A 56,994-nucleotide genomic window follows, 5' to 3' on the forward strand; every position below is an offset into this window, starting at 1 on the left:
CCACGCTGACCTGCGAAGCGTTGCGGATGGCGGTCGACCTACGAGGCCGGCCAAAAGAGGTGCTGTTTCACTCTGACCAGGGCTGCCAATACACCAGTCATAAATTCAGGAAAGAAATGCGCAAACATGGCCTCCTGCAGAGCATGAGTCGCAAAGGTGAGTGCTGGGACAACGCTCCGATGGAGCGTTTCTTTGGAAGCCTCAAGTCAGAGTGGGTGCCAGAAGATGGCTACCGCTCGGAACATGAGGCGCGGGTGGATGTGCAGCGTTATGTGATGCGTTACAACAACGTCAAGCTCCATAGCTACAACGACTACCGGTCGCCGGTAGCTATGGAGAAACTGGCAGCATAAAACCGTAACTGGTGTCCAAAATTAGTTGACCAGTTCAGCCTCGCTCCTACAAGGGCGGGCGATAACCGCCGGCCGGCGCTACCGCAGAAACGGATATGTACACGATCAGAACCCGATACCCCCCAATAAAAAATGCCCCAATCTCTCGACCGGGGCATTTTGTGTGGCTCAGCTTATATATAGAAACTCAAAGCCTTAGTGCGAAACCGCCCCGCTCGCCCCCAACCCGGTCTGCGAACGGACAAACTGCGGGAAGAACAGCGCGCGTTCGTTCACACCCTCGGCCGACTTATCGGTGATCGAGAAGAACCAGATACCGACAAAGGCAATGATCATCGAAAACAGCGCCGGGTATTCATACGGGAAGATCGCCTTCTCGTGACCCAGGATCTGCACCCAGATGGTTGGCCCCAACACCATCAAGCCAACGGCACTGACCAGCCCCAGCCAGCCGCCGACCATCGCACCACGCGTCGTCAGCTTCTTCCAGTACATGGAAAGCAGCAGCACCGGGAAGTTGCAGCTCGCCGCGATGGAGAACGCCAGGCCCACCATGAACGCGATGTTCTGCTTCTCGAACAGAATGCCCAGGCCGATCGCCAGCACCGCCAGAGCGATGGTGGTGATTTTCGAGACGCGGATCTCGTCCTTCTCATTGGCCTTGCCCTTCTTTATCACACTGGCGTACAGGTCATGGGACACCGCCGAAGCACCCGCCAGGGTCAGACCCGCCACCACCGCCAGGATGGTTGCGAACGCCACCGCCGAGATGAAGCCCAGGAACACACTGCCACCCACCGCGTTGGCCAAGTGCACCGCCGCCATGTTGTTGCCGCCCATCAGCGCGCCAGCCGCATCTTTAAAGGCCGGGTTGGTGCTGACCAGCAGGATCGCGCCGAAACCGATGATGAAGGTCAGGATGTAGAAGTAGCCAATGAAGCCAGTTGCATACAGCACGCTTTTACGCGCTTCTTTAGCATCGCTCACGGTGAAGAAGCGCATCAGGATGTGCGGCAGGCCAGCGGTACCGAACATCAGCGCCAGGCCGAGGGAGAACGCCGAGATCGGATCCTTCACCAAGCCGCCCGGGCTCATGATCGCCTCACCTTTAGGGTGAACCTTGATCGCCTCGGAGAACAGCGCATTGAAGTCGAAGTTGACGTGCTTCATTACCATCAGCGCCATGAACGAGGCACCGGACAGCAACAGCACCGCCTTGATGATCTGTACCCAGGTGGTCGCCAGCATGCCGCCGAACAGCACGTAGGCGCACATCAGGATCCCCACCAGGATCACCGCAACGTGGTAGTCCAGGCCAAACAGCAGCTGAATCAGCTTGCCGGCACCCACCATTTGCGCAATCAGGTAGAACGCCACCACCACCAGCGAACCACAGGCCGACAGCGAGCGGATCTGTGTTTGCCCCAGGCGGTAGGACGCCACGTCGGCAAAGGTGTACTTGCCCAGGTTACGCAGGCGCTCGGCGATCAGAAACAGAATGATCGGCCAGCCCACCAGGAAGCCGATCGAGTAGATCAGGCCGTCGTAGCCGGAGGTGAACACCAGCGCGGAAATACCCAGGAAGGACGCCGCGGACATGTAGTCACCGGCGATCGCCAAGCCGTTCTGGAAACCGGTGATCTTGCCGCCCGCCGCATAGTAGTCGGCCGCCGAGTTGTTACGCTTGGATGCCCAATAAGTGATGCACAGGGTTGCACCCACGAATGCCACGAACATCAGGATCGCGGAAACGTTGAGGGGTTGTTTCTGTACCGCACCCGTCAGGGCTTCAGCCGCCCAGGCGCCAGGTGCAAAGGCTGCGATGCTCAATAGAGCCATTAGACGCCGGATCATTGCTGAGCCTCCTTGAGAATTGCATTGTTCAAGTCGTCGAATTCGCCGTTGGCACGTCGCACGTAGATGCCTGTCAGGATAAAGGCCGAAACGATCAGCCCGACCCCGATTGGAATGCCCCAGGTAATTGAGGACTCGGGGCTGATTTTTGCGCCCAGGATATGCGGTCCGTAAGCAATCAAAAGAATGAATCCGGAGTACAGCCCAAGCATGATCGCTGAAAGAATCCAGGCGAATCGTTCTCTCTTGCTGACCAGCTCTTTGAAACGCGAGCTGTTTTGAATCGAGAGGTAAATGCTGTCGTTCATTGTTTTTATCCTCGCAGCACAGATTAAGTTGGAACGTGATCCACTTTATGCGGCTGCCGGACAGGTTCCAGACGACCTTAGTATTAGAACGACATGACCGAGTCTTCATTTCTCCCGCATGTATCAAACACATGAAAAAGCAAAAGGCCCCTTGGCAAAAATGCCAAGGGGCCTTGGGAGGTGCTGACTAGACGTTTCAGATCAAATTATTTGACCCAGTCGGCAACGCGATCCGGGTGTTTGGCTACCCAATCCTTCGCTGCGGCTTCAGGCTTGGCACCCTCCTGAATCGCCAGCATGACTTCGCCGATTTCGTCTTTCGAAGACCACTGGAAGTTCTTCAGGAACTTCGCGACTTCAGGTGCCTTGGCTTCCAGGCCCTTGCTACCGATGTTATTGACGGTTTCAGCCGCACCGTAAACGCCTTTCGGATCTTCCAGGAAACGCAGTTTCCACTTGGCGAACATCCAGTGTGGCACCCAACCGGTGACGGCAATGGATTCGTTTTTCTTCTCGGCACGGGTCAACTCGGCAATCATGCCGGCGCCAGAACTGGCCTTGAGGGTGTAGTTGTCCAGACCGTAGTCCTTGATGGCCTGATCGGTTTTGAGCATTACGCCTGAACCGGCATCGATACCGACGATACGATTTTTGAAGCTGTCGTCGGTTTTCAGATCGGCAATAGACTTGGCCTTGACGTACTCCGGCACGATCAGGCCGATTTTTGCATCCTTGAAGTTCGGGCCGTAATCGACGACCTGATCCTTGTTCTTGGTCCAGTATTCACCGTGAGTCACGGGCAGCCACGCCGACAGCATGGCGTCGAGTTTGCCAGTGGCTACACCTTGCCACATGATCCCGGTGGCAACCGCTTGCAGCTTCACGTCATAACCGAGTTTCTGTCTGATCACTTCCGCGGCCACGTTGGTCGTGGCGACGCTGTCCGACCAGCCGTCTACATAACCGATCGTCACTGCCTTGCCTTCAGCACTGGCCATCGTAGAACTGATCGCCAGCACCAAAGCGGCACCTGCGCCCAAGAGTCGTCGCATCTTCATCGTTACTTCCCCGAAAGTGCTGCGCTCGACGGATGCCGAGCCGCTCAACGTATTGTTATGGTGCACAGCGCCCCATCACGCCTCACCGCAAACCGTCCGACCATCAGCGCGATTTTATATGAGAGCACTGACGCGTCGATAATCAACCCCCCGCCCACTGCGACCTGCTCTGCCAGCGACCTCAAGGCATCGAGAAACGACATCAGAAGGCCATTAACTGCAACCGGCGCAAATCCGTCCGCCAGCCCGCCTGAACTTTGCATGTCAAAATTATGCGGGCCACCAAGCGCGGAACAAATGCAGGTAACATGCGCGGCTTTGTTCCCAGACGGCCTGACCATGCCCGCGACATCCCGCTTTCCTTTTTTTGCTTATTTATTTGCTTGCCTGCTGGGGCTTTTTGCCCTCGGTGGCTTCTGGTATGGACTTGGCAAACCGGTGACTCTGCCGGACGTGGCCAGCGCGACGCACAAGCTGCAATGCGCCTCCTACACCCCGTTCGACAAAGACCAATCGCCGTTCGATGTGCCGTTCAAACTGCGCCCCGAGCGCATGGACGCCGATCTCGCCTTGCTGGCAACCCGTTTCGAATGCATCCGCACCTATTCCATGACCGGCCTGGAAGCCCTGCCTGACCTTGCACGCAAGCACGGCTTGAAGCTGATGATCGGCGCCTGGGTCAACAGCAACCCGGTGGACACCGCAAAAGAGGTTGACCTGCTGATCGCCTCGGCCAATGCCAACCCCGATGTAGTGACCTCAGTGATCGTAGGTAACGAAACCCTGCTGCGCAAGGAAGTCACCGGGGCACAGTTGGCGACGCTGATTAACAAGGTCAAAAGCCAGGTCAAACAACCGGTGACCTACGCCGACGTCTGGGAGTTCTGGCTCCAGCATCCCGAAATCGCTCCGGCGGTGGACTTCCTGACCATCCATTTACTGCCGTACTGGGAAGATGATCCGTCGAACATCGACGCCGCGCTGCAGCATGTGGCCGAAGTGCGTCAGGTGTTCGGCAACAAATTCGCCCCCAAAGACGTAATGATTGGCGAAACCGGTTGGCCGAGCGAAGGCCGTCAGCGCGAAACCGCTTTGCCGAGCCGGGTCAACGAAGCCAGGTTCATTCGCAGCTTTGTGAGCATGGCCGAACAGCAAGGCTGGCATTACAACCTGATCGAGGCATTCGACCAGCCCTGGAAACGCGCCAGCGAAGGAGCAGTCGGGGGTTATTGGGGATTGTTCGACGCCAATCGCCAGGATAAAGGCGTACTTGCCGGACCGGTCTCGAACGTACCGTACTGGCCGCATTGGCTGGCGGTGGGTGGCTTGATCTTCATCGGTACGCTGATCCTCGGCGGTCGCGTTCGCAGCACCCGCGCGGCGCTGGTGTTGCCGCTGCTCGGCGCACTGGCCGCCTGTTCGATGGGTGCCTGGGGAGATCTGGCGCGCGTGACCACACGGTTCGCCAGTGAATGGCTATGGGTCGCTTTGCTGACGGGGTTGAATCTGTTGGTGCTGGCCCATGCCGCGCTGACCTTGAGCGCCCGGACCGGCTGGCGTGGACGGGCCTTCAATGCACTGGAGCGTCGCGCCGGCTGGTGGCTGGCAACGGCAGGTTTTGCCGCGGCGGTGATGATGCTGGAACTGGTGTTCGACCCGCGTTATCGCAGCTTCCCGAGTGTCGCGTTCATCCTGCCGGCGCTGGTGTACCTGTGCCGTCCGGTCAGTGTGCCGCGTCGGGAAATTGCCCTGCTGACCTTCATCATCGGCGCCGGCATTGCGCCGCAACTGTATCAAGAAGGTGTGCACAACCAGCAGGCCTGGGGTTGGGCGCTGGTGAGTGTGTTGATGGTGGCGGCGTTGTGGCGCAGCTTGCGGGTTCGCAAGGGCTGATCTTCAGCGTGCTTGCGGGTCTCTTCGCGGGCAAGCCTCGCTCCTACAGATTGATGTCGACCGTGATAGTTGCGAACGACTCTAAACTGTAGGAGCAAGGCTTGCCCGCGAAGGCTGCCGATCAGGCGCTACGAGATGCCCGGACCAGACGCAAAGCCGCAATCACCACCGCAAACACCGCCAAGGTAGTGTTGTACAACGCCAGCGCCGGCAACCCGAACACCAGCGCCAGTACCGCCAGCCACCACCCTGCCCGTCCCGGCAGGATGAAGCCGATCAGCGCCGCGCCGAGCGCTGTCCAGCCCAGTACCTTGAAATGAATCATCAGCCCGAGGTTTGAGCGCACCACGCATTCCCAGCGACTGGCTTCATCAGCGCAGATGCCGACCCATTGCGCATCCTCCATGAAGCCATAACGCGCGCCATAACTGGCAACCAGCCACAATGGCAGAAGAACGAGCAACAGCATCACAGGCAAACGGCGGGACATGAAGCACTCCAATCAATGAAATCGGCGGCCAGCTTAATCCCCTGCCCGCAGTAAGCAAGTGACATCAACCGTCATCAATGACATCAACAGATAACTGTTCATCGGATGGCTGCAAAGTGTATCGTCCAGCTACCATTGCTCCGAAATCAGGCCTGTTTGGTGCCGACGCATGGCACTTTGACGCACATCCGATGGTCATAGCCTGCGAACTTCATCCGGCACCTTCCTCTAAGGGATCTAGTCATGCTCCGTTCCTTGCGCTGCGCCGCCTTGTTTGGCGGCTTGATTTTAAGTGCGTCCGCCCTGGCGGCCGACATTGATGCCGCCAGTTACGGCTACCCCCTGACCAACCCGTTCGAGGCAACCATCGCCACGACACCGCCGGAGTTACGCCCGGAACTGCCGCTAGACGACGACATCAATCAGGAGGATCGCAGCGTCACGTTGCGCCCCGAGCGTGAGTTCAGCCTGCCGGACAACTTCTGGCCGGTAAAGAAACTCACCTACCGCATCGCCACGCAGGATCAACCCGCACCACTGATTTTCCTGATCTCCGGCACAGGTGCGCGCTATGACAGCACTCTCAATGAGTACTTGAAAAAGCTCTATTACAAGGCCGGCTATCACGTGGTCCAGTTGTCGTCGCCCACCAGCTTCGATTTCATGACCGCCGCCTCGCGCTTCGCCACCCCCGGCGTGACCAAGGAAGATGCCGAAGACATGTATCGGGTGATGCAGGCCGTGCGGGCGCAAAACCCGAAACTGCCGATCACCGAGTATTACCTGAGCGGCTACAGCCTCGGTGCCCTGGATGCGGCTTTTGTGGCGCACCTGGATGAAACCCGCCGCAGTTTCAATTTCAAGAAAGTCTTGCTGCTCAACCCACCGGTCAACCTTTACACCTCGGTCACTAACCTGGACAAGCTGGTACAGACAGAGGTGAAAGGCATCAACAACACCACCACCTTCTATGAACTGGTGCTGGACAAACTGACCCGCTACTTCCAACAGAAGGGTTACATCGACCTCAACGATGCCCTGCTCTATGACTTCCAGCAGTCCAAGCAGCACTTGAGCAACGAGCAGATGGCCATGCTGATTGGCACTTCGTTCCGTTTCTCGGCGGCCGACATCGCCTTCACCTCGGACCTGATCAACCGTCGTGGCCTGATCACGCCACCGAAATACCCGATCACCGAAGGCACCACGCTTACGCCGTTCCTAAAACGCGCACTGCAATGCGACTTCGATTGCTACCTCACCGAACAGGTCATCCCGATGTGGCGTGCCCGCACCGATGGCGGCAGCCTGCTGCAACTGATTGATCAAGTCAGTCTGTATGCACTCAAGGATTATCTGCACGACAGCCCGAAAATCTCCGTCATGCACAATGCCGACGACGTGATTCTCGGCCCTGGCGACCTGGGGTTTCTGCGTCGCACCTTCGGCGACCGTTTGACTGTTTATCCATTGGGCGGCCATTGCGGCAACCTCAACTATCGCGTCAACAGCGATGCCATGCTGGAGTTTTTCCGTGGCTAAATACCTTCTGCTGATCGCAGCGTTACTCTGTGCAGGCGTCGCCAACGCCGACAACAGCAAAGCCAATGCACCTGTGGTGGTCGATAGTGACGGCTTCAAGCAACCGCTGAGCAAACTCAAATTCAACCCGGGGCTGGATCAACGGGAATTCGAACGTTCGACGCTCAATGCATTGAACGTTTACGACCCGCTGGAAGAGTGGAACCGCCGCGTTTACCACTTCAACTACCGTTTCGATCAATGGGTGTTCCTGCCCGTGGTCAACGGCTATCGCTACATCACCCCAAGCTTCCTGCGCACCGGCGTCAGCAACTTCTTCAATAACGTTGGTGATGTGCCAAACCTGATGAACAGCCTGCTGCAATTCAAAGGGCAGCGTTCGATGGAAACCACCGCGCGCCTGTTGCTCAACACCACCATCGGGGTTGCCGGCCTGTGGGATCCGGCTACCGCCATGGGGCTGCCGCGCCAGAGCGAAGACTTCGGTCAGACATTGGGCTTCTACGGCGTACCGGGTGGCGCCTATTTCGTGCTGCCGATCCTCGGTCCGTCGAACCTGCGCGACACTGCAGGCCTGGTGGTGGATTACACCGGCGAGTCGGCGATCAACTTCCTGAACGTAGCCGAAGTCAGCTCCAACCATCCGGAAGTCCTGGCACTGCGCACCATCGACAGGCGCTATCAGAACAGCTTCCGCTACGGCCAGCTGAACACACCGTTCGAGTATGAAAAAGTGCGTTACGTATACACCGAATCGCGCAAGCTGCAGGTCGCCGAGTAATTCCAACGGCAACAAAAAAGGCCATTCGATTTGGGTCGAATGGCCTTTTTTTCTTTGTCGCTCATCAGCTACACGTTAAAAAACGATCAAGCATGAACAACCTGCGACTCCAATGGATCCGGGCCGTAGTCATTTTCTCCTTTGGTGCCGCTAGCCGCCAACATGATAAGAAGAACGAACGGTCCAACAAGGGGTACAGCCACCCAGAAGAAATTAACCCCGCTTTTGTTCATGTCGTGATACCTGCGCCAAATCAGCGCTAACCGAGGGCAAGCGGTCAGAACTCCATAGATTGGAAGTATCAGTAAAAAATAGGGTTCTTTGTTCAATTCGGTGGCGAAACCTACTGCGAAAAATAGAACTTGGAAACAAGTTTCCACAAGAAAAAACATCCAGAACTCTTTTCTGCTGGCACGCCCCTTGAACGTTGCATACTTTTTCAATGCGTACAAATACCACTTCATCCCAAAATCCTTTAGCGACCAGAAATCTATTTGGACTATTACCGGCCAAATAGCGGAGCGGATTTTACGAGAGCGCCCAAGAAACTCCTGTAGGAACAGTCTGATAGGGATGTGGGCGCAGAGAGTTTCTTATCTTTTCAGCGTTTTCCAGATTTTGCTCACGAGCATAACCCCAACCAACACCGCCGCACCCGCCACAATCCCGGCCACGGCATTGAGCAACGTCGGCACGATAAACCCGCCACTGCCAGCCCCCGCGCTGACACTCTCGATCCAGTGATGAACCACCGGCACGCCATGGGTCAGAATCCCGCCGCCGACCAAAAACATCGCCGCGGTGCCGATCACCGACAGGCTTTTCATCATGTACGGTGCCGCACGCAGAATTCCGCCGCCGATGCTTTTGGCCATTTGCCCGGGCTTGAGGGCCAGCCACTGACCGAGGTCGTCGAGTTTGACGATGCCGGCCACCAGGCCGTAGACGCCGATGGTCATGACGATGGCGATGCCCGAGAGCACGATCACTTGCTGGGTCAGCGAAGCGTCAGCCACGGTGCCCAGGGTGATGGCAATGATTTCTGCCGAGAGAATGAAGTCGGTACGGATCGCGCCCTTGATCTTGTCCTTTTCGAACGCCACCAGATCGACCGCCGGGTTGGCCACAGCCTCGACCAGTTCTGCGTGTTCGGCCTGATCTTCAGCTTTGCTGTGGAGGAATTTGTGGGCGAGTTTCTCGAAGCCTTCAAAGCACAGGTAAGCGCCACCGACCATCAACAACGGCGTGACCAGCCACGGAATGAACGCACTGATGGCCAAGGCCGAGGGCACCAGGATCAGTTTGTTGAGGAACGAACCCTTGGCCACCGCCCACACCACCGGGATTTCCCGTTCGGCACGCACGCCGGAAACCTGCTGGGCGTTGAGCGCCAGATCGTCGCCAAGCACGCCGGCGGTCTTCTTCGCGGCCATTTTGGTCATCAACGCCACATCGTCCAGTACGGTGGCGATGTCGTCGATCAGCACCAGCAAACTGCTTCCCGCCATGAATCAGGTTTCCTTCTTGAATGAATGGTGCGCAGCATAGCGCGACCCGAGGCCAGACGGGGCATTCTTGAGCGCCGCGCGAGGCCGGTGCTACCATGCGCAACCGCCAGAACAGGCAAGGAACTCCTTGGTTTATGAGCACCATCCGCGAGCGCAACAAAGAACTGATCCTGCGTGCCGCCAGTGAAGAATTTGCCGACAAGGGCTTCGCTGCGACCAAAACCAGTGATATCGCGGCCAAGGCCGGGCTCCCCAAGCCTAACGTCTACTATTACTTCAAATCCAAGGAAAATCTCTACCGCGAGGTTCTGGAAAGCATCATCGAGCCCATCCTGCAGGCCTCGACGCCATTCAACGCCGATGGCGTGCCCAGCGAAGTGCTGAGCGGCTACATTCGCTCGAAAATCCGCATCTCCCGTGACCTGCCCTTCGCCTCCAAAGTGTTCGCCAGCGAAATCATGCACGGCGCCCCGCACCTGAGCCCCGACCTGGTCGAGCAGCTCAACGGCCAGGCCCGGCACAACATCGACTGCATCCAGACCTGGATCGACCGCGGCCAGATCGCCCCCATCGACCCCAACCACCTGATGTTCAGCATCTGGGCCGCGACCCAGACCTACGCCGACTTTGACTGGCAGATCACTGCGGTTACCGGCAAGGCCAAACTGGATGAGGCCGACTATGAAGCGGCGGCGCAGACGATTATCCGGTTGGTGCTTAAGGGGTGTGAGTTGGACTGATAGCGGCCCAGGATCAATGCCGACTCGGCAGTCTATGAAAACTGCCGGTCGGGATTGCATGTTTGCGCCCTCTAAACCTTCGGCAGCGGATTCAACGCCACGGCTGCCCTGGGTTTTCTGAAGAAGATCCAGTAGACAACCGTGAGGATCAGCAGGAAAGGCACACCGAATACCAAGGTCATTTTGAAGGCATCGGTGAAGTAGGTGGTGATCATCACCGCGCCCATCAGCAGCAGCCCCAATAGCGTGGTGTACGGGAACAGGCGCATGCGGAAAGACAGTTTCCGTCCGCCGTTGCGCTCGTGGTAGCGACGGAAGCAGTAGTGGGTCAGGAAGATCATGAACCAGGTGAAGATCGCGCCGAACATCGAGATCGCCATCATCAAGGTGAAGGAGCTTTCCGGGTACAGCACATTGAGCAACGTTGCCAGGGCAATGCCCGAGCTCGACAGCAACAAGGCATTCAGCGGGATCCCGGTCTTACTCAACAACCCCATGGACTTGGGTGCATAACCGCCGCGGGACAGGCTGAACATCATTCGGGTGGTGATGTAGAGCTGACTGTTCATCGCCGACAACGCCGCAATCAGGATCACGAAGTTCATCACGCCAGTTGCGCCGGGAATACCGATGGTCTGCATGACGGTGACGAACGGGCTCTGCGCTTGACCGGCCTGGACCCACGGTACAATCGCCAACATCAGGGCCAGGGTCAGCAGGTAGAACACCACCAGCCGCACGATGGTCGCGCGAAAGGCCTTCTTCACCGCCCGCTCCGGGTCCTGCGCCTCGCCGGCAGCCACTGCGATCATTTCCACGCTCAGATAACTGAAGATAGAGACGATCACCGCAATCCACATCCCTTGCAGACCATTGGGAAAAAAGCCGCCGTGGGCGGTGTAATTGTGCACGCCGTAATCCGCGTTGCCGGAACCGAACACCACATACACCGCGAGGATGATGAAGCCGACAATCGCACCGATCTTGATGGTCGAGAACCAGTACTCGAAGGTGCCGAAGGTTTTCACGCTGATGGCGTTGAGCACGATCAACATGCTCGAGAACGAAACAATCCAGATCCATTCAGGCACGTTGGCGAACCAGTACTTCATGTACATCGCCACCGCCGTCACTTCCGTGCCCACTGCCAGCACAATCGCCGCCCAATAGGCATAGCGCACCAGGAACCCGGCCAATGGGCTGACATAGAATTCGGCATAGGCGCCGAACGAGCCGGAGGTCGAATGGGCCACCGTCATTTCCGCCAGACAGCCCATCAACAGCAGGGTGATGATCGCGCCAATGGCGTAGCTGAGCAGCACGCTCGGCCCTGCATAACCAATGGCGTAGGCACTGCCCATGAACAGCCCGGTGCCAATCGCACCGCCAATAGCGATCATGCTCATTTGACCCGAGGTGAGCTGGCGCCTGAGGCCCTGCTCACGCTTGGAGATGTTTTCAAAACCGGCGTTATCGGTCATTTTTCTGTCCTCTGAATATTGTCTTTCTTGAAGAGAGCAAATCTTTTGGGGGTTACCGGATTAGAAAATATTCAGCGGATACTCGACGATCACCCGGACTTCATTGTTGTCGGTGGTGTCCGCTCGGGCGACCTGGCCGGTGGAGCGCACACTGGCCTGACGCACACGTATCGACAGGTCCTTGGCCTTGCCCTCCTGCACCACGTAGCGCGCTTCAAGGTCGCGCTCCCAGCGCTTGCCGTCACTGCCGTAACGTCCATAGGCACCATTGGGGCCGCCGTCGTAGTGGCTGTCGTCAATATGGTCACCGCTCACATAGCGCGACATGAAGCTCAGGCCCGGCACGCCGAAAGGCGCCATGTCCAGGTCATAACGCAGCTGCCAGGAGCGTTCATTGGGCGCGTTGAAATCGAGGATCTGTACCGAGTTAGCAAGGAATATCGAGGTGCCCGGCTGCTGATCGAAGCCGAGATAATCGAACGGTTCATCGCCATCGACCCGTTGGTAAGCCAGGGTCAAGCGGTGCGCACCCACCTTATAAGCGGCGGCCAGCGACCAGGTGGTGTTGTCGATCTTGCCGGCCAGGCTCTGGCCAGAGTCGTTGGTGCGATAGAGGTTGAAATCCAGGTTCAGTGACTGGCTTTCGCTCAGGGCATAGCTGTAGTTGGCGTTGGCGTAGTACTGCCGCCAGATATCAGCGAACTGCGAACCGTACAGGCTGACGCTCAATTGATCGCTCAGGGCATAACTGCCGCCCAGATAATCGACGCTACGGGTTTCCATCCCGGCATACAGCGCCTTGAGGGCGCCATCGTCGTTGGTCGAAGCACTGTCATTGCCCGAGGTGAAGTGCCCGACATCGAGTTGCAGTCCTTTCAACTCGCTGCTGGTCAGCTGGAAACCATTGGCGTAGGTCGTGAACAGGCGCGCCGAGCCGGTGCCGAACACCGGGTTGAGCGGTGTCAAGTTGCCGTATTTGAGTTCGGTCTTCGAGATCCGCGCCTTGAGTGCACCACCCGCTTCGGAATACTCATCCTCGGCGCGCCCATCGGAATCGACCGGCAATAATCCGGTGCCGGTACGGCCCCTGCCGCTATCGAGCTTGAGCCCCAACTGCGCGTAGGCGTCGACTCCCAAGCCCACAGTGCCCTGGGTATAGCCGGAACGGTAATCAAGCATGATCCCGTGGGCCCACTCCTCCCGATAGTTCTGACCACCCGGATTGTTGAGATTGTTGCGGTAGAAATAGAAATTGCGATTGGTCAGGGTCAGGCTGCTGTCTCCAACGAATCCATTGTCGGGTGCGGCATAGGCCACTTGGCCGAGACAGCTGGTAACGGCGAGCGGCAAGGCGGGCCAAAGGGACTGTTTCATTCTGCGTGTTCCTTATTATTGTGTTTTCACAGAAGTGCTTATCGGAGGTGACCGAAGCCCTGCTGCCGGGAAATTCGCGGCAGCAAGACAAAGGCGTCGAGGGGTATCAGGTGACGCTGTGGCGGATCTGGAATTGCTCTTGCGCCCAGGTTTTCTGATCGAGAATCTCGCCGAGGATCTGCACCGCATCCCAGACCTCGGTGAAGCTGGTGTACAGCGGGGTGAAGCCGAACCGCATGATCCGCGGCTCGCGGTAATCGCCGATCACGCCACGGGCTATCAAGGCCTGGATCACCGCATACCCCTGGGGATGTTCGAAGCTGACATGGCTGCCACGTTTGGCGTGTTCGCGTGGAGTGACCAATGTCAGTTCGTGAGCGGCGCAGCGCTGCTCGACCAACTGGATGAACAGGTCCGTCAGCGCCAGGGACTTGCTGCGCAGGCTGGCCATGTCGGTCTGGGCGAAGACATCCAGACCACACTCGACCATCGCCAATGAAGTGATGGGTTGGGTGCCGCACAAATAGCGGGCGATTCCGCTGCGCGGCTGGTAATGCGACTCCATGGCGAACTGCCGCGAATGACCGAACCAGCCGGACAGCGGTTGCGCCACCAGATCGCACAGCTCAGGGGAAACCCAGACGAAAGCTTGCGAGCCCGGACCGCCATTGAGGTATTTGTAGGTGCAACCGATGGCGTAGTCGGCGCGCGCCTGATGCAGGTCGACCGGCACCGCCCCGGCGGAATGCGCCAGGTCCCAGATGGCCAGCGCGCCACATTCATGGGTCAGCGCGGTCAGGGCCTGCATGTCGTGCATGTAGCCGGTCTTGTAGTTGACGTGGGTGAGCATGACCACCGCGGTGTCCTGGTCAATCACTTGCGGCAGCTCTTGCGGGCTGTCGACCAGACGCAGGGTGTAGCCCTGCTGCAGCATGTCCGCCAGACCTTCGGCGATGTACAGGTCTGTCGGGAAGTTGCTGGTCTCGGTGACGATCACCCGCCGCGTCGGCGCTCGCGTGGCCTGCACGCGCAGGGCGGCGCTGAGCACCTTGAACAGGTTGATCGAGGTGGTGTCGGTCACCACCACTTCGCCGTCACCGGCGCCAATCAGCCCTGCCAGTCGATTGCCCAGACGTTCAGGCAGGTCGCGCCAGCCAGCGATGTTCCAACTGCGGATCAGGCCATTGCCCCATTCCTCGGCGATCACCGCTTGAGCACGCGCCAGCGCTGCGACCGGGCGCGCGCCCAGGGAGTTGCCGTCGAGATAGATCACGCCTTCAGGGAGCGCAAACTGCTGACGCAGAGGGGCCAGAGCATCCTGCGCATCAAGCGCCAGACAATCGTTTCTTGTAGTCATTGGGTGTCCTGCTTTTTTGAAAGAAGTGCCGTCCGGGCAGATCGCGATAGTCGGGTGTGAGTGTCGTGTGTCAGGCGTTATTTAGGCCTTCACGGTGAAGAGATAATGAACGAAGCTTTAGAGAATTTTCGTGCAAAGTAGGCGGCCATCTAGTATTTACTTCGAAGAAAATTCGAATCTCTCTCCAAATATCGCGGATTTATTCTAGCCATGACTCTCGACTCGACAGACCTGCGGATCTTGCACCTTTTGCAACGGGACGGCCGTATCAGCAATCACGAAATGGCAGAGAAGGTCGCACTGTCACCGTCGGCCTGTTTGCGCCGTTTACGCCTGCTGGAAAGTGAAGGAATCATCACTGGCTATCGCGCGATGCTGAACGCAGAGAAGCTGGGAGTCGAACTGGAAGCCATCGTCCATGTGTCATTGCGACAGGACGTGGAGGACTGGCACGAGACCTTCATCAAGAAGGTCCAGTTGTGGCCGGAAGTGGTCACCGCCTACGTGATTACCGGGGCGAGCAACTATGTGCTGCGGGTCCAGGCGCGTAACGTCAAACACTTCTCCGACTTCATCGTCAACCAACTGAACCGAACAGCGGGGGTGACGGATATCCGCTCGGAAATCGTGTTGCAGAAAATCAAGGAGCGGGAGACGTTGCTTGATTTGGTGGTGCGTAAGTGAGCGCCAATTAATGGATATCGGCCAGGTGATGAATTGTGGCGAGGGCGCTTGCTCCCTCGCCACAAATAGCGCTTCATCAGGCTGTCGCAGGTCTGATTCAATCCTGGATGCCGGGATATTCAGACCCCGCGCATGCGCCGGGCTTCGTTACGCTGCAAGGTCATGCTGGGGGACTCGTCGAATAACTTACGGTATTCGGCAGAAAAACGTCCCAGATGTGTAAAGCCCCAGCCCATGGCGATCGCGGAAATATTGCGCACCGAGTCGTGTTCGAGGATTTCCTGGCGCACAGCGTTCAACCGGTACTTTTTCAGGTAAACCATCGGCGACAGGGCGAAGTACTTCTTGAACGCCTCCAACAGCTTGAAACGCGAGACCCCGGCTGCGACCTCGATATCCTCCAAGTGCAAGGCTTCGCGAGCATTGTCGTGAATGTATTGTTTGGCTCTGATCAGGTAGTGCGGCAGTTTCACGCCGAGCACGTTGCGCAATTCTTCGGAGTAGTTGTTCGGCTGGGCGAGGATCAAGCCTTTGATCAATGAGCTTTCGATGTCCCGAGTGAAGGCCACCTGTTTGTACAATTCATTGCTGTGTTCCAGCTCCGCGATGAAATAGCGCGCCATGCGCCACCACGAGGCCGACGCGCCGTCTACCGCATCCATCACCGGTTCGAAACGCAGCGGCATATCCAGCGGTCGCTGCAGCATGCTTTCCAGCGACACTCTCATGGCGGCGCGGGTGATCACCACCTGGACTTTGCGACAGTCGCCGGAGATCGCCAGCATCTGGTTCTCGTTCGGGGAAATGATCACCCCTTGATCGCGGTTGGATTTCACCACGCTGCCGTTCTTGCTCAGCTCCTGTTCGCCCACCAAAGGCAAACTCAGGCTGTAACTGCTGAAATGCTCGGCGTCTTCGATATCGATGGTGACATCGGTGCCGTATGAGAGCGTGCCCAGAGTCGTGGCCATCGACTTGAACACATTGGCGCTGTGATGAAAGCGGACCCGCTCTGGCGTCGAAGTCTGGAGGCGGTGCGGCCCGCAGATACCGGACATCCAGTTCCTTGCACCCTCGAGGTCATAGTGATCGATACGAATGTCTCGAAACTGCGGATCAGCGTTGCTACTCATTACGGCGCACCCACGGCAATATTTTTCAGCGCGTTCTGATGGCGCGTATCAGGCTTGAAAATAGCAAGTCCCACGCCACAACACGGCTGTATCCGTTTAAAAGCCCCGTCACTCATTGAGTGTCGGGGCTTTTATCGGGAGAAGGCTATTGAACAACCGACAAGGCCCGATCCTTGGCCATACGCATCCGGTAAAAACCGAAGATGATCAACACCCACACCGGTATGGCGAAGACTGAAGCGCGTATCCCTGGAATCATCAGCATGACGCAGACGATCATGGCCATGAAGGCCAGGCACAGGTAATTGCTGTAGGGGAACCAAAACGCCTTGAAACCCGGCACGATGCCTCGCTGGCCCATGATTTTGCGAAATTTCAGGTGCGTCAGGCTGATCATCGCCCAGTTGATCATCAGCGATGCGACCACCAGTGCAAAGAGCAACTCAAGCGCTTCATGCGGGGCGAGGTAGTTAACCAGCACGGAAAGCATGGTGATCAACGCAGATACGCCCAGCGCCAGTAGAGGCACGCCCTGTTTGTTCAGTTTCATCAGCGCCTTGGGCGCGTCGCCCTGTTCGGCCAGGCCATAAAGCATGCGGCTGTTGCAGTAGACGCCACTGTTATAGACAGAAAGCGCCGCAGTGAGCACCACGAAATTGAGGATGTGCGCTGCGGTGTCGCTGCCGATCAAGGAGAAGATCTGCACGAACGGGCTGCCGCTATAGGCATCGCCCGAAGCGCCCAGTGTCTGTAGCAGTTGATCCCACGGATACAGTGACAGCAACACGGTGAGTGCGCCTACGTAAAAAATCAGCACGCGATAAACCACCTGGTTGATCGCCTTGGGAATCACCTTACCCGGCTCGCTGGCTTCAGCGGCGGTGATGCCAACCAGCTCAAGACCGCCAAAGGAGAACATGATGAACGCCATGGACATCAGCAAGCCAGTGGTGCCGTTGGGAAAGAAGCCGCCGTGACTCCACAGATTGCTGACCGAGGCCTGCGGGCCGCCCGTTCCGCTGAACAACATGTAGCACCCCAGGGCGATCATGCCAATGATCGCTACGACCTTGATGATTGCGAACCAGAACTCCATCTCGCCGAAGACTTTGACGTTCATCATATTGATCAAATTGACCAGGACGAAGAACACCGCCGCACTGACCCAGGAGGGGACTTCCGGCCACCAGAACTGCACGTACTTGCCGACAGCCGTCAACTCAGCCATGCCCACCAGCACATACAGCACCCAATAGTTCCAGCCGGACAGAAAGCCGGCATAGCCGCCCCAGTACTTGTGGGCAAAATGACTGAAGGAGCCAGCCACCGGTTCCTCGACAATCATCTCGCCCAGCTGGCGCATGATCAGAAAGGCGATGAAGCCGGCAATCGCATAGCCGAGGATCATCGACGGCCCGGCCGATTTTAGTACTCCGGCAGAGCCTAGAAACAACCCGGTACCTATCGCTCCGCCCAAGGCGATCAGCTGAATATGACGATTTTTCAGCCCTCGCTTGAGCTCGCCTTGTCGCAAGATTTCATCCGCCATCTGGTTACCTTCTAATTGTTATGGTCAGGCATGGTTTGAATGCGTCAATTTATTCAATTGCCGCTCGGTCTAAGCGTTCAGACATTACTCTCGGTAATTAGAGCGTTGAGCGCACTCGCCACAACTCCGGGAACAGCACGGTATCGAGCATCTTGCGCAGATAACCGACACCTTCTGTGCCGCCGGTCCCTGGTTGAAAGCCGATGATCCGCTCAACCGTGGTCACATGCCGGAAGCGCCATTGACGGAAAGAATCCTCAAGATCGATGAGTTTCTCCGCCAGCTGATAGAGATCCCAATAACGCGAAGGGTCGGTATAGACCTCGCGCCAGGCTGCTTCGACCGACGCGTCATGCGCCGTCGGACTGGTCGGATCACGCTCGAAACGCTGTGGGTCGATGGTCAAGCCTGTGCTGACCATCAAGCGAATCGCCTCGTCATACAGCGACGGTGTGGCGATCGCCTTTTCAAGCGCCTGCAACAGTTCCGGCCGATGCGCATGGGGGCGCAACAGGGTCGCGCTTTTGTTGCCCAGAATGAATTCGATCTCGCGGTACTGGAACGACTGAAAGCCCGAAGACTGCCCCAGAAAGGGCCGTATCGCGTGGTACTCGGTGGGTGTCATGGTGGCCAGCACCGTCCAGGCATGCACCAGCTGATCAAAAATCCGCGAGACCCGCGCCAGCATCTTGAAAGCGGGCGGCAACTCTCCCAGTCGAATGTGTTCACGGGCGGCTTTGAGCTCGTGCAGCATCAGCTTCATCCACAGCTCTGACGTCTGATGCTGGATGATGAACAGCATCTCGTTATGGTCCGGAGATAACGGGTGCTGTGCGCTGAGAATGCGCCCCAGATCCAGGTAGTCGCCGTAGCTCATGGAGTCGGAAAAATTCAGCTCGGCGTTATGCCATTCCCCAGTCTGGTTTGGATGTGAATAGGGGCATTGGTTCATTGAGTCGGCTCCTCAAGTTGCGATTTATTCAGTGGACGTAAAATTGCCCTGACCGGACTGGCGTCCAGATGGGCAAAACGCAGCGGCAGCGCAATCAATTCATAGTCCCCTTCCGGGACGTCATCGAGCACGATGCCCTCGAGGATGGCCATGCCATGTCGGGCTACGGCATTGTGCGAATCCATGGTTTTGGATTGCTGAGGATCCAGCGACGGCGTATCGATACCGATCAAGCGCACACCGAGGCTCGCCAGCAGGTTGACGGTTTCTTTGGCGACTGCGGTGAAATCCGGATCCCAGGAGCTCAACGGTGCTTGTCGCCAAGTGCGCAGCAGCACCCGTTCAGGCAGGTCTCGCAAGCGACCTTCAAGCTGCTCGGGGTATACCAGCCGGCCGCTATTCAGGCAATGCAGCACACGGCAAGGCCCCATATAGACATCGAGTGACACATCGCCAATGGCCGCACCATCAGCGCTGTAATGCAACGGCGCGTCGACATGGGCACCCGTGTGGGGCGACAGGGTGATACGCCCGACATTCACTGGACACTCTGGTCCGAACGTCCAAACGCGCTCTTCCTGAAAAGGTGTGTCACCCGGCCAGGTAGGTGTAGCGGTGCTCAAAGGCGGGCTGATATCCCACCAAGACAGTGTTGTTTTCATTGCAAAGCTCTCGGCCTGTTCCGAGAGAATGATACGAGTGATACCTGTGAATATTCTTGCGAAAATCTTCGGCGACGCCCAAATGTTTCGCACAAAATTCTAAAAATCTGGAATTTACCGGATGGAAATTTCAACGAAAAAAGCAGGCAGCTAAAAAGCTGTTTTCATCCGCAAGGCATTGCGCAAATGCAGGCCGACCGCTGCATTTCTGGATGCCTTGGGCGAAAGTATGGAGGACAGTAGTTCGCGAATGGCTGCGCGAAATGGCGCAGACTTTTAGCTGCATGAGTCTGGGAAATTGCTTTCGCGAGCAAGCTCGCGAAAGCGGTAAATTAGACGCCGAAGATCAACCAACCACCCCCGCATCCGCCCTCAATCCCACCCCCTCGATCGCCCTGATCGCACACTGTTCATCCACATCAGACAAATCACCGCTGATGCCCACCGCTCCCAACACAGTCCCGTCTTGATCCCGAATCAACACGCCGCCCGGCACCGGCACGACACTGCCCTGCCCCAGGCTATTCAGCGCGGCGAAGAACGCCGGGCGTTGTTGGGCGTCCTGGGCCAGCAGGCGTGAGCCCTTGCCCAGGGCGATCGCGCCCCAGGCTTTGCCGATGGCGATTTGCGGGCGCAGCAGGCTGGCGCCGTCTTCGCGTTGCAGCGTTATCAGGTGCCCGCCGGCATCCAGTACTGCAACGGTCAATGGCGCGGCAGAGATTGCACGGCCTGCGGTGATGGCCTGGCTGGCCAGGTTAACTGCAACGTTCAAGGTTAAAGCGCTCATGGTGCCGTCCTCATTTTGTTATTGGGAAAGCCGTTGGATTGCTTTCTGTTGCGCAATCCGATGCAACAAATAGAACACAATGAGTTATTTTTTTGTATACAATAATTTTCGAAAAGCACCACATGCGACGAAAAGCCACACTGCTTTAGGCTTCCGACGAATGAAACAGCTGCTTGATAAAATGGATTGACCTGCGCCGTCCGCCGTGAATACACTCTGCGCAAAGCCACTTGTATACAATTACAAAACGTAAGAGGCACAAAACAATGAGCAAAATGAGAGCAATCGAAGCCGCCGTTCTGGTGATGCGCCGTGAAGGGGTGGATACCGCTTTTGGCATCCCGGGCGCCGCGATCAACCCGCTGTACTCCGCCTTGCAGAAGGTCGGTGGCATCGATCACGTCCTCGCTCGCCACGTTGAAGGCGCCTCGCACATGGCCGAGGGCTACACCCGCACCAAAGCCGGCAACATCGGCGTGTGCATCGGCACCTCCGGCCCGGCCGGCACCGACATGGTCACCGGGCTCTACAGCGCCTCGGCCGACTCGATCCCGATCTTGTGCATCACCGGCCAGGCACCGCGGGCCCGGATGCACAAGGAAGACTTCCAGGCTGTCGACATCACCAGCATCGTCAAGCCGGTCACCAAGTGGTCGACCACCGTCATGGAACCGGGCCAGGTGCCTTACGCGTTTCAGAAAGCCTTCTATGAAATGCGCTCCGGTCGTCCTGGCCCAGTGCTGATCGACCTGCCGTTCGACGTGCAGATGGCCGAAATCGAATTCGACATCGACGCCTATCAGCCACTGCCCTTGGCCAAGCCGAGCGCGACCCGCGTTCAAGTTGAAAAAGCCCTGACCATGCTCGACCAGGCTGAGCGCCCGTTGCTGGTGGCCGGTGGTGGCATCATCAATGCCGACGCCAGCGAATTGCTGGTGGAGTTCGCCGAGCTGACCGGTATTCCAGTGATCCCGACCCTGATGGGCTGGGGCACCATCCCGGACGATCACCCGCTGATGGTGGGCATGGTCGGTCTGCAAACCTCGCACCGCTACGGCAACGCCACGATGCTGAAGTCGGATGTGGTACTGGGCGTCGGTAACCGCTGGGCCAACCGTCACACCGGTTCGGTCGATGTTTACACCGAAGGCCGCAAATTCATTCATGTAGACATCGAACCGACCCAGATCGGCCGCGTGTTCACGCCAGACCTGGGCATCGTGTCCGACGCCGCAGCCGCGTTGACCGTGTTCATCGAAGTCGCCCGCGAATGGCAAGCCGCCGGCAAACTGAAAAACCGCAGCGCCTGGTTGCAAGACTGCCAGCAACGCAAAGCCAGCCTGCAGCGCAAGACGCACTTCGACAACGTGCCGGTCAAGCCGCAGCGGGTTTACGAAGAAATGAACCAGGTGTTTGGCAAGGACACCTGCTACGTCAGCACCATCGGTCTGTCGCAGATTGCCGGCGCGCAGTTCCTGCACGTGTACAAACCGCGTCACTGGATCAACTGCGGTCAGGCCGGTCCCTTGGGCTGGACCATTCCGGCGGCGCTCGGTGTGGTCAAGGCTGATCCGACCCGCAAGGTGGTGGCGCTTTCGGGCGACTACGACTTCCAGTTCATGATCGAAGAACTGGCGGTGGGCGCGCAGTTCAAGCTGCCATACATCCACGTGGTCGTGAACAACTCGTATTTGGGGCTGATCCGCCAGGCTCAGCGCGGTTTCGATATGGACTACTGCGTGCAGCTGTCCTTCGACAACCTCAACGCTCCGGAACTCAACGGCTACGGTGTCGACCACGTCGCGGTCGCTGAAGGCCTGGGTTGCAAGGCGCTGCGGGTGTTCGAACCGGCTCAGATCCAGCCTGCCCTGCGCAAGGCTCAGGAACTGATCGAAGAGTTCAAAGTGCCGGTGATCGTCGAAATCATTCTGGAGCGCGTGACCAACATTTCCATGGGCACCGAGATCAACGCCGTCAACGAATTCGAAGACCTGGCGCTGGTCGGCAACGATGCGCCAACGGCGATTTCGCTGCTCGATTAAGAACCTGACACCTGTAGCAGCTGCCGAGGTACGAGGCTGCGTTGCGTGTCCGCAGGACCGCCGTGGGGGGCCGCTTCGCGACCCAACGCAGCCTCGTGCCTCGGCAGCTGCTACAGGGATTTATATTTACGGGAGACCACCATGCCGCGTTTCGCAGCCAACCTGTCCATGCTGTTCACCGAGCAGGATTTTCTTGCCCGGTTCGACGCTGCCGCCAAGGCCGGCTTCAGTGGTGTCGAATACTTGTTTCCCTACGATTTCAGCTCCGCCGAAATCAAGGCCAAGCTCGATGCCAATGGCTTGACCCAGGTGCTGTTCAACCTGCCAGCCGGTGACTGGGCCAAGGGCGAGCGCGGAATTGCGTGCTTGCCGGATCGGGTCGAAGAATTCCGCGCCGGTGTCGATCTGGCCATCGCTTACGCCAAAGTGCTGGGCAACACCCAGATCAACTGCCTGGCGGGAATTCGTCCACAAGGCATCGACGATGCCACCGTGGAAAAGACCTTCGTCGCCAACCTCAAATACGCGGCCGACAAGCTGCAAGCGGCGGGCATCAAACTGGTGATGGAAGCGATCAATACCCGGGACATCCCCGGCTTCTATCTGAACAACACGGCGCAAGCCCTGTCGATTCGCGAACAGGTCGGCAGCACCAACCTGTTCCTGCAATACGACATCTATCACATGCAAATCATGGAGGGCGACCTGGCCCGCACCATGGCTGCGCATTTGGACGAGATCAACCACATCCAGTTGGCCGACAACCCAGGGCGCAACGAACCGGGCACCGGTGAAATCAATTACCGCTTCCTGTTCGAATACCTGGACCGCATTGGTTATCAGGGTTGGGTTGGCTGCGAGTACAAGCCGCTGACCACCACTGAAGCGGGCCTGGGCTGGCTTAAAACCCATAACGCGATTTGATCTGACACCGCGTTATCGTTCTTCGCGGGCAAGCCTCGCTCCTACGGGGGCCAGAATTGTCTTGCCCGCGAAGGCGTCCTCGCTGTCACCCCACGAATTTGCGAACAGAGCAATAAAAACAAGAGGATTTTCTCATGGCTAAAATCGGATTTATCGGCACCGGCATCATGGGCCACCCAATGGCGTTGAACCTGCAGAAAGCCGGTCACAGCCTGTTCCTGTCGGCGCACCACGACCCGGCGCCTGCCGATCTGGTCGCCGCTGGCGCCATCGCCCTGGCGAACCCGAAAGAAGTAGCCCAGGAAGCCGAGTTCATCATCGTCATGGTCCCGGATACTCCGCAGGTCGATGACGTGCTGTTCCGCGCCGATGGCGTTGCGGCTGGCGTGAGCAAGGGCAAAGTGGTGGTCGACATGAGTTCGATCTCGCCGACCGCTACTAAAGCTTTCGCTGCGAAAATCAACGAGAAAGGCGCACAGTACCTCGACGCGCCGGTGTCCGGCGGTGAAGTCGGCGCCAAGGCGGCGACCCTGAGCATCATGGTCGGTGGCGATGCCGAGGCGTTCGAACGCGCCCTGCCGCTGTTCCAGGCCATGGGCAAGAACATCACGCTGGTGGGCGGTAATGGCGACGGTCAAACCGCGAAAGTGGCGAACCAGATCATCGTCGCGCTGAACATCCAGGCCGTGGCCGAAGCGCTGCTGTTTGCCTCGAAAAACGGTGCTGATCCGGCCAAGGTGCGCGAAGCGCTGATGGGCGGTTTCGCGTCGTCGAAGATTCTTGAAGTGCACGGCGAACGCATGATCAAGGGCACCTTCGATCCGGGCTTCCGCATCAGCCTGCACCAGAAGGACCTCAACCTGGCCCTGGCCGGCGCTCGCGAATTGGGCATCAACCTGCCGAACACCGCCAATACCCAACAAGTGTTCAGCACCTGCGCGGCCATTGGTGGCAGCAACTGGGACCATTCGGCGCTGATCAAAGGCCTGGAACACATGGCGAATTTCTCGATTCGCGATAAGTAAAACCTGCACAAAACCCTGTGCTGATCGTTCCCACGCTCCGCGTGGGAATGCAGCCCGGGACGCTCCGCGTCCTGCCGAAGCGGACGCGGAGCGTCCATTGAGGCATTCCCACGCAGAGCGTGGGAACGATCATCTGCGTAAACCAAGAACAATAAGATTGGGAGCCCGCCATGTCGGCTGATCCGCAACAACTGCTGCGCGAGCTGTTTGCCACAGCCATCGACGCGGCCCATCCGCAGCACGTCCTCGAAGCGCATTTGCCCAAAGATCGCAGCGGTCGGGTGATCGTCATCGGCGCCGGTAAAGCCGCAGCGGCCATGGCCCAGGTGGTCGAGCGCTGCTGGCAAGGCGAAGTGTCCGGCCTGGTGGTGACCCGTTACGGCCACGGCGCCCCGTGCGAAAAAATCGAAGTGGTCGAAGCCGCGCACCCGGTGCCGGATGCGGCGGGTTTGGCTGTGGCGAAACGGGTGCTGGAACTGGTCAGCGACCTGAGCAAAGACGACCGCGTGATCTTTCTGCTTTCGGGTGGTGGCTCTGCCCTCCTCGCCTTACCCGCAGCCGGCATCACCCTGGCCGACAAACAATCGATCAACAAAGCCCTGCTCAAATCCGGCGCGACCATCGGCGAGATGAATTGCGTGCGCAAGCACCTCTCGGCCATCAAGGGCGGTCGTCTGGGCAAAGCCTGCTGGCCGGCCACGGTTTATACCTATGCGATTTCCGATGTGCCGGGCGATCTTGCGACGGTCATTGCCTCCGGCCCCACCGTGGCCGATCCGAGCACCTCGGCTGAAGCGCTGGCGATCCTCAAGCGTTATGGCATCGACGTCCCGGCCTCAGTGCGTAACTGGCTGCAAAGCCCGGAATCGGAAACGGTCAAACCCGGCGATCCGAGCCTGGCCCGCAGTCATTTCCAGTTGATCGCACGCCCACAGCAATCGCTGGAAGCGGCCGCGGTGAAAGCCCGCCAGGCCGGTTTCAGTCCGTTGATTCTCGGCGACCTGGAAGGTGAATCCCGGGACGTGGCAAAAGTCCACGCCGGAATTGCGCGGCAGATCGTCCAGCACGGCCAGCCGCTGGCAGCGCCGTGCGTGATTCTGTCCGGCGGCGAAACCACCGTCACCGTGCGCGGCAATGGCCGTGGCGGGCGCAACGCCGAATTTCTGCTGAGCCTGACCGACAGCCTCAAAGGCCTGCCCGGCGTCTACGCCCTGGCGGGTGACACCGACGGCATCGACGGCTCCGAAGACAATGCCGGCGCCATCATGACCCCGGACAGTTACGCCCGCGCCACCGCCCTCGGCCTCGCTGCCTGCGATGAACTGGACAACAACAATGGCTATGGCTATTTCGCCGCGCTTGAGTCGCTGATCGTCACTGAGCCGACCCGCACCAACGTCAACGATTTCCGCGCCATTCTGATTCTCGAGAGCCCTGAACATGACGCCTGATAAAAAGGTCAAAATCCTCGCCACCCTTGGCCCTGCCATTCACGGAATCGACGACATCCGTGAACTGGTGCAGGCCGGGGTCAATATCTTTCGCTTGAACTTCAGCCACGGTGATCACGCCGACCATGCCCAGCGCTATCAATGGATTCGTGAAGTCGAGCGCCAGCTGAATTACCCGCTGGGGATTCTGATGGACCTGCAAGGCCCGAAATTGCGGGTCGGCAAATTCGCCCAAGGCAAAGTGCAGTTGCATCGCGGTCAGGCCTTGCGTCTGGACCTGGACCCGACGCCGGGCGACGAGCGCAGGGTCAACTTGCCTCACCCGGAAATCATTGCAGCCTTGGAACCAGGCATGGACTTGCTGCTGGACGACGGCAAGCTGCGCCTGCGGGTGATGACCAAATATGCCGACGCCATCGACACCACGGTGCTCAATGGTGGCGAGCTGTCGGATCGCAAAGGGGTCAACGTGCCGCAAGCGGTGCTGGATCTGAGCCCATTGACTGCCAAGGATCGTCGCGACTTGAGCTTCGGACTGGAGCTGGGGGTGGATTGGGTCGCGCTGTCGTTCGTGCAACGCCCGCAAGACATTCGCGAAGCCCGCGCACTGATCGGCGACAAGGCGTTTTTGATGGCGAAGATCGAGAAGCCATCGGCCGTGACTCAACTGCGGGAAATCGCTGAGTTGAGCGATGCGATCATGGTCGCTCGCGGTGACCTGGGCGTGGAAGTGCCGGCCGAAAGCGTGCCGCAAATCCAGAAAAACATCATCAGCACCTGCCGCCAACTCGGCAAACCGGTGGTGGTGGCGACGCAGATGCTGGAGTCGATGCGCTTCTCCCCGGCCCCGACCCGCGCCGAAGTCACCGACGTCGCCAACGCAGTGGCCGAAGGCGCGGATGCGGTGATGCTGTCGGCGGAAACCGCGTCCGGCGAGTACCCGCTGGAAGCTGTGCAGATGATGAGCAAGATCATCCGTCAGGTGGAAAACGGCCCGGACTATCAGGCCCAACTGGACGTGAGCCGACCGAAAGCCGAGGCCACGGTGTCGGACGCGATCAGCTGCGCGATCCGCCGCATCAGCAACGTGCTGCCGGTGGCGGTACTGGTGAATTACAGCGAATCCGGCACATCGAGCCTGCGGGCGGCGCGGGAACGGCCGACTGTGCCGATTCTCAACCTGACACCAAATCTGCAAACCGCGCGACGCTTGACGGTGGCGTGGGGCGTGCACTCGGTGGTCAATGATCGGCTGCGCCAGGTGGATGAAGTGTGCTCGACAGCGCTGGAGATTGCGCAGGCACAGGGCATGGCTCAACGCGGCGATACGTTGTTGATCACGGCGGGCGTGCCGTTCGGGCAGCCGGGGTCGACCAATTCGTTGCGTATCGAAACCCTGATTTAACCCCTACACGATGATCGTTCCCACGCTCTGCGTGGGAGTGCAGCCCGGGACGCTCTGCGTCCCAAGAGCAGACGCAGAGCGTCCATTGAGGCATTCCCACGCAGAGCGTGGGAACGATCCGTACTGAACGACCCTTAACATGCCTGCCCACCACTTCAACAACCACTGCCCCGACTGGGCCACTGCCCTGCTCAATGGCTTCAGCCAAATCTTTCTCCAGCGTCATCCGCTGTGCGGGCTGCTGTGTCTGTTGGCAATTATGTTCTGCGCCCCGGCCCAGCTCGGCGGTGCGTTGCTGGGAGGAATCGCCGGGTTGCTCACCGCGCAGCGTCGCGGTTACACCAAGGCTGATCGCCAGGCCGGGCTGTTCAGTTACAACGGTATCCTGCTCGGTCTGCTGCTGAGCCTTTATTTCCCGTGGTCAGCATTATTGCCGCCGCTGATCATTGCCGCTGGCGGCCTGAGTGCGATGCTCACCCAGCAATGGCTCAAGCGTTCGCGCGCTCATGATTGCCTTCCCGCCTACACCGCGCCCTTCGTCGGGATAAGCTGGTTGCTGCTGTCGTTTGCCGCGCCCCAGCAACCCGCGCCGCTGATCGAAATGACCACACTCAATGTGCTCGCCGCGTCATTAAAAGGGTTGGGGCAGGTGCTGTTTCTCGGTCATCCGCTGGCCGGCGCCCTGATTGCTACGGGTTTGCTGGTCGCTGACCGTCGTGCCTTCCTGTGGGCGTTGTTCGGCTCCGCCACCGGCCTCGGTTTCGCCCTTGTGCATCACGAAACAGCAACCGCGCTGCTGGGATTGAGCGGTTACAACGCCGTGCTCGCCGCCCTGGCTTTCAGCCAAAATCGCCGCCAGCCTTGGCTGCCATTGTTGGGAATCCTGCTGGCGGTGTTGCTCACGCCGGGGTTCGCCGCACTGGGGCTGGCGACACTGACGGCGCCCTTCATCCTTGCCTGCTGGCTGATTCGCGCAGGCATTCGGGTGTTGCATCAGGCCGCCAGGGACAGCGCGCCTTGCGCAACCGGGGAGAATCAACCTAGGCTTCGTTGATTCCTGGCTCAGGCGTTCTCCATGGACAGCAATAAAAACTGGCGTGAAGACCTTTACGTCATCATTTTCCAATCCGATACCCCCGCCGGTCGCCGCTTCGACAGCATTCTGCTGCTGATCATCCTGGCAAGCCTGGTGATCGTGGTTCTGGACAGTATCGACAGCATCCACCAGAACTACGCCGACATACTGGCGTACATCGAATGGGGCTTCACCGTCGTTTTCGCCATCGAATACGCTCTGCGCCTGTATTGCTCGCCCAAGCCGCTGCGCTATGCATTCAGCTTCTATGGGTTGGTGGACTTGCTGGCGATCGTGCCCGGCATTCTTGCGCTGTATTACACCGATGCGCAGTACCTGCTGATTATCCGGATCATTCGGATGCTGCGGATTTTCCGCGTGCTCAAGCTCAGCCCGTACCTGAAACAAGCCAACTATTTGATGACCGCGTTGCAGGGCAGCAAGCAGAAGATCGTGGTATTTCTGCTCAGCGTCAGCACCCTGGTGACGGTATTCGGCACGCTGATGTACGTGATCGAAGGCCCGGAACACGGCTTCACCAGCATCCCCAAAGGCATCTATTGGGCCATCGTCACACTGACCACCGTGGGCTTCGGCGATATCGTGCCCAAGACGCCGCTGGGTCAGGTGGTTTCGTCGCTGGTGATGATCACCGGTTACTCGATCATCGCCGTGCCCACAGGCATCTTTACCGCGGAACTGGCCAACGCCATGCGCGGCGAACAACTGCAACACGATTGCCCGACTTGCAAAAAAAACAGCCACGAACACGGCGCCGCATTTTGCTCGCGTTGCGGCAATGCACTGTTCAAAAAACTGGAATAAGCAAAGTGCTTTTTAATCTTTAAAGGACTATGCGAGCCCGGCTATAGTCGCGGGCAAATTGCCAACTCTTTTCATAGAACATGTTTGATAAAACAAGGAATGCGCAGTGAAAAAACTCTTTGGCGCCTCACTTCTGGCCGCTGGCCTGGCCCTGGGCAGCGTGGCACAGGCTGCACCGACCCTGCTTAACGTTTCCTACGACGTGATGCGAGATTTCTACAAGGACTACAACGCTGCCTTCCAGAAACACTGGCAAGCCGAGCATAACGAAAAAATCACGGTGCAAATGTCCTTCGGCGGCTCCAGCAAACAGGCGCGTTCAGTGATCGATGGTCTGCCGGCTGACGTCATCACCATGAACATGGCCACCGATATCAATGCCCTGGCGGACAACGGCAAACTGGTCCCGGACAACTGGGTCACGCGCCTGCCGAACAACAGCGCGCCGTTCACATCGGCCACCGTGTTCATCGTGCGCAAAGGCAACCCGAAAGCCCTGAAAGACTGGCCGGACCTGCTCAAGGACGGCGTACAAGTGATCGTCCCCAACCCGAAAACCTCGGGCAACGGCCGCTACACCTACCTCTCGGCCTGGGGCTATGTACTGAAAAACGGCGGCGACGAAAACAAGGCCAAGGCCTTCGTCGGCAAACTGTTCAAACAAGCGCCAGTACTGGATACCGGCGGCCGTGCGGCGACTACCACGTTCATGACCAACCAGATCGGCGACGTGCTGGTGACCTTCGAAAACGAAGCGGAGATGATTGCGCGTGAGTTTGGTCGTGATCAGTTTGAAGTGATTTACCCCAGTGTTTCCGCTGAGGCAGAACCGCCGGTGTCCGTGGTCGACAAAGTGGTCGAGAAAAAAGGCACTCGCGCTGCAGCCGAGGAATACCTGAAGTACCTGTGGTCGCCGGAAGGTCAGGAGATTGCGGCGGCCAACTACCTGCGTCCGCGTGATCCGGCGGTATTGGCCAAGTACACCGATCGCTTCCCGAAAGTTGATTTCCTTTCGGTGGAGAAGACCTTTGGTGACTGGCGCACTGTGCAGAAAACCCACTTCAATGATGGTGGGGTTTTTGATCAGATTTACAGCGGTCAGTAATTCCTCAGGCCCATGAAAAGGCGACCTTCATAGGTCGCCTTTTTTGTGGGAGCTTGAAGACCCAATGACCGGTCTCTTTCAATCATTCTTCAGAGGCATGATGACTATCATCCAGTACCCTCTTCCGCCGCTCTAGCCAGCCCATTAGCCTCTGCGCACTTCTTCTTGTTCAACGAGACCCGTTATGAATCCAACGACTCAGGCGCCCGTCAGTGCCGCGACAATGACCCCGGGGATGGTGTTGCTCTTTGCCTTCTGTTGCGGCGCCATCGTGGCCAACATCTACTACGCCCAGCCAATCATCGGCCTGATCGCGCCGGACATCGGCCTGACCGACACCATGGCCAGCCTGATCGTTTCGCTGACGCAGATTGGTTATGCGTTGGGTCTGTTTTTCCTGGTGCCATTGGGTGATCTGCTGGAAAACCGCCGCTTGATGATCATCACCACCGTGGTCGCGATTGCCAGTTTGCTGGGCGCGGCGTTCACCGATCAGCCGAACGTGTTTCTGCTCATCTCGTTGCTGGTGGGGTTCAGCTCGGTGTCGGTGCAGATCCTGATTCCACTGGCCGCCCATCTGGCGCCCGAAGAATCACGCGGTCGCGTGGTCGGCGGCATCATGGGTGGTCTGTTGCTGGGGATTCTGCTGGCTCGACCGGTATCCAGCGTAATAGCCGACCACTTCGGCTGGCGCGCGATGTTCATCATCGCTGCGGTATTGATGGCGGCCATCAGCATGGTGCTGGCCCTGACCATTCCCAAGCGCCAGCCTGATCACAGCGCTTCTTATGGTCAGTTGTTGGGTTCGCTCTGGACGCTGTTGCGCCAGCAGCCGGTGTTGCGTCAGCGTGCGTTTTACCAAGCGTGCATGTTCGCCACATTCAGCCTGTTCTGGACTGCAGTGCCGCTGGAACTGTCGCGCAATCATGGCTTGTCGCAAACACAGATCGCGATCTTCGCCCTGGTCGGCGCCATTGGCGCGATTGCCGCCCCCATCGCCGGTCGACTGGCGGACGCCGGCCATACCCGCATCGCCTCGCTGCTGGCCTTACTGTTCGCCAGCCTGAGCTTCCTGCCCGCCTTCATCCACCCGGTCTACAGCGTTATCGGCCTGGCCGTGACAGGGGTGGTGCTGGATTTCTGCGTGCAAATGAACATGGTCCTCGGCCAACGAGCGGTCTACGCCCTCGACGCCAAGAGCCGCGGCCGTCTGAATGCGCTGTACATGACCAGCATCTTCATCGGCGGCGCGTTTGGTTCTTCGGTGGCCAGCGCGGTGTATGAGCATGGCGGCTGGCTGTGGATCGTGATTGTGGGTAGCGCGTTTGCGTTGTTGGCGTTGTTGCGGTTTTTGAGCGTTTCGCCGAGGCGTTCGTTGGCAACGGCTTAGGACGCTAAAAGCTTCGCGGGCAAGCCTCGCTCCTACATTGAGGGGTAATGGTTTGAGGCTTGCCCGCGAAGGCGATTCGACTGATACCACTCAATGCCGAACCAGCTTCTCCATCGCCGCATCCGCGAGAAAGGAGGAGCGGCTTTTGACATTGTGCTCTCGCACATAGCGGTCAATGCGCTGGATCACGTAGCCAGGCAGCGTCACGTTGACCTTCTCGGTCTTGCCCAGATACGGCGAGATGTCGAGTTCCAGCATTCCCCACCCCATGCCGGCAAATTCCGGGTTCACGCGGTGCGCAGCCGCTGAGGTCGGCATCGGAATGGACTCCCCGCCTGCCATAACCTCCTGCAGCATGATGTGGGCAATTTCGACCGCCGCGTTGTAAGCCTCTTCAAACGTATCCCCGGCCGTTACGGCACCCGGAATATCGGGGATCTGAATACCGATGGCGGTGTTCTCGTCGCCCCACTCGATACAGATTGGGTATTGCATTATGGATCTCCTGCCAAACTGGCTCCCGGGCAATAAAGCCCGGCTCGCCTCCTGATACTTTTGACCGTCCCGACCGGCAAATCCTTCTTCGGATGAGGGACGGGTATCGTGTAAGGGTTGTAACGGTGAGTGAAGAGGTGATGACTGCCGGTGACACGGTCCAATGTCCAGCCCGCTTCTATCAGTTCCTTGATCAATAACCTGCTCTGCACCACCAGCCTCCTTGCTCCGGCCTGACAAAAAATAACCCTAGAGTTACTTTTACTCAAGCACAAAAACCCGGATCGCGACGCTCGGTGTTTTAGTGCACACGCCGTTCATCGTCGTACGCGATCCTGTAGGAGCTGGCGAAGCCTGCGATCTTTTCAGCCCCCAAAAAGCAAAACGGCGATCCTCAGATCGCCGTTTCCAATCACTGCCCGAATTTTCTGCCCAACCCACCCGGAACACCACGGATGTCCGTCTCTTCCCACGGCCCGTTCGGGCTGATCGAGCGGCTCCAGCCGTTGTTCCAGCGGTAGTAGGTGCGCTGGCGGTAGAAGGTGTTGGTTTGATCATCGAGAACGTAAACACCGAGTTTCGCGTCCCAATGGCTGTTGCCACCCGGTGGCGGGGCGAAGCTGGCGGAAGTGCGTGGAATTGGCTTCGAAGGTTTGACCGGGGTACTCGGTTTGCTCGGTGTCGTTGGAGCCGGTTTGGTGCTCGGCTGCGAAGGCGGGATTGGCGGCAGCCGTGTGGGCTCGGGCTGCTGGACCGCACAAGCGCTTAACCCCAAAACCATGCTGAGGAGAGTGATGCGAGCGATGGCGGTCATGGTGGCGTTTCCTGTTATTTATCCGGGGTGTCGATGGTCAGTTTTTGTTGCGCGGTGGTGCTGGTGGCCAAGGGTTGGCTGCGACCGATCCATTCGCCGGCAGTCGGTTGGCCGGCGCGGGAGATGCGCGCAACCAGTTGGACTTCAGGGAAGTTCGACAGTTTCAACTGCGGCATCATGGCATCGGCATCACCCAGTTCGACGGTTGCCGGCAAGTCGGCAACGGTCAGACGCTTGGCGGCCAGCGGCGCGGGCGGGCCGGAAATGGCGCGGGCAAAAATGAACACGCTGTCACCCGGCAGGACTTTGGCTTTGAGCTCTGGCGCCAGATCGACATGCACTTTGAGCACTGCAGCTTTAACCGCAGGCGCCTGGGCAACCTTGCCACCACTGGCTTCCAGCTTCTCGGCGGCCCGAGTAATGCCGCCTTGCAGCGCGACGCGGGATTTATCATCCGGCGGTAATTGCGCCAGCAGGCGATTCCAGTAGTCGATGGCGTCCTGATAACGCTCGCCTTCGAAGGCCGCAATGCCCAGCAGACCGAGGCTGGTGACTTCTTTCGGATCAGCTTTCAGCGCTTCGTCGGTCAGGGCCTGGACCTTGTCCGACCACTTCTTGCCATCGGCGAAATATTGCGCCTGGGCCCACTGCCCGAGCAGTTCGGGCTGCCGCCCGGCCAACGCCACGGTGCGTTCGAAGATCTTCGCCGCATCCCCCGGACGATCCTGAGCCATGTAGGTGCGGCCGAGGAAGTACAGGCCCTCGGCCGAATCCGGTTGGGCGGCGACCGCACGCTCCAGGCGACGGGTCATTTCTTCCATCGACTGCGGCGCCTGGGCGAATTCGCGGGTCAGCTCGACTTTGTCGCTGGCGCCGAAATGCAGGTACAACCCAAGGCCCAACACCGGCACCAGAATGGCCGCCAGCAATGGCAGCGGCTTGCCCAGACGCGACACCCGCGGTGCCTCGACGCCTTCGGTGTCGGCGAGCAGTTCACGGGCGGCTTCGGCGCGGCCGGTGTCCATTTGTTCGGCGTTGAGCACGCCCTCTTCCTGCTGAGTCTGCAACTCAGCCACGCGCTCCTGATAAAGCGCGACGTTCAGTGCCGTGCGGTCTTCTTCCAGCTGAGCGCGGCGACCCCGCAGAACCGGGATCAGCAGAAAACTCAGGGCAACCAGGAGCAGCAGGCCTGCAGCGAGCCAGAAATCAATCATTCTTGGTTTTATCCAACAGGTGGTCGAGGCGCTCGCGCTCCTCGGCAGAAAGCGTGTCCGGGCTGTCAGTGCGTTGCACGCGACGACGGCGGACGATCACGGCGATGATTACAAAACCGCCCAGCAACAGGCCGGCGGGGCCGAACCAGAGCAGCGCGGTTTTGGCGTTGAGGGCAGGTTTGTAGCGGACGAAGTCACCGTAGCGGTCGACCATGAAATCGATGATTTGCTGGTTGTCCTTGCCCTCGCCGAGCATGCGAAAAATCTCTTTGCGCAGGTCGGCGGCGATCGGGGCATTGGAATCGGCGATGTCCTGATTCTGGCACTTGGGGCAACGCAGCTCTTTGGTCAGCTCGCGAAAACGCTCACGGTCGCCTTCTTTGGCGAACTCATAGGTGTCGATGGCCGCATGGGCCACCCCGGCCATGCTCAAACCCAGCACGGCAGCGGCAATCCAGCGCTTCATGGCTTCGCCTCGTCGACCAGCGCCTGATACTTGGCCGCCAGTTTTTCGCGCCAGACTTGTTCGTCGATCACACCGACGAATTTGTCGCGGATGATGCCCTTGGCGTCGATGAAGAACGTTTCCGGTGCGCCGTATACGCCGAGGTTCAGGCCCAGGGTGCCGGCATCGTCACGGATGTCCAGTTGATACGGGTTGTGGAACTCGGCCAGCCACTTCAAGGCATCGGCATTGACGTCCTTGTAGTTGACGCCGTAGATCACCACGCCTTGCTGCGCCAGTTTGTTCAACACCGGGTGCTCGACCCGGCAGGAAATGCACCACGTGCCCCAGACGTTGACCAGTGCCGGTTTACCCAGAAGATCGGCTTTGGTCAGGGTTTTGTCACCCTGCACCGAGGGCAGCGAAAATTCCGGGAACGGTTTGTTGATCATCGCCGAAGGCAATTCGGCCGGGTTCAAATACAGCCCCCGATACAGAAAAACAGCAACCACCAAAAAAATCGCCAGTGGCAACAACATTAACCAACGTCTCATGCGGTGGCTCCCGTCATGCCGAGTGCTTCACGCACGCGGCTTTTCACCTTGACCCGATAACGACGATCCAGCGCCGCCAGCAAACCGCCAATACCTGTGAGCAACCCGCCGAACCAGATCCAGCGCACAAACGGTTTGACGTGCACCCGAACCGCCCAGGCGCCCTCGCCCAGTGGCTCGCCCAGCGCGACATAAAGGTCACGGGTGAAACCGGCGTCGATCCCGGCTTCGGTCATCACTGAGTTCTGCACGGTGTAGAGGCGTTTTTCCGGGTGCAGCACACTGATGACCTTGCCATCGCGGATCACCCGCACGGTGCCCTTGTCGGAGGTGAAGTTCGGCCCTTCGAAGTGTTTGGCGCCTTCGAACACAAACTGATAACCGGCCAGGCTCATGGACTCACCCGGCGCCAGGCGCAAATCGCGTTCGGCGCTGTTCTGGCTCGACAACACGACACCCAGCGCGCACACGGCAATGCCCAAATGCGCGATCTGCATGCCCCAATAGCTGCGGGTCAGGGTTGGCAGACCTTTGATCAAACCCTTGTGACGGGTCTTGTCGAAAATATCCCGCACACCGGCCAGCAACACCCAGGCAGCGAGCATGAAGGTCGCCAGCACCGCCCAGTTGAAATCGCCATAAGCGACACCCGCGACGACGGCCAGCGCAGCGCTGCCGAGCAACACCGGGGTCAACATGCTCATCAGCCATTTGACCGGCGTGTCTTTCCAGCGCACCAGCATGCCGACCGCCATCACCACCATCAGTATGGCCATCAACGGAATGAACAGCGCGTTGAAGTACGGCGGGCCAACCGACAGTTTGGCGCCGGTCATTGCATCGAGAATCAATGGATACAAGGTGCCCAGCAGGATCATCGAGGCAGCCACCACCAGCACCAGGTTATTGCCCAGCAACAGGGTTTCCCGGGACCAGAGGTTGAAGCCGACGTGGCTCTTGACCACTGGGGCGCGCAGGGCAAACAGCGTCAGCGAACCACCGACCACGAACAGCAGGAAGATCAGGATGAACACACCGCGCTCAGGATCGGAGGCAAAGGCGTGAACCGACGTCAGTACGCCGGAACGCACGAGGAAGGTGCCGAGCAAACTCAATGAGAACGCGGCGATCGCCAGCAACACGGTCCAGCTCTTGAACACGCCACGCTTTTCCGTGACCGCCAATGAGTGAATCAGCGCCGTACCCACCAGCCAAGGCATGAAGGATGCGTTCTCCACCGGGTCCCAGAACCACCAGCCGCCCCAGCCGAGTTCGTAATAGGCCCACCAGGAGCCCAACGTAATACCGATACCGAGGAAGGCCCAGGCAACGATGGTCCATGGACGGGACCAGCGCGCCCACGCCGCATCAAGACGACCGCCCAGCAACGCGGCAATGGCGAAGGCGAAAGCCACGGAGAAACCGACGTAACCCATGTACAACATCGGTGGGTGAACGATCAGGCCGATGTCTTGCAGCAAGGGATTGAGGTCACGCCCATCCGTCGGCATCTGCGGCAGGATTCGGGCGAAAGGGTTGGAGGTCAGGATCAGGAACAGCAAGAAACCGGTGCTGATCATGCCCATCACGGCCAATACGCGGGCCAGCATCACTTGCGGCAACTGCCGGGAGAACACCGACACCGCGAAGGTCCAACCGCCGAGGATCAATGCCCACAGCAGCAAGGAACCTTCATGGGCGCCCCAGACCGCGCTGAATTTGTAGTACCACGGCAAGGCGCTGTTGGAGTTGCTGGCCACGTAAGCAACGGAGAAGTCGTCCGCCATGAAGGCATACGTCAGGCAACCGAAAGCGAACAGCAAAAACGCGAACTGCCCCCATGCCGCGGGCTGAGCCAGGCTCATCCACAGACGGTCACCGCGCCAGGCGCCGAGCAACGGCACCACGGCCTGGACCAGGGCAAAACACAGCGCCAGGATCATGGCCAGGTGGCCAAGCTCCGGGATAAAGATGCCGGAAGTCATGGATCAACCCTCCTTCGCAGGTGTCGGAGCGGATTGACCGCTGTCTTTCAGGGCCTTGGTCACTTCCGGCGGCATGTACTTTTCATCGTGCTTGGCCAGCACTTCGTCGGCCACCACCACGCCGTCAGCGTTGAGCTTGCCAAGAGCGACGATGCCCTGCCCTTCACGGAACAGGTCCGGCAGGATGCCGCGATAGCTGATGGTCACGGACTTGTTGAAGTCGGTGACGATGAATTTCACATCCAGGGAATCGCCGGAACGCTGCAGCGAGCCCGCCTCGACCATGCCGCCCGCACGGATGCGCGTGTCTTTCGGCGCTTCGCCGTTGGCAATCTGGGTCGGGGTGTAAAACAGATTGATGTTCTGCTGCAGGGCGCTCAGGGCCAGGCCGACGGCAGCGCCGACACCGACCAGGATCGCGAGAATGATGATAAGACGCTTTTTACGCAGCGGATTCACTTGCCGTTCTCCCGGCGCAGACGACGCGCCTCTTGTTGCAGATACCGCTTGCGGGCCAGGATCGGCGCCGCCACGTTGAGGGCCAGCACCGCCAGGCTTATGCCATAGGCTGACCAGACATACAGGCCGTGATGGCCCATGGCGAGAAAGTCGCCGAATGAAGCGAAACTCATCGAGCAGCCTCCAGACTGTTCTGCACTTCGGTTTTCACCCAGCTTGCCCGGGCTTCGCGCTTGAGCACTTCAAGGCGCATGCGCAGCAACAGCACTGCGCCGAAGAAACAGTAGAAACCCAGCACCGACAACAGCAGCGGCAGCCACATCTCGGCGGGCATCGCCGGTTTCTCGGTGAGGGTGAAAGTCGCGCCCTGGTGCAGGGTGTTCCACCACTCCACCGAGTACTTGATGATCGGGATGTTGATCACGCCAACGATTGCCAGCACCGCGCAGGCCTTGGCCGCACTGTCACGATTGCTGATGGCGTTGCCCAGTGCAATAAGACCGAAGTACAGAAACAGCAGAATAAGCATGGACGTAAGTCGCGCATCCCAGACCCACCACGAACCCCAGGTCGGTTTGCCCCAGATCGCGCCAGTGACCAGCGCCACGGCGGTCATCCAGGCACCGATCGGGGCGGCGCATTGCAGGGCGACGTCGGCCAGTTTCATCTTCCAGACCAGCCCGACAATGCCGCACACGGCCAGCATCACGTAAATGGATTGCGCCAGCATGGCGGCCGGAACGTGGATATAGATGATGCGAAAGCTGTTGCCTTGCTGGTAGTCGGGAGGCGCGAAGGCCAGCCCCCAAACCACGCCGATGCTGATTAGCAACAACGCCGCAACGCTCAGCCATGGCAGCAGTTTGCCACTGATCGCGTAAAACCATTTGGGTGAGCCGAGCTTATGAAACCAGGTCCAGTTCATTGCTGTTTCCATCACGGGTGCTCTTCGCTATGAAGAGCGGGTCTGCCTTTCTTCAAAAAGAAGTGGTTAAAAAACAACCAGGCCTCATTATTATTCGCCGACGCTGATCTTCAGGCCAGCAGCTATTGCAAAAGGTGTCAGGGTTATCGCCAGGGCGGTCAGGCTACCAAGCCACAAGAGATAACCGGTCGCCGGCATGCCCTGCAATGCCGCCTGCAAGGCGCCGCTGCCGAGAATCAACACCGGGATGTACAGCGGCAGAATCAGCAGCGCCAATAACAGGCCACCGCGCTTCAATCCCACCGTCAATGCCGCGCCCACCGCACCGAGCAGGCTCAGCACCGGTGTACCCAGCAATAGAGAAAGCAGCAACACCGGCAGACAGGCGGCAGGCAAACCCAGCATCAACGCCAGCAAGGGTGCGAGCAAAACCAGTGCCAGGCCGGAAAACGCCCAGTGTGCCAGCACCTTGGCCAAAACCAGAATAGGCAGAGGGTGCGGCGAAAGGACCCACTGCTCAAGCGATCCGTCTTCGAAATCACTGCGAAAGAGCCCGTCCAGCGAGAGCAAGACCGATAAAAGCGCCGCTACCCAGACCAGTCCCGGGGACAAGGTTTGCAACAATTGAGGCCCTGCGCCGACCGCCAACGGGAACAAAGAGACGACGATAGCGAAGAACACCAGCGGATTCGCCAGTTCGGCAGGACGACGGAACAGCAAACGTGCCTCGCGGGCGACCAACAGGCCGAAAACACTCATACGGCCCAGTTCCCCAAATCAATGTCACGATAGCCGGCAGGCATCCGGGTGAGCGTGTGGTGAGTGGTCAGCACCACCATGCCACCTCGCTCGCAGTGCGCAGCCAGGTGTTCTTCGAGTTGTGCCACCCCTTGTTTGTCGAGCGCGGTAAACGGCTCATCGAGGATCCACAGCGGTGGGCTGTCCAGATACAACCGCGCCAACGCGACCCGGCGTTGTTGCCCGGCGGAGAGCGTGTGGCAGGGAACATCCTCGAAACCGCGCAGCCCCACAGCCTCCAGCGCCTGCCCGATCGCCTCATGGGAGGCCGGTTGATGCAAGGCGCAGAGCCAACTGAGGTTTTCCTCGGGGGTCAGCAAGTCCTTGATGCCGGCGGCATGGCCGATCCACAACAGGTTGCGCGCCAGTTCGCTGCGCTGTTCGCTCAGTGGCAAGCCGTTGAGCAGCACTTGCCCGGCAGTGGGGTGCATCAAACCGCAAAGCAAACGTAAAAGGCTGGTCTTGCCGCTGCCGTTGGGGCCGCTGATCTGCAACATTTCGCCACTGGCCAGTCTCAATTCGAGATTTTCGAAGAGCAGCCGAAGGTCTCGCTCACAGGCAAGGGCAACGGTTTGCAGAACAGGACTGGTCAAGAGATCACGGGCCTTTTGCGGTTCAAGTCGGCGGCAGAGCGGCCGCTAAAGAGAATGCAGCATAGATGCATTGGCGGCTTGTTCTAGAGAGCCAGGTCAAACAAATGCAATGTTTTCGCCACGCCCCGAAGACGGGCGGCATTATACATGCCATGCCCGACTCTAAAGAGCGCAATTTCCACAGGTTGTGACCGCATATGACAGGCGAAATGAACATCCTCCCGCTGCCGCCGAGCACGCCCGTGACTTCGCGGCCGCTGGTGGTGAGTGGTGAACTACTCAAGTTACTGACGCCGATGGAGGGTCTGATCAGTGCCGGTCAGACTGCCAGGGCCGAAGTGCTGTCGCTCAAGCAGGCGGATCAGACTTTTCAATTGTTGCTCAAGGTGACCCTCGACAACGGTCGCCAGACCACGGTTCAGGCCACCAGTACTCAGCCGTTGCCCCAGGGCACCAGCCTGGCAATCACTCAACCATCGGCGAGCAACCTGGCGGTCACGGTGCAACAGGCCATCGCCTCCAGCGTCGCCACCCTCACTCGCATCGACACGGCGCAACTGCCGGTCGGCACCTTGCTGCAAGGCAAAGTACTGACCTCTCAGGTCATGCCGCAGGTACCGGGCCAACCGATGGTGTTTCGCTCGATGGTGAGCTTGCTTAACACCGCGTTGAGCGGCAGTACGCTGAGCATCGACAGCCCGACGCCGCTGCGCATCGGCACCTTGCTGAGCGCCTTGGTGCAAGACACACAGACCCTGACATTCGTCCCGTTGAGCAGCCGTCAGGAACAGTTGGCGGTGACCCAGCAATTGGTCAGCCAGCAAAGTCGCCAGGGCTCTCTGGATGGCTTGCTCAAAGTCCTGCAAAACCTGCCGCCATCGGATCAGACCTCCAGCGACCTGCGCGCTGTCGTGGACAAATTGCTCGCCGGGCTGCCGGACGTTCAGCAATTGAGTACACCCAAAGGCCTGGCCCAGGCATTGGCCAACAGCGGTCTGTTTCTTGAAGCGAAACTGCTGACCGGGCAAAACCCGACGCTGACACCAGACATGAAGGGCGACCTGCTCAAACTGATCGCGCAACTGACGCCGGGCCTGCCAGCCAATACCAACCTTCACGCGATCATCGCCGCCAATACACTGGCGCAAGCATTACCCGGTTTCGTGCGTAGCGCTCTCGGCATGCTCGGCCAGGTCAGCGCCAAACCGTTACCGACCAGTTTCCCGCTCCCCGAGCGCCTGCTGCAACATCAGGACGGTGAAGGCGATCTGGAACATTTGCTGCGCCTGGCGGCAGCCGCTGTCTCGCGCCTGCAAAGCCATCAGCTGTCGAGCCTGGAACAGACCGGCCTCACCGACGACGGTCGGCTGCTCAGTACCTGGCAACTGGAAATCCCCATGCGCAACCTGCAGGACATCGTGCCGTTGCAGGTCAAATTCCAGCGCGAAGAAGCACCCGAGAAAGAACACCCGCACGACCGCCGCGACGAACACGAACCCCGGCAACAGCTGTGGCGCGTTGAGCTGGCATTCGACATGGAACCGCTGGGGCCGTTGCAGATTCAGGCGCAGCTGATCAGAGGCAGCCTCTCCAGTCAGTTGTGGGCTGAACGGCCATACACCGCCAGCCTGATCGAAAGCAATCTGGCCGGGCTGCGCGAACGCCTCTTGGCCTCAGGCCTGAACGTCGGCGATCTGGATTGTCACCTCGGCACACCGCCCCAAGGCCCTCAAACCCGTCTCGAACAACGCTGGGTCGACGAAACCGCATGAACGAATCCACCGCACCGCGCCAGGCCATCGCCCTCAAATACGACGGCACCCACGCCCCTACCCTCACGGCCAAAGGTGACGAGGAATTAGCGGAAGAAATTCTGCGGATCGCCCGGGATTACGAAGTGCCGATCTACGAAAACGCCGAGCTGGTGAAATTGCTGGCGCGGATGGAATTGGGAGAGAGTATTCCAGAGGCGTTGTACCGCACGATTGCGGAGATCATTGCGTTTGCGTGGAATTTGAAGGGCAAGTTTCCTCAGGGGCATGATCCGCATGCGGTGATGCTGGAGAAGGATGTCACCGATCGAGGGGATGACTACTGATCGTTCCCATGCTCTGCGTGAGAATGCAGCCCGTGACGCTTTGCGTCACACAACAGCGGAACGCAGAGCGTCCCAAGAAACATTCCCACGCAGAGCGTGGGAACGATCTCCATCGGTGTACATCCTGTAGGAGCTGTCGAATGCAACGAGGCTGCGATCTTTTGATTTTCTCAGTTCTTGTGCAACTTGCTCATCAACTCCGCCTCAGCCTGGGTCAACCCGCAGGACTGCGTCAGCTCACTGACGCTGGCACCCATCCCCACCAGGCGTGCCGCCTGGGCGAATGAAAGGCTCGACGGATCACGCTGTTCCAGCTGCGCCAGTTTGTCCGGCAACGGGCTGACGACGGCGCGCAGTTCGTGCAGGTCTTCCCCCATGCGCACGTTGCCGTTCTGGTAGTCATCCACGCGTTTGGCCAGGTCCTTGATGCGCTGATCACGCAGCGCATCGCCCACGGCCTGTTGCGCGGCGATCTGCCGCTGAGCGCGGACGTACGCCAGGAACATCGCCAGCGTGCCTGCCCAGAACAGAAACAGGACAATGACAGCCACCTCAAGAATCAATCAGATATTCTCCAGTTCCGACCATTCTTCTTCGCTCATCATCTTGTCCAGCTCGACCAGGATCAGCAGTTCGTTGTTCTTGTTGCACACGCCTTGTATGAACTTGGCGGACTCTTCGTTACCGACGTTCGGCGCCGTCTCGATTTCCGACTGACGCAGGTAAACCACTTCAGCCACGCTGTCGACCATGATTCCGACCACTTGCTTGTCGGCTTCGATGATGACGATACGGGTGTTGTCGCTGATCTCGGCATTCATCAGGCCGAAGCGCTGACGGGTGTCGATCACGGTGACCACGTTACCGCGCAGGTTGATGATGCCCAGCACGTAGCTCGGAGCACCCGGGACCGGGGCGATTTCGGTGTAGCGCAGGACTTCCTGAACGCGCATCACGTTGATGCCGTAGGTTTCGTTGTCCAGTTTGAAGGTTACCCATTGCAGGATCGGATCTTCAGAACCTTTTGCATTCGTCGCTTGATTACTCATACCTGACCCCTCGAAAAACCGCTTCTGGCGGTGTGTGTTCTGTAGGCGGCATTCAACAATGCCGTCGCATACTTGTTATGTCGGCAGCTATGTCGGTTTGTGTAGCGGCTTGCCGCCGCCCATGTGCTTTGCCCCACCGCTGGCGATCAGCTCGGCCAGTGCCGAAACGTCGAGCAAGGCACACATGTGTTCAATGACCGTACCCGCCAGCCACGGCCGTTGACCCCGGTGACTGCGCCATTTGATTTCGTTCGGGTCCAGGCGCAATGAGCGGCTGACCTGATGCACCGCCAGCCCCCACTCGTAGCCCTGAACCGAAATAACGTATTGCAGACCCTGGCGGAAATCATCGCGATAACGATCCGGCATGACCCAACGCGCGGTATCCAAAACTTTCAGGTTGCCGGCCTGGCTCGGCAGGATCCCGAGGAACCATTCCGGCTGACCGAACAATGGCGTCAGCTCATGACCGGCTAAAGAATAAATCGAGCCCAGGCACACCAGCGGCACCGCCAGGGTCAACCCGGCGACGTCGAACAACAGGCACTCGAACGGCTCGGCAGCCCATGCCGGACGACCGTCGGTTTCCACCGGTGGCGGCGTGTTGCCGGGCGGCAGATGAACTTCAACCAACGGCGGCACCAACGCTTGCAACAAGGGTGCAATCGTCGATACGGGCATCAGGATCGGTGCCGGTGACTCAATCACGGCCACCGGAGCTTTCACCACTGGCGCAACGATGGGGGCAGCGGCCACGGCCGGTTTCTGCGCATCACGGGCCTGCTCTTCAAGCACGGCAGCCTGGAACTCATCCAGCGCGGCCTCAACCTCGATAACCTCGACAACCTCGGGCAGCGCCTCGACTTCTGGCAACAACTCTTCGGTCGCGTCTTGCAGCAAGCTGTCCAGATAAGACTGGAGGGCCAGTTGCGGACGCGAGGTGATTTTCACCGGCCGAGTCATGCGCCCACCATCGTAGGAGCTGCCGAAGGCTGCGATCTTTTGGCGGATTCGAAGGTGTCACAAAGCAAGATCAAAAGATCGCAGCCTGCGGCAGCTCCTACAGGAATTGGGTTCATCAGGCCACCGCCGGGACAAGTTGTGCGGCCAACAGGTGCTTGAGCAGTGCACGATAAGCGAGAACGCCACGGCTCTTGCCGTCGAATTGCGAAGGCGTCAGCCCTGCCCGGCTCGCGTCACGCAAGCGGGTGTCGATCGGGATATAGCCTTGCCAGATTTCTTCCGGGTACTTGTCGCGCAGCACGCGAAGGGTGCCGAGAGAGGCTTGGGTGCGACGGTCGAACAGGGTCGGGACGATGCTGAAGGGCAACGCCTGTTTGCGCGAGCGGTTGATCATCGCCAGGGTGTTGACCATGCGTTCCAGGCCTTTGACGGCCAAGTGTTCGGTCTGCACCGGAATCACCAACTGCTGGCTGGCCGCCAAGGCATTGACCATCAGCACACCGAGCAACGGCGGGCTGTCGATCAACGCGTAATCGAAGTCTTGCCACAACTGCGCCAGGCTCTTGGCGATCACCAGGCCCAGTCCACTCTGGCCCGGTGACTGACGCTCAAGGGTTGCCAGCGCGGTGCTCGATGGCAACAGGGAAATGCGTTCGTCACTGGTGGGCATCAGCAACTGGCCGGGCAAGCCTTGCGGCACGCTGCCCTTGTGCAGAAACAAGTCGTAACTGCTGTGTTCCAGGCTGTCGGGGTCGTAACCGAAGTAGCTGGTCATGGAGCCGTGAGGGTCGAGATCGACCACAACCACGCGCTTGCCCGCCTCGGCCAGCAAACCGGCTAAAGCGATGGAGGAAGTGGTTTTACCGACACCACCCTTTTGATTGGCGACTGCCCAGACTCTCATTCGGATTGTTCCTCCCGCTCGAACAGGTCGACCGAGAAATAGCTCAACGTATTAATGCGGGTGACGGAGAATTGACGGAGCTCTCTCGTCCCGGCGACTTGACCGCAGCCGGTGCAGTTTGTGTGCCAGCCCGCTTCAACGCGGCATCCGGCTGTGCATGAGCCGTTCCGGTACCGGTGAGGCTGCGGCGGACATCGAGGTTTCGGGAAACCACCAACACCACCCGACGATTGCGCGCCCGGCCTTCGGCGGTGGCATTGTTGGCCACCGGCTGGAACTCGCCGTAACCCACCGACGCCAGACGACCGGGGTTCACGCCCTGCATCGCCAGCATGCGCACGATGCTTGCCGAACGGGCCGAGGACAGCTCCCAGTTGGTCGGGTATTGCGCGGTGCGAATCGGCTGATCGTCGGTAAAGCCTTCGACGTGGATCGGGTTGTCGAACGGCCTCAGGATCGCCGCGACCTTATCGATAATGTTGAAGGCGATGTCGCTGGGCATCGCATCGCCGCTGCCGAACAACAGGCTGGAATTGAGCTCGATCTCGACCCACAACTCATTGCCGCGCACGGTCATCTGGTTGGAACTGATCAAGTCGCCAAACGCCGCGCTGATGTCATCGGCAATGCTTTTGAGCGGATCGTTGGCAGCCTGGGCGATGCCAGCGTCAATCTGTTCGCTGTCCTTGACCAGCGGCTTGGCCGGGGTCACGGTCTTCGGTCGCTCGTCACCAATCGGGATCGGCTTGAGGGCGCGATCAGAGTCGGTAAACACCCCGATCAACGCCTCGGAAATGACCTTGTACTTGCCTTCGTTGATCGAAGAAATCGAGTACATCACCACGAAGAAAGCGAACAGCAACGTAATGAAGTCGGCGTAGGAAACGAGCCAGCGTTCATGGTTTACGTGTTCTTCAGGTTGCCGACGACGAGCCATGAGGTTATTCCCTTAATCCATGAAGCCCTGAAGCTTCAACTCGATTGAACGAGGGTTCTCACCTTCGGCGATCGACAGGATCCCTTCCAGCAACATCTCGCGATAACGCGACTGCCGCAACGCGATGGACTTGAGCTTGGCGGCAACCGGCAGCAGTATCAGGTTGGCACTGGCCACGCCATAGATAGTGGCAACGAACGCGACGGCAATGCCGCTGCCCAGTTGCGACGGATCGGCCAGGTTGCCCATGACGTGGATCAGGCCCATTACCGCACCGATGATGCCGATGGTTGGCGCGTAGCCGCCCATGCTTTCAAAAACTTTGGCGGCTTCGATGTCGCGGCTTTCCTGGGTGTAGAAATCCACTTCCAGAATGCTGCGAATCGCTTCCGGCTCGGCGCCGTCCACCAGCAGTTGCAGGCCTTTGCGCGAGTAGCTGTCAGGTTCGGCATCGGCCACCCCTTCCAGACCGAGCAAACCTTCCTTGCGGGCAGTCAGGCTCCAGTTCACGACACGATCGATGCCGCCAGCCAGGTCCACGCGCGGTGGAAACAGGATCCAGGCGAGAATCTGCATGGCGCGCTTGAAGGCGCTCATCGGTGATTGCAGCAGCGCCGCACCGATGGTCCCACCCAGTACGATCAACGCTGCCGGGCCGTTGGCCAACGCGCCGAGGTGACCGCCTTCAAGGTAGTTGCCGCCAATGATGGCGACGAACGCCATGATGATTCCGATAAGGCTGAGCACATCCATCACAGACACGCCTCGACCAGGTGACGGCCGATGTCGTCCAGGCTATACACCGCGTCCGCGAGTTCGGCTTTGACGATCGCCATTGGCATCCCATAGATCACGCAGCTGGCTTCATCCTGAGCCCAGATCGCACTGCCGCCCTGCTTGAGCAGACGCGCGCCTTCGCGACCATCGGCGCCCATGCCGGTGAGTACCACCGCCAGAACTTTGTCGCCGTAGGATTTGGCCGCGGAACCGAAGGTGATGTCCACGCACGGCTTGTAGTTCAGACGCTCGTCGCCCGGCAGGATTTTCACCGCGCCGCGGCCGTCGATCATCATTTGCTTGCCACCCGGCGCCAGCAGCGCCAGGCCCGGACGCAGGATGTCGCCGTCCTCGGCTTCCTTGACGCTGATGCGGCACAGCTTGTCCAGACGCTCGGCGAAGGCCTTGGTGAAGGCGGCCGGCATGTGCTGGATCAACACGATCGGTGCCGGGAAGTTGCCCGGCAACTGTGTCAGCACCCGTTGCAAGGCAACCGGGCCACCGGTCGAAGTACCGATGGCGACCAGTTTGTAGGCTTTGCGTTTGGGTGCCGGGGACGACGGCGTCGCTGCATGGCTGCGAGGCGGAATCGGTGCCGGGGCCGGACGCGCAGGCGCACTGCTGCTGCCATGGCTGCTGATGCTCGAAGGCGCCGGCGTCGGGACTGGTGCGGCCACTGGAGCCGGGGCACTGTAGGCGCTGACACGACGGTTACTGCGCGAGATGCTGAGAATTTTCTCGCACAGCAGTTGCTTGACCTTCTCCGGGTTACGCGAGATGTCTTCGAAATTCTTCGGCAGGAAGTCCACCGCGCCGGCGTCCAGCGCATCGAGGGTGACCCGCGCGCCTTCATGAGTCAGCGAGGAGAACATCAACACCGGGGTCGGGCAGCGTTGCATGATGTGCCGCACGGCCGTGATGCCATCCATCATCGGCATCTCGTAGTCCATGGTGATCACGTCTGGCTTGAGCGCCAGCGCCTGATCGATCGCCTCTTTGCCGTTGGTCGCCGTACCGATGACCTGGATATTGGAATCCGCTGAAAGAATTTCCGAGACGCGGCGGCGGAAAAACCCCGAATCGTCCACCACCAGGACTTTGACTGCCATAAACACTCCGTTAGACGGGGCGAGGCTCCGTCGCCCCGCTCCCGCAGAATCAAATACGCCGTGCGGCGTAACGCTTGAGCATGCTCGGCACATCGAGAATCAGTGCAATGCGGCCGTCACCGGTAATGGTGGCGCCTGACATGCCCGGTGTTCCCTGGAGCATTTTGCCCAATGGCTTGATGACCACTTCTTCCTGACCCACCAGCTGATCGACGACAAAGCCGATCCGCTGGGTGCCCACCGAAAGGATCACCACATGGCCTTCGCGCTGCTCTTCGTGAGCCGCGGAGCTGACCAGCCAGCGCTTGAGGTAGAACAATGGCAGCGCCTTGTCCCGCACGATCACCACTTCCTGGCCGTCCACCACGTTGGTGCGCGACAGGTCGAGGTGGAAGATCTCATTGACGTTCACCAGCGGGAACGCGAACGCCTGGTTGCCGAGCATGACCATCAGCGTCGGCATGATCGCCAGGGTCAGCGGGACCTTGATGACGATCTTCGAGCCTTTGCCCTTGGTCGAGTAGATATTGATGGTGCCGTTGAGCTGGGCGATCTTGGTTTTCACCACGTCCATGCCCACGCCGCGCCCGGAGACGTCGGAAATCTCGGTCTTGGTCGAGAAGCCCGGCGCAAAGATCAGGTTGAAGCAATCCGACTCGCTGAGACGGTCCGCCGCATCCTTGTCCATCAGGCCTTTCTTCACGGCGATACCGCGCAGGACATCGGCGTCCATGCCCTTGCCGTCATCGGAGATGGACAGCAGGATGTGGTCGCCTTCCTGTTCCGCGGACAGGATCACCTTGCCGCTGCGGGGCTTGCCCATCGCTTCGCGCTCAGCCGGCTCTTCGATACCGTGGTCGACCGAGTTGCGCACCAAGTGGACCAGCGGGTCGGCCAGGGCCTCGACGAGGTTCTTGTCGAGGTCGGTTTCTTCGCCCACCAGTTCCAGGTTGATCTCTTTCTTGAGCTGGCGAGCCAGGTCGCGAACCAGACGCGGGAAGCGCCCGAAAACTTTCTTGATCGGCTGCATCCGGGTCTTCATGACCGCGGTTTGCAGGTCGGCCGTGACCACATCGAGGTTCGACACGGCCTTGGACATGGCTTCGTCGCCGCTGTTGAGGCCCAGGCGGACCAGGCGGTTACGCACCAGTACCAACTCGCCGACCATGTTCATGATCTCGTCGAGACGCGCGGTATCGACCCGCACGGTGGTCTCGGCTTCGCTGGCCGGTTTTTCCGGTGGCGGCGCGGCCGGGGCACGAGCAGGTGCCGGTGCGGCAGCGGCGGCCGGTTTCGGCGCTTCGGCTTTTGGCTCGGGCGATTTGGCCACAGGTGTCACAACCGGTGTGAGCGCCTTGGCGACAGGAGCAGAAACCACTGCGCCAGTGCCCACCTCGGTGAACTTGCCCTTGCCATGCAATTCGTCGAGCAGCGATTCGAACTCGTGATCGGAGATCAGATCGTCGCCGGCCGCTTTAGCGGTTGGCGCAGCCGGGGCCGGGGCCGCAGCAATCGCCGACTCCAATGCATCGACCGCAAAGTTGCCTTTGCCGTGCAACTGGTCGAGCAGTGCTTCGAACTCGTCGTCGGTGATGTCGGAGCTGTCGCCTGCGGCTTTCGGGGCAGATGGTGCTGCGGGCGCCGGGACCACGGCATCGACGGCGAACTGGCCTTTGCCGTGCAATTGATCGAGCAACGACTCGAACTCGGCATCGGTGATTTCGTCACTGGGCGCCGCATCGCTGGTCGGCACTGGCGCAGCCGCCGGAGCCTCGGCTTGAGCCTTGACGGCATTCAGTGAGTCCAGCAGTTGTTCGAATTCGTTATCGGTAATGTCGCCTGAGTCGCTTTCGGCGGCAGGCTCTTCCATCATTTGCGCGACAGGTGCCGCTTCATCGGCGGTTTGCGGCTCGGCCAGACGGGCCAACGCTGCAAGCAACTCAGGCGTGGCAGCCGTAATCGGGCTGCGTTCGCGAACTTCGCTGAACATGCCGTTCACCGCGTCCAGTGCCTCGAGAACCACGTCCATCAGTTCCGAGTCAACGCGTCGCTCTCCCTTGCGCAGGATGTCGAACACGTTCTCGGCGATGTGACAGCACTCCACCAACTCGTTGAGCTGGAGGAAGCCGGCGCCCCCTTTTACAGTGTGAAAACCGCGAAAAATTGCATTGAGCAAATCCGCATCATCCGGTCGGCTTTCAAGCTCGACCAGCTGTTCGGACAGTTGCTCTAGAATCTCGCCGGCCTCAACCAGGAAATCCTGAAGGATCTCTTCATCGGCGCCGAAGCTCATTAAGGGGGTGCTCCTAAAGGTCTAACCTAAAATCCAAGACTGGATAGCAAATCGTCCACATCGTCCTGACCGGACACAACGTCTTCTCTTTTATCGGCATGAATCTGCGGACCTTCACCCTGAGAGAGATGTTTTTGCGGATCTTTTTCAGCCAGCATCGCTTCACGGTCATGTTCGATACCCGCAAAGCGATCGACCTGACTGGCCATTAGCACGAGCTTGAGCAGGTTGCTTTCCACTTCGGTGACCAACTGGGTCACGCGCTTGATCACCTGGCCGGTGAGGTCCTGGTAATCCTGGGCCAGCAGAATGTCGTTGAGATTGCTCGACACGACGCGATTGTCTTCACTGCTGCGTGCCAGGAAACCCTCGACCCGCCGGGCCAGTTCACGGAACTCTTCAGCCCCGACTTCGCGACGCATGAACCGTCCCCAATCCGCGCTCAGCGCCTGGGCTTCATCGCTCAGGCTGTTGATCAGCGGCGTGGCGTTTTCCACCAGGTCCATGGTGCGGTTGGCTGCGGCCTCGGTCAGCTTGACCACATAACCCAGGCGCTCGGTGGCATCCGTGATCTGAGACACTTCCTCGGCTTGCGGCATGTGCGGGTCAATCTGGAAATTGACGATCGCGCTATGCAGCTCGCGGGTGAGCTTGCCCACTTCCTGGTACAGGCCGCGGTCACGGGTCTGGTTGAGCTCATGGATCAGTTGCACAGCGTCGCCGAACCTGCCTTTTTCAAGGCTCTCGACCAGTTCGACCGCGTGTTTTTTCAGAGTCGATTCAAAATCGCCCTGCGAAGATTCGTTATGCCCCATAGCTCCCCCGTGACGGACTGGCTTTGCACATCAACCGATGCGTTCGAAGATCTTTTCAATCTTGTCTTTCAACGCCTGAGCCGTGAATGGCTTGACCACATAACCGTTCACACCCGCCTGAGCGGCTTCGATGATTTGCTCGCGCTTGGCTTCGGCCGTGACCATCAACACCGGCAGGTGTTTGAGCTTTTCATCGGCACGCACATGGCGCAGCAGATCAATACCGGTCATGCCGGGCATGTTCCAGTCCGTTACCAGAAAGTCGATGCTCCCGCTGTTGAGGACCGGAATGGCGGTGGTGCCATCGTCAGCCTCGACCGTGTTGGTGAACCCAAGGTCACGCAACAGGTTTTTTATGATTCGCCGCATCGTTGAGAAGTCATCAACGATGAGGATTTTCATATTCTTGTCCAATTCGACCTCCAAGCAGTCTTAAAACGCGCGCAGCACCTGAACGCGCCGTTCAATCAATTCGGCGTAACACTCAACAGTTGCATGGATTACAACGGGCCGTGGCAGATGCAGCAAAATGCCGTACCCACCTCGTTCGCAGTGTCCCCACACTGCCTGTCAGCGCGCTCGCCACTCCCCCAAACGCCCCCGCAAACGGGCCGCGCACTGGCTGTGTAACTGGCTGACCCGCGATTCGCTGACCCCCAGGACCTCACCGATTTCCTTGAGGTTCAACTCTTCGTCGTAGTACAGCGCCAACACCAGTCGCTCACGCTCCGGCAAATTGGCAATCGCGTCCGCCAGCGCTGCCTGGAAGCGTTCATCTTCCAGATCGCGTGACGGCTCGAGATGAGCACTGGCGCCATCCTCGTGCAGCCCTTCGTGTTCGCCGTCCTGCAACAGATCGTCGAAACTGAATAACCGGCTGCCCAGGGTGTCGTTCAAAATCCCGTAGTAATCGTCGAGACTCAATTGGAGTTCGGCCGCAACTTCGTGATCTTTAGCGTCACGGCCGGTTTTAGCTTCAATCGAGCGAATGGCGTCGCTGACCATGCGGGTATTACGGTGAACCGAACGTGGCGCCCAGTCCCCCTTGCGCACTTCATCGAGCATCGCGCCACGGATTCGAATGCCCGCGTACGTCTCGAAGCTCGCGCCTTTGCTGGCGTCGTATTTGGTTGATACTTCAAGCAGGCCGATCATCCCGGCCTGGATCAGGTCTTCGACCTGGACACTGGCCGGCAGACGCGCCAGCAAGTGGTAGGCAATGCGTTTGACCAGTGGCGCGTAACGCTCGATCAGCTCGTACTGCGCGTCACGCGCCGACTTCTTGTAGAGGTTGTAGCCACTGGCTGTCATAGGACGGGTCCTGCGGTCTGTTGCACGAGGCGCTCGACGAAAAACTCCAGGTGCCCGCGTGGGTTGGCCGGCAGTGGCCAGGTGTCGACCTTTTGCGCAATGGCCTTGAACGCCAGGGCACATTTGGAGCGCGGGAAGGCTTCGTAGACAGCACGCTGCTTCTGCACGGCCTTGCGCACGCTTTCGTCGTAAGGCACGGCACCGACGTATTGTAAGGCGACGTCGAGGAAACGATCCGTGACCTTGGTCAACTTGGCGAACAGGTTGCGACCTTCCTGCGGGCTCTGCGCCATGTTGGCCAGGACGCGGAAACGATTCATGCCGTAGTCGCGATTCAGCAATTTGATCAGCGCGTAGGCGTCGGTAATTGACGTCGGCTCATCGCACACCACCAGCAGCACTTCCTGAGCGGCGCGAACGAAACTGACCACCGAGTCACCGATACCCGCAGCAGTGTCGATCACCAATACGTCAAGGTTGTCGCCAATGTCGCTGAACGCCTGGATCAGGCCGGCATGCTGGGCCGGGCTCAGATGAACCATGCTCTGGGTTCCGGACGCCGCCGGCACGATGCGAATACCGCCGGGCCCTTGCAACAGGACGTCGCGCAGCTCACAGCGGCCTTCAATCACGTCGGCCAACGTGCGTTTGGGTGTCAGTCCCAGCAGGACGTCGACGTTCGCCAGCCCCAGATCGGCGTCCAGCAGCATGACGCGCCGGCCGAGCTCCGCTAGAGCCAGGGACAAGTTCACTGACACGTTAGTCTTGCCGACGCCACCTTTGCCGCCGGTCACCGCGATCACCTGTACGGGATGCATGCTGCCCATGTTATTTCTTTACCTTGTCTTACTTAGACGGAGGCCACATTACTGGCTGCGCGTTCACCAACTGAACAATGCATGGCAGACCATCGATGTAGGTACAAAAACTGTTCATTAGCACCTCAGCCAACCTGCTTGGTCGGGCTGTGGTAAATATCAGCGAACATGTCAGCCATGGCTTCTTCGCTGGGTTCTTCCTGCATTTGCACGCTAACGGCGCGACTGACCAGCTGATGACGACGCGGCAGATGCAAATCATCCGGGATCCGCGGGCCATCGGTGAGGTAAGCCACCGGCAGTTCATGACTGATGGCCAGGCTCAACACCTCGCCCAAGCTTGCCGTTTCATCCAGTTTAGTCAGGATGCAGCCGGCGAGGCCGCAACGTTTGTAACTGTGATAAGCGGCGGTTAGAACCTGTTTCTGGCTGGTGGTTGCCAAGACCAGATAATTTTTTGATTTGATGCCCCGTCCGGCCAGACTTTCGAGCTGCATGCGCAGTGCCGGGTCGCTGGCCTGAAGGCCGGCGGTATCGATCAGCACCACGCGTTTGCGCAGCAAAGGCTCCAGCGCCTGCACCAGCGATTGGCCCGGGTCGACGTGGGTCACCGACACATTGAGGATGCGGCCCAGGGTCTTGAGCTGTTCCTGAGCGCCGATGCGATAGCTGTCCATGCTCACCAGCGCGATGTTTTGCGCGCCGTACTTGAGCACATAACGCGCTGCGAGCTTGGCCAGTGTGGTGGTCTTGCCCATGCCGGCCGGGCCAACCATGGCAATCACACCCCCCTCCTCCAACGGCTCGACTTCCGGCGTGGCGATCATCCGCGCCAGGTGCGCGAGCAACATGCGCCAGGCCTGCCGAGGCTCTTCGATATCGGTGATCAGTGCCAGCAGATCGCGCGACAACGGGCCGGACAGACCGATGCGTTGCAGGCGACGCCAGAGATTGGCCTGGGCCGGACGGCTGCCTTGCAGCTGATTCCAGGCCAGCGAGCCGAGTTGCACTTCCATCAGCTCACGCAAGCTGTTGAGCTCGAAACGCATCGAATCGAAGGCTCGCGGATCAACTGCGCCGGAGGCTGGCGCGGGGGCGGGTGCAGCACGACGAGGTTCAGCGTAAGTCGGTTCGATCAGCGGCTCGGCGGCGGTCAGCGGCAGGCCGGCGAACAATTGGCGATTGGTGCTGTTGTCGCTCTCGCCATCGCTACGCAGGCTCAGTTCGGCCTGGGCGGTCACGATCCGCGACTGGGTCTTGCGCAGCTCATCCTCCAGTTCCATGTTCGGAACACGCGGGGCCAGCGCCGACAATTTGTAATCCAGGGCAGCCGTCAGCTCGACACCGCCGGCGATCCGGCGATTGCCAATGATGGCGGCATCAGCGCCCAGCTCATCACGAACCAGCTTCATGGCCTGACGCATATCGGCGGCGAAAAAACGCTTAACTTGCATAAACCACTACCTCAGCCGTTGGGCCCTACTGTCGCAACGATGGTCACTTGCTTGTTGTCAGGAATTTCCTGGTAAGCCAACACATGCAAACCCGGTACTGCCAGCCGACCGAATCGCGAGAGCATCGCGCGAACCGGACCGGCCACCAGCAGAATCACCGGTTGACCTTGCATCTCTTGACGCTGCGCCGCTTCGATCAACGAACGTTGCAGCTTCTCTGCCATGCTTGGCTCCAGCAGAACGCCCTCTTCCGAGCCTTGTCCTGCTTTCTGAAGACTATTGAGCAATATTTGTTCCAACCTTGGCTCCAAGGTGATCACAGGCAGCTGCGACTCAGTGCCTACAATGCTTTGCACGATTGCACGGGATACGCCGACGCGCACCGCGGCCACCAAAGCGGCAGTATCTTGACTCTTGGCGGCGTTGTTCGCGATGGCTTCGGCGATGCTGCGAATGTCCCGTACCGGCACCTGTTCGGCCAGCAATGCCTGCAAGACCTTGAGCAACTGCGACAGCGAAACCACCCCCGGCACCAGTTCTTCGGCCAGTTTCGGCGAGCTTTTGGCCAGCAATTGCATGAGTTGCTGGACTTCTTCGTGGCCAATCAGCTCGCTGGAGTGCTTGTACAAAATCTGGTTCAAATGGGTTGCCACTACCGTACTGGCATCGACCACGGTGTAACCGAGCGATTGCGCCTGGGCCCGTTGGCTGATTTCGATCCAGACCGCCTCCAGGCCAAAAGCCGGATCTTTGGCGGTAATGCCATTGAGCGTGCCGTAGACCTGACCCGGGTTGATCGCCAGTTCGCGGTCCGGGTAAATCTCGGCCTCGGCCAGGATCACGCCCATCAGGGTCAGGCGGTAGGCGCTTGGCGCCAGATCGAGGTTGTCACGGATATGCACAGTGGGCATCAGGAAACCCAGGTCCTGGGAGAGCTTTTTACGCACACCCTTGATCCGCGCCAGCAACTGACCACCCTGGTTGCGATCCACCAACGGAATCAGGCGGTAACCGACTTCCAGGCCAATCATGTCGATCGGGGTCACGTCATCCCAGCCAAGCTCCTTGGTTTCCTGGGCGCGGGACGGCGATGGCAGCAGCTCCTGCTGACGCTTGACCTCTTGCAGGGCCTGAAGCTTGACTGTGTTCTGCTTCTTCCAGAACAGGTAAGCGCCGCCGGCTGCCAAGGCGGCCATGCTGAGAAAGGAGAAGTGCGGCATGCCCGGCACCAGGCCCATCACCGCCATCAAGCCAGCGGCCACTGCCAAGGCTTTCGGCGAGGCGAACATCTGACGATTGATCTGCTTGCCCATGTCTTCCGAGCCGGAAGCACGGGTCACCATGATCGCAGCGGCAGTCGACAACAACAGTGATGGCAATTGCGCCACCAAACCGTCACCGATGGTCAACAAGGCATACACCCGACCGGCATCGCCAAAGGTCATGCCGTGCTGGAAGATACCGACCGCCATGCCGCCGATCAGGTTGATGAACAGAATCAGCAGGCCGGCGATGGCGTCACCGCGCACGAACTTGCTGGCACCGTCCATGGAACCGTAGAACTCGGCTTCCTGGGCCACTTCCATCCGGCGCAATTTCGCCTGGTTCTGGTCGATCAGGCCGGCGTTCAAGTCGGCGTCGATCGCCATCTGTTTACCCGGCATTGCGTCGAGGGTGAAACGCGCGCTCACCTCGGAAATCCGCCCGGCACCCTTGGTCACTACGACGAAGTTGATGATCATCAAAATCGCGAAGACCACGATACCGACCACGTAGTTACCGCCGATCACCACCTCACCGAAGGCCTGAATCACCTTACCGGCGGCGGCATGGCCATCCTGACCGTGGAGCATTACCACTCGCGTCGAGGCCACGTTCAACGCCAGTCGCAGCAACGTCGCCACCAGCAGAATGGTCGGGAACACGGCAAAATCCAGCGGCCGCAAGGCGTACACGCAGACCAGCAACACGACGATGGACAAGGCAATGTTGAAGGTGAAAAACACGTCCAGCAGGAACGGCGGCACTGGCAACATCATCATGGCCAGCATGACCAGCAGCAACAGCGGCACGCCCAGATTGCCCCGACTGAGGTCGGCAACGTTTGTGCGTGCAGTGTTGATTAACTGAGAGCGATCCACCGGTTTTCCCCGTTCCTTTAAAGCAAATCTTTGACGCCTGAAGCAGGCGCAGAGCGGCTATTGCAAGAAGCCTTCCAACTTTTGCCGGGGTTTGGAATAGAGGTGTTTTCAAGTGCGGAAGATCAAAAGATCGCAGCCTCGTTGCACTCGACAGCTCCTACAGGGCGCAAGCAGGGGCTGCGTAGGAGCTGTCGAGTGCAACGAGGCTGCGATCTTTCCGCGTTTAGGAATCGCGGCGCAAATCCGCTGGAATCGGCAAATCATCCTGGAGCGGGTCCGGACGCTTGCCCTTGCC

58 protein-coding genes (1 of these 58 only partly in view) are annotated in these 56,994 nt (G+C 59.2%); 17 read left to right on the forward strand and 41 right to left on the reverse strand.

The features are described from left to right. The coding region (locus FHW68_RS08485; RefSeq protein ID WP_183679966.1) for an integrase core domain-containing protein at positions 1–353 on the forward strand (353 nt) is incomplete at its 5' end. 195 nt (positions 354–548) lie between these two features. Here FHW68_RS08485 and FHW68_RS08490 read toward each other — a convergent pair. The 3 genes from FHW68_RS08490 to FHW68_RS08500 all read right to left on the reverse strand — a co-directional run bounded on the left by FHW68_RS08490 (position 549) and on the right by FHW68_RS08500 (position 3,573). After that, the gene (locus tag FHW68_RS08490; RefSeq protein WP_095634525.1) at positions 549–2,207 is read right to left on the reverse strand and encodes a cation acetate symporter; all 1,659 of its coding nucleotides are present in this window, start codon (positions 2,205–2,207) and stop codon (positions 549–551) included. Continuing rightward, a complete protein-coding gene (locus tag FHW68_RS08495) occupies positions 2,204–2,515 on the reverse strand; it encodes a DUF485 domain-containing protein (RefSeq protein ID WP_007894282.1) in 312 nt (103 codons plus the stop codon). Before FHW68_RS08495 ends, FHW68_RS08490 begins: the two co-directional genes overlap by 4 nt. Before the next feature lie 206 nt (positions 2,516–2,721). After that, complete coding sequence (locus FHW68_RS08500) at positions 2,722–3,573, reverse strand: glycine betaine ABC transporter substrate-binding protein (protein ID WP_095634524.1); 852 nt, start codon at positions 3,571–3,573, stop codon at positions 2,722–2,724. A gap of 297 nt (positions 3,574–3,870) precedes the next feature. Between FHW68_RS08500 and FHW68_RS08505 the strand changes: the two genes are divergently transcribed. Then, positions 3,871–5,466, forward strand: coding sequence for a beta (1-6) glucans synthase (locus tag FHW68_RS08505; protein ID WP_183679968.1), 1,596 nt, complete (start codon positions 3,871–3,873; stop codon positions 5,464–5,466). Between the two features lie 121 nt (positions 5,467–5,587). Here the strand turns inward: FHW68_RS08505 and FHW68_RS08510 are convergent, their stop codons facing one another. Next, complete coding sequence (locus FHW68_RS08510) at positions 5,588–5,956, reverse strand: hypothetical protein (protein WP_183679970.1); 369 nt, start codon at positions 5,954–5,956, stop codon at positions 5,588–5,590. Positions 5,957–6,199: 243 nt separating this feature from the next. On the opposite strand from FHW68_RS08510, the gene FHW68_RS08515 reads away from it, so the two are divergent. Further along, complete coding sequence (locus FHW68_RS08515) at positions 6,200–7,498, forward strand: serine/threonine protein kinase (protein ID WP_183679972.1); 1,299 nt, start codon at positions 6,200–6,202, stop codon at positions 7,496–7,498. Further along, positions 7,491–8,279, forward strand: coding sequence for a VacJ family lipoprotein (locus tag FHW68_RS08520; RefSeq protein ID WP_095634520.1), 789 nt, complete (start codon positions 7,491–7,493; stop codon positions 8,277–8,279). Before FHW68_RS08515 ends, FHW68_RS08520 begins: the two co-directional genes overlap by 8 nt. Positions 8,280–8,365: 86 nt before the next feature. On the opposite strand, the gene FHW68_RS08525 is transcribed toward FHW68_RS08520, so the two are convergent. Both FHW68_RS08525 and FHW68_RS08530 read right to left on the reverse strand, forming a co-directional pair. After that, complete coding sequence (locus FHW68_RS08525; RefSeq protein ID WP_168185138.1) at positions 8,366–8,743, reverse strand: DUF805 domain-containing protein; 378 nt, start codon at positions 8,741–8,743, stop codon at positions 8,366–8,368. Positions 8,744–8,872: 129 nt separating this feature from the next. After that, complete coding sequence (locus FHW68_RS08530; RefSeq protein WP_095634518.1) at positions 8,873–9,787, reverse strand: DUF808 domain-containing protein; 915 nt, start codon at positions 9,785–9,787, stop codon at positions 8,873–8,875. A gap of 134 nt (positions 9,788–9,921) precedes the next feature. Here FHW68_RS08530 and FHW68_RS08535 point away from each other — a divergent pair, with 134 nt between their 5' ends. Further along, on the forward strand, positions 9,922–10,527 hold the full coding sequence (locus FHW68_RS08535; RefSeq protein ID WP_183679974.1) for a TetR/AcrR family transcriptional regulator: 606 nt from the start codon (positions 9,922–9,924) through the stop codon (positions 10,525–10,527). A 71-nt stretch (positions 10,528–10,598) separates the two neighbouring features. Here the strand turns inward: FHW68_RS08535 and FHW68_RS08540 are convergent, their stop codons facing one another. The 3 genes from FHW68_RS08540 to kynU form a co-directional block, all read right to left on the reverse strand. Further along, positions 10,599–12,008 (reverse strand): amino acid permease, encoded by a 1,410-nt coding sequence (locus FHW68_RS08540; protein ID WP_183679976.1) that lies wholly within the window; start codon positions 12,006–12,008, stop codon positions 10,599–10,601. Between the two features lie 60 nt (positions 12,009–12,068). Then, positions 12,069–13,382, reverse strand: coding sequence for an OprD family porin (locus FHW68_RS08545; protein ID WP_183679978.1), 1,314 nt, complete (start codon positions 13,380–13,382; stop codon positions 12,069–12,071). 106 nt (positions 13,383–13,488) lie between these two features. After that, positions 13,489–14,739 carry a kynureninase gene (gene kynU / locus FHW68_RS08550; RefSeq protein ID WP_095634514.1) on the reverse strand — a complete coding sequence of 417 codons (1,251 nt, stop codon included), beginning with the start codon at positions 14,737–14,739 and terminating at the stop codon, positions 13,489–13,491. A 210-nt stretch (positions 14,740–14,949) separates the two neighbouring features. Here kynU and FHW68_RS08555 point away from each other — a divergent pair, with 210 nt between their 5' ends. Then, a complete protein-coding gene (locus FHW68_RS08555; protein ID WP_095634513.1) occupies positions 14,950–15,423 on the forward strand; it encodes an Lrp/AsnC family transcriptional regulator in 474 nt (157 codons plus the stop codon). A gap of 119 nt (positions 15,424–15,542) precedes the next feature. On the opposite strand, the gene FHW68_RS08560 is transcribed toward FHW68_RS08555, so the two are convergent. The 5 genes from FHW68_RS08560 to FHW68_RS08580 form a co-directional block, all read right to left on the reverse strand. After that, positions 15,543–16,556 (reverse strand): helix-turn-helix domain-containing protein, encoded by a 1,014-nt coding sequence (locus tag FHW68_RS08560; protein ID WP_095634512.1) that lies wholly within the window; start codon positions 16,554–16,556, stop codon positions 15,543–15,545. A 145-nt stretch (positions 16,557–16,701) separates the two neighbouring features. Next, positions 16,702–18,105: an amino acid permease gene (locus tag FHW68_RS08565; RefSeq protein ID WP_095634511.1), complete on the reverse strand. Its 1,404-nt coding sequence runs from the start codon at positions 18,103–18,105 to the stop codon at positions 16,702–16,704. Positions 18,106–18,202: 97 nt separating this feature from the next. Further along, positions 18,203–19,057: a tryptophan 2,3-dioxygenase gene (kynA, locus tag FHW68_RS08570; protein ID WP_095634510.1), complete on the reverse strand. Its 855-nt coding sequence runs from the start codon at positions 19,055–19,057 to the stop codon at positions 18,203–18,205. Next, positions 19,054–19,719 (reverse strand): arylformamidase, encoded by a 666-nt coding sequence (gene kynB, locus FHW68_RS08575; protein ID WP_183679980.1) that lies wholly within the window; start codon positions 19,717–19,719, stop codon positions 19,054–19,056. Before kynB ends, kynA begins: the two co-directional genes overlap by 4 nt. A gap of 346 nt (positions 19,720–20,065) precedes the next feature. Continuing rightward, entirely contained in the window at positions 20,066–20,506 is a 441-nt protein-coding gene (locus FHW68_RS08580; RefSeq protein WP_183679982.1) for a heme-binding protein, read from the reverse strand. Positions 20,507–20,772: 266 nt separating this feature from the next. Between FHW68_RS08580 and gcl the strand changes: the two genes are divergently transcribed. From gcl to FHW68_RS08625, 9 genes are all read left to right on the forward strand, one after another. Beyond that, positions 20,773–22,548 carry a glyoxylate carboligase gene (gcl, locus tag FHW68_RS08585; protein ID WP_183679984.1) on the forward strand — a complete coding sequence of 592 codons (1,776 nt, stop codon included), beginning with the start codon at positions 20,773–20,775 and terminating at the stop codon, positions 22,546–22,548. 141 nt (positions 22,549–22,689) lie between these two features. Further along, positions 22,690–23,472 (forward strand): hydroxypyruvate isomerase, encoded by a 783-nt coding sequence (hyi, locus tag FHW68_RS08590; RefSeq protein WP_183679986.1) that lies wholly within the window; start codon positions 22,690–22,692, stop codon positions 23,470–23,472. Between the two features lie 134 nt (positions 23,473–23,606). After that, positions 23,607–24,497: a 2-hydroxy-3-oxopropionate reductase gene (locus FHW68_RS08595; RefSeq protein ID WP_183679988.1), complete on the forward strand. Its 891-nt coding sequence runs from the start codon at positions 23,607–23,609 to the stop codon at positions 24,495–24,497. Between the two features lie 170 nt (positions 24,498–24,667). Then, a complete protein-coding gene (locus FHW68_RS08600) occupies positions 24,668–25,948 on the forward strand; it encodes a glycerate kinase (RefSeq protein WP_183679990.1) in 1,281 nt (426 codons plus the stop codon). Next, on the forward strand, positions 25,938–27,353 hold the full coding sequence (pyk, locus tag FHW68_RS08605) for a pyruvate kinase (protein ID WP_095634503.1): 1,416 nt from the start codon (positions 25,938–25,940) through the stop codon (positions 27,351–27,353). The genes FHW68_RS08600 and pyk overlap by 11 nt, the downstream gene beginning before the upstream one ends. Positions 27,354–27,492: 139 nt before the next feature. Further along, positions 27,493–28,407 (forward strand): urea transporter, encoded by a 915-nt coding sequence (locus FHW68_RS08610; RefSeq protein WP_183679992.1) that lies wholly within the window; start codon positions 27,493–27,495, stop codon positions 28,405–28,407. Positions 28,408–28,428: 21 nt separating this feature from the next. Further along, positions 28,429–29,253, forward strand: a complete 825-nt coding sequence (locus FHW68_RS08615; RefSeq protein WP_095634500.1) for an ion transporter — start codon at positions 28,429–28,431, stop codon at positions 29,251–29,253. Between the two features lie 106 nt (positions 29,254–29,359). Next, entirely contained in the window at positions 29,360–30,358 is a 999-nt protein-coding gene (locus tag FHW68_RS08620; RefSeq protein ID WP_095634499.1) for a sulfate ABC transporter substrate-binding protein, read from the forward strand. 184 nt (positions 30,359–30,542) lie between these two features. Then, positions 30,543–31,748 (forward strand): MFS transporter, encoded by a 1,206-nt coding sequence (locus tag FHW68_RS08625; protein WP_095634498.1) that lies wholly within the window; start codon positions 30,543–30,545, stop codon positions 31,746–31,748. 90 nt (positions 31,749–31,838) lie between these two features. On the opposite strand, the gene FHW68_RS08630 is transcribed toward FHW68_RS08625, so the two are convergent. From FHW68_RS08630 to ccmA, 12 genes are all read right to left on the reverse strand, one after another. Next, positions 31,839–32,243, reverse strand: coding sequence for a type II toxin-antitoxin system HicB family antitoxin (locus tag FHW68_RS08630; protein ID WP_183679994.1), 405 nt, complete (start codon positions 32,241–32,243; stop codon positions 31,839–31,841). After that, positions 32,243–32,455 carry a type II toxin-antitoxin system HicA family toxin gene (locus FHW68_RS08635; RefSeq protein WP_095634496.1) on the reverse strand — a complete coding sequence of 71 codons (213 nt, stop codon included), beginning with the start codon at positions 32,453–32,455 and terminating at the stop codon, positions 32,243–32,245. The genes FHW68_RS08630 and FHW68_RS08635 overlap by 1 nt, the downstream gene beginning before the upstream one ends. Before the next feature lie 200 nt (positions 32,456–32,655). After that, positions 32,656–33,057: a hypothetical protein gene (locus FHW68_RS08640; RefSeq protein WP_095634495.1), complete on the reverse strand. Its 402-nt coding sequence runs from the start codon at positions 33,055–33,057 to the stop codon at positions 32,656–32,658. Between the two features lie 14 nt (positions 33,058–33,071). Then, positions 33,072–34,271, reverse strand: a complete 1,200-nt coding sequence (ccmI, locus tag FHW68_RS08645) for a c-type cytochrome biogenesis protein CcmI (protein ID WP_183679996.1) — start codon at positions 34,269–34,271, stop codon at positions 33,072–33,074. Then, the gene (locus FHW68_RS08650; protein WP_007894247.1) at positions 34,264–34,737 is read right to left on the reverse strand and encodes a cytochrome c-type biogenesis protein; all 474 of its coding nucleotides are present in this window, start codon (positions 34,735–34,737) and stop codon (positions 34,264–34,266) included. The genes ccmI and FHW68_RS08650 overlap by 8 nt, the downstream gene beginning before the upstream one ends. Continuing rightward, positions 34,734–35,270, reverse strand: a complete 537-nt coding sequence (locus FHW68_RS08655) for a DsbE family thiol:disulfide interchange protein (protein ID WP_008073023.1) — start codon at positions 35,268–35,270, stop codon at positions 34,734–34,736. The genes FHW68_RS08650 and FHW68_RS08655 overlap by 4 nt, the downstream gene beginning before the upstream one ends. Further along, a complete protein-coding gene (locus FHW68_RS08660; protein WP_095634493.1) occupies positions 35,267–37,255 on the reverse strand; it encodes a heme lyase CcmF/NrfE family subunit in 1,989 nt (662 codons plus the stop codon). The genes FHW68_RS08655 and FHW68_RS08660 overlap by 4 nt, the downstream gene beginning before the upstream one ends. A gap of 3 nt (positions 37,256–37,258) precedes the next feature. After that, on the reverse strand, positions 37,259–37,714 hold the full coding sequence (gene ccmE, locus FHW68_RS08665; protein ID WP_095634492.1) for a cytochrome c maturation protein CcmE: 456 nt from the start codon (positions 37,712–37,714) through the stop codon (positions 37,259–37,261). Continuing rightward, positions 37,711–37,887 carry a heme exporter protein CcmD gene (gene ccmD, locus FHW68_RS08670; RefSeq protein ID WP_007894243.1) on the reverse strand — a complete coding sequence of 59 codons (177 nt, stop codon included), beginning with the start codon at positions 37,885–37,887 and terminating at the stop codon, positions 37,711–37,713. Before ccmD ends, ccmE begins: the two co-directional genes overlap by 4 nt. Continuing rightward, positions 37,884–38,639 carry a heme ABC transporter permease gene (locus FHW68_RS08675; RefSeq protein ID WP_095634491.1) on the reverse strand — a complete coding sequence of 252 codons (756 nt, stop codon included), beginning with the start codon at positions 38,637–38,639 and terminating at the stop codon, positions 37,884–37,886. The genes ccmD and FHW68_RS08675 overlap by 4 nt, the downstream gene beginning before the upstream one ends. A 90-nt stretch (positions 38,640–38,729) precedes the next feature. Then, positions 38,730–39,398, reverse strand: a complete 669-nt coding sequence (ccmB, locus tag FHW68_RS08680; RefSeq protein ID WP_008072659.1) for a heme exporter protein CcmB — start codon at positions 39,396–39,398, stop codon at positions 38,730–38,732. Then, positions 39,395–40,030 (reverse strand): cytochrome c biogenesis heme-transporting ATPase CcmA, encoded by a 636-nt coding sequence (gene ccmA / locus FHW68_RS08685; protein ID WP_095634490.1) that lies wholly within the window; start codon positions 40,028–40,030, stop codon positions 39,395–39,397. Before ccmA ends, ccmB begins: the two co-directional genes overlap by 4 nt. A 197-nt stretch (positions 40,031–40,227) precedes the next feature. Here ccmA and FHW68_RS08690 point away from each other — a divergent pair, with 197 nt between their 5' ends. Beyond that, positions 40,228–41,802 carry a flagellar hook-length control protein FliK gene (locus FHW68_RS08690; protein WP_183679998.1) on the forward strand — a complete coding sequence of 525 codons (1,575 nt, stop codon included), beginning with the start codon at positions 40,228–40,230 and terminating at the stop codon, positions 41,800–41,802. After that, positions 41,799–42,128, forward strand: coding sequence for an EscU/YscU/HrcU family type III secretion system export apparatus switch protein (locus FHW68_RS08695; RefSeq protein ID WP_095634488.1), 330 nt, complete (start codon positions 41,799–41,801; stop codon positions 42,126–42,128). The genes FHW68_RS08690 and FHW68_RS08695 overlap by 4 nt, the downstream gene beginning before the upstream one ends. 170 nt (positions 42,129–42,298) lie before the next feature. On the opposite strand, the gene FHW68_RS08700 is transcribed toward FHW68_RS08695, so the two are convergent. From FHW68_RS08700 to flhB, 15 genes are all read right to left on the reverse strand, one after another. After that, positions 42,299–42,691, reverse strand: coding sequence for a DUF2802 domain-containing protein (locus FHW68_RS08700; protein WP_095634487.1), 393 nt, complete (start codon positions 42,689–42,691; stop codon positions 42,299–42,301). Further along, positions 42,692–43,177 carry a chemotaxis protein CheW gene (locus FHW68_RS08705; RefSeq protein ID WP_095634486.1) on the reverse strand — a complete coding sequence of 162 codons (486 nt, stop codon included), beginning with the start codon at positions 43,175–43,177 and terminating at the stop codon, positions 42,692–42,694. It abuts the gene before it with no gap. An 87-nt stretch (positions 43,178–43,264) separates the two neighbouring features. Continuing rightward, complete coding sequence (locus FHW68_RS08710; protein WP_183680000.1) at positions 43,265–44,140, reverse strand: CheW domain-containing protein; 876 nt, start codon at positions 44,138–44,140, stop codon at positions 43,265–43,267. Between the two features lie 115 nt (positions 44,141–44,255). Continuing rightward, a complete protein-coding gene (locus FHW68_RS08715) occupies positions 44,256–45,044 on the reverse strand; it encodes a ParA family protein (protein WP_095634484.1) in 789 nt (262 codons plus the stop codon). Between the two features lie 43 nt (positions 45,045–45,087). After that, positions 45,088–45,981 (reverse strand): flagellar motor protein MotD, encoded by an 894-nt coding sequence (gene motD / locus FHW68_RS08720; protein WP_183680002.1) that lies wholly within the window; start codon positions 45,979–45,981, stop codon positions 45,088–45,090. A gap of 12 nt (positions 45,982–45,993) precedes the next feature. Beyond that, entirely contained in the window at positions 45,994–46,734 is a 741-nt protein-coding gene (locus FHW68_RS08725; RefSeq protein WP_008014925.1) for a flagellar motor protein, read from the reverse strand. Then, entirely contained in the window at positions 46,734–47,867 is a 1,134-nt protein-coding gene (locus FHW68_RS08730; RefSeq protein ID WP_183680005.1) for a chemotaxis response regulator protein-glutamate methylesterase, read from the reverse strand. The genes FHW68_RS08725 and FHW68_RS08730 overlap by 1 nt, the downstream gene beginning before the upstream one ends. Positions 47,868–47,916: 49 nt before the next feature. Further along, positions 47,917–50,160, reverse strand: a complete 2,244-nt coding sequence (locus FHW68_RS08735) for a chemotaxis protein CheA (RefSeq protein ID WP_183680007.1) — start codon at positions 50,158–50,160, stop codon at positions 47,917–47,919. Positions 50,161–50,186: 26 nt separating this feature from the next. After that, complete coding sequence (locus FHW68_RS08740) at positions 50,187–50,975, reverse strand: protein phosphatase CheZ (RefSeq protein WP_095634480.1); 789 nt, start codon at positions 50,973–50,975, stop codon at positions 50,187–50,189. Positions 50,976–51,005: 30 nt separating this feature from the next. Then, the gene (locus FHW68_RS08745) at positions 51,006–51,377 is read right to left on the reverse strand and encodes a chemotaxis response regulator CheY (RefSeq protein ID WP_024012118.1); all 372 of its coding nucleotides are present in this window, start codon (positions 51,375–51,377) and stop codon (positions 51,006–51,008) included. A 168-nt stretch (positions 51,378–51,545) separates the two neighbouring features. Continuing rightward, complete coding sequence (gene fliA / locus FHW68_RS08750) at positions 51,546–52,286, reverse strand: RNA polymerase sigma factor FliA (RefSeq protein ID WP_007894214.1); 741 nt, start codon at positions 52,284–52,286, stop codon at positions 51,546–51,548. Further along, positions 52,283–53,113, reverse strand: coding sequence for a flagellar synthesis regulator FleN (fleN, locus tag FHW68_RS08755; protein ID WP_003222917.1), 831 nt, complete (start codon positions 53,111–53,113; stop codon positions 52,283–52,285). The genes fliA and fleN overlap by 4 nt, the downstream gene beginning before the upstream one ends. A gap of 116 nt (positions 53,114–53,229) precedes the next feature. Next, positions 53,230–54,558: a flagellar biosynthesis protein FlhF gene (gene flhF / locus FHW68_RS08760; RefSeq protein WP_095634479.1), complete on the reverse strand. Its 1,329-nt coding sequence runs from the start codon at positions 54,556–54,558 to the stop codon at positions 53,230–53,232. Positions 54,559–54,569: 11 nt separating this feature from the next. Next, positions 54,570–56,699 carry a flagellar biosynthesis protein FlhA gene (flhA, locus tag FHW68_RS08765; RefSeq protein WP_095634478.1) on the reverse strand — a complete coding sequence of 710 codons (2,130 nt, stop codon included), beginning with the start codon at positions 56,697–56,699 and terminating at the stop codon, positions 54,570–54,572. 223 nt (positions 56,700–56,922) lie between these two features. Continuing rightward, a protein-coding gene (gene flhB, locus FHW68_RS08770) for a flagellar biosynthesis protein FlhB (RefSeq protein ID WP_095634477.1) crosses the window boundary here: on the reverse strand, positions 56,923–56,994 show its 3' end. The gene runs 1,068 nt beyond the window's last position; only the last 72 of its 1,140 coding nucleotides appear in the window; its start codon lies off the right edge, out of view; its stop codon occupies positions 56,923–56,925.

This window comes from Pseudomonas sp. Tn43 (genome assembly GCF_014192635.1).
Lineage (GTDB): Bacteria > Pseudomonadota > Gammaproteobacteria > Pseudomonadales > Pseudomonadaceae > Aquipseudomonas.

Bases quoted from the DNA above. Each gene is read 5' to 3' on its own strand.
- FHW68_RS08490 (WP_095634525.1), bottom strand. From the start codon at position 2,207: ATGATCCGGCGTCTAATGGCTCTATTGAGCATCGCAGCCTTTGCACCT.
- FHW68_RS08495 (WP_007894282.1), bottom strand. From the start codon at position 2,515: ATGAACGACAGCATTTACCTCTCGATTCAAAACAGCTCGCGTTTCAAA.
- FHW68_RS08500 (WP_095634524.1), bottom strand. From the start codon at position 3,573: ATGAAGATGCGACGACTCTTGGGCGCAGGTGCCGCTTTGGTGCTGGCG.
- FHW68_RS08505 (WP_183679968.1), top strand. From the start codon at position 3,871: ATGCAGGTAACATGCGCGGCTTTGTTCCCAGACGGCCTGACCATGCCC.
- FHW68_RS08510 (WP_183679970.1), bottom strand. From the start codon at position 5,956: ATGTCCCGCCGTTTGCCTGTGATGCTGTTGCTCGTTCTTCTGCCATTG.
- FHW68_RS08515 (WP_183679972.1), top strand. From the start codon at position 6,200: ATGCTCCGTTCCTTGCGCTGCGCCGCCTTGTTTGGCGGCTTGATTTTA.
- FHW68_RS08525 (WP_168185138.1), bottom strand. From the start codon at position 8,743: ATGAAGTGGTATTTGTACGCATTGAAAAAGTATGCAACGTTCAAGGGG.
- FHW68_RS08530 (WP_095634518.1), bottom strand. From the start codon at position 9,787: ATGGCGGGAAGCAGTTTGCTGGTGCTGATCGACGACATCGCCACCGTA.
- FHW68_RS08535 (WP_183679974.1), top strand. From the start codon at position 9,922: ATGAGCACCATCCGCGAGCGCAACAAAGAACTGATCCTGCGTGCCGCC.
- FHW68_RS08540 (WP_183679976.1), bottom strand. From the start codon at position 12,008: ATGACCGATAACGCCGGTTTTGAAAACATCTCCAAGCGTGAGCAGGGC.
- FHW68_RS08545 (WP_183679978.1), bottom strand. From the start codon at position 13,382: ATGAAACAGTCCCTTTGGCCCGCCTTGCCGCTCGCCGTTACCAGCTGT.
- kynU (WP_095634514.1), bottom strand. From the start codon at position 14,739: ATGACTACAAGAAACGATTGTCTGGCGCTTGATGCGCAGGATGCTCTG.
- FHW68_RS08555 (WP_095634513.1), top strand. From the start codon at position 14,950: ATGACTCTCGACTCGACAGACCTGCGGATCTTGCACCTTTTGCAACGG.
- FHW68_RS08560 (WP_095634512.1), bottom strand. From the start codon at position 16,556: ATGAGTAGCAACGCTGATCCGCAGTTTCGAGACATTCGTATCGATCAC.
- FHW68_RS08565 (WP_095634511.1), bottom strand. From the start codon at position 18,105: ATGGCGGATGAAATCTTGCGACAAGGCGAGCTCAAGCGAGGGCTGAAA.
- kynA (WP_095634510.1), bottom strand. From the start codon at position 19,057: ATGAACCAATGCCCCTATTCACATCCAAACCAGACTGGGGAATGGCAT.
- kynB (WP_183679980.1), bottom strand. From the start codon at position 19,719: ATGAAAACAACACTGTCTTGGTGGGATATCAGCCCGCCTTTGAGCACC.
- FHW68_RS08580 (WP_183679982.1), bottom strand. From the start codon at position 20,506: ATGAGCGCTTTAACCTTGAACGTTGCAGTTAACCTGGCCAGCCAGGCC.
- gcl (WP_183679984.1), top strand. From the start codon at position 20,773: ATGAGCAAAATGAGAGCAATCGAAGCCGCCGTTCTGGTGATGCGCCGT.
- hyi (WP_183679986.1), top strand. From the start codon at position 22,690: ATGCCGCGTTTCGCAGCCAACCTGTCCATGCTGTTCACCGAGCAGGAT.
- FHW68_RS08595 (WP_183679988.1), top strand. From the start codon at position 23,607: ATGGCTAAAATCGGATTTATCGGCACCGGCATCATGGGCCACCCAATG.
- FHW68_RS08600 (WP_183679990.1), top strand. From the start codon at position 24,668: ATGTCGGCTGATCCGCAACAACTGCTGCGCGAGCTGTTTGCCACAGCC.
- pyk (WP_095634503.1), top strand. From the start codon at position 25,938: ATGACGCCTGATAAAAAGGTCAAAATCCTCGCCACCCTTGGCCCTGCC.
- FHW68_RS08610 (WP_183679992.1), top strand. From the start codon at position 27,493: ATGCCTGCCCACCACTTCAACAACCACTGCCCCGACTGGGCCACTGCC.
- FHW68_RS08615 (WP_095634500.1), top strand. From the start codon at position 28,429: ATGGACAGCAATAAAAACTGGCGTGAAGACCTTTACGTCATCATTTTC.
- FHW68_RS08625 (WP_095634498.1), top strand. From the start codon at position 30,543: ATGAATCCAACGACTCAGGCGCCCGTCAGTGCCGCGACAATGACCCCG.
- FHW68_RS08630 (WP_183679994.1), bottom strand. From the start codon at position 32,243: ATGCAATACCCAATCTGTATCGAGTGGGGCGACGAGAACACCGCCATC.
- FHW68_RS08640 (WP_095634495.1), bottom strand. From the start codon at position 33,057: ATGACCGCCATCGCTCGCATCACTCTCCTCAGCATGGTTTTGGGGTTA.
- ccmI (WP_183679996.1), bottom strand. From the start codon at position 34,271: ATGATTGATTTCTGGCTCGCTGCAGGCCTGCTGCTCCTGGTTGCCCTG.
- FHW68_RS08650 (WP_007894247.1), bottom strand. From the start codon at position 34,737: ATGAAGCGCTGGATTGCCGCTGCCGTGCTGGGTTTGAGCATGGCCGGG.
- FHW68_RS08655 (WP_008073023.1), bottom strand. From the start codon at position 35,270: ATGAGACGTTGGTTAATGTTGTTGCCACTGGCGATTTTTTTGGTGGTT.
- FHW68_RS08660 (WP_095634493.1), bottom strand. From the start codon at position 37,255: ATGACTTCCGGCATCTTTATCCCGGAGCTTGGCCACCTGGCCATGATC.
- ccmD (WP_007894243.1), bottom strand. From the start codon at position 37,887: ATGAGTTTCGCTTCATTCGGCGACTTTCTCGCCATGGGCCATCACGGC.
- FHW68_RS08675 (WP_095634491.1), bottom strand. From the start codon at position 38,639: ATGAACTGGACCTGGTTTCATAAGCTCGGCTCACCCAAATGGTTTTAC.
- ccmB (WP_008072659.1), bottom strand. From the start codon at position 39,398: ATGAGTGTTTTCGGCCTGTTGGTCGCCCGCGAGGCACGTTTGCTGTTC.
- FHW68_RS08690 (WP_183679998.1), top strand. From the start codon at position 40,228: ATGACAGGCGAAATGAACATCCTCCCGCTGCCGCCGAGCACGCCCGTG.
- FHW68_RS08695 (WP_095634488.1), top strand. From the start codon at position 41,799: ATGAACGAATCCACCGCACCGCGCCAGGCCATCGCCCTCAAATACGAC.
- FHW68_RS08705 (WP_095634486.1), bottom strand. From the start codon at position 43,177: ATGAGTAATCAAGCGACGAATGCAAAAGGTTCTGAAGATCCGATCCTG.
- FHW68_RS08710 (WP_183680000.1), bottom strand. From the start codon at position 44,140: ATGACTCGGCCGGTGAAAATCACCTCGCGTCCGCAACTGGCCCTCCAG.
- FHW68_RS08715 (WP_095634484.1), bottom strand. From the start codon at position 45,044: ATGAGAGTCTGGGCAGTCGCCAATCAAAAGGGTGGTGTCGGTAAAACC.
- motD (WP_183680002.1), bottom strand. From the start codon at position 45,981: ATGGCTCGTCGTCGGCAACCTGAAGAACACGTAAACCATGAACGCTGG.
- FHW68_RS08725 (WP_008014925.1), bottom strand. From the start codon at position 46,734: ATGGATGTGCTCAGCCTTATCGGAATCATCATGGCGTTCGTCGCCATC.
- FHW68_RS08730 (WP_183680005.1), bottom strand. From the start codon at position 47,867: ATGGCAGTCAAAGTCCTGGTGGTGGACGATTCGGGGTTTTTCCGCCGC.
- FHW68_RS08735 (WP_183680007.1), bottom strand. From the start codon at position 50,160: ATGAGCTTCGGCGCCGATGAAGAGATCCTTCAGGATTTCCTGGTTGAG.
- FHW68_RS08740 (WP_095634480.1), bottom strand. From the start codon at position 50,975: ATGGGGCATAACGAATCTTCGCAGGGCGATTTTGAATCGACTCTGAAA.
- FHW68_RS08745 (WP_024012118.1), bottom strand. From the start codon at position 51,377: ATGAAAATCCTCATCGTTGATGACTTCTCAACGATGCGGCGAATCATA.
- fliA (WP_007894214.1), bottom strand. From the start codon at position 52,286: ATGACAGCCAGTGGCTACAACCTCTACAAGAAGTCGGCGCGTGACGCG.
- fleN (WP_003222917.1), bottom strand. From the start codon at position 53,113: ATGGGCAGCATGCATCCCGTACAGGTGATCGCGGTGACCGGCGGCAAA.
- flhF (WP_095634479.1), bottom strand. From the start codon at position 54,558: ATGCAAGTTAAGCGTTTTTTCGCCGCCGATATGCGTCAGGCCATGAAG.